This window comes from Bifidobacterium santillanense (genome assembly GCF_018555385.1).
In the GTDB taxonomy this organism is placed as follows: domain Bacteria; phylum Actinomycetota; class Actinomycetes; order Actinomycetales; family Bifidobacteriaceae; genus Bifidobacterium; species Bifidobacterium santillanense.
The window spans coordinates 1-57,671 of sequence record NZ_JAFEJS010000014.1; the positions used below are offsets into that span (position 1 = coordinate 1).

The following is a 57,671-nucleotide window of genomic DNA, read 5'->3' on the forward strand; positions in this document are numbered from 1 at the left end:
TTAAGGCGCTTGTGGTTAGGTGTCGTTGCTCTGTGCTGTCCTTCGATGTTGCTGCGCCTCCAGATACACCACGAGTGTGTTATGGGGCCTGTTCTGTCTGTGTGGGCATATTGGCGAGGCACCTTTTGCCTTTTTTTTTTTTTTTCAAGCAGAAGACGGCATACGAGATGACGTCGAGTCTCGTGGGCTCGGAGATGTGTAGAAGAGACAGGTTCCTCCGATGCCCGCCCATGTGGGCGGAGCCCCCGGGTTGTCCACAGCGCGGCATGTTATCCACCGCCGCGCCGCGGGGCGGACCTCCGGTCCGATGCCGTCGCCAAGGATCCGTGCCGATGGGGTCGGACGGATCCGTGCCGTCCGTGGCCGGCCGATGGATGCCGGGGCCGAGGCTTCGGCGAAAAAAGAAGAGGCCCGCCGGAGCGGGCCTCTTCGTACAAGTTCAACTGCGAGCAGAATCTCAGCACAACATCATCGTTGCAACGGTAAGTCTTTCCAATGCCCGTCCAACGTATTAGTCCTTTGACCATTACTTTTTTGTGGGCTCTGCTCTGTTCAGTTGTTCTTGTAGTTCATAATCTAGGCGCGAGTCGCCGAGCTCGCAACTTGGGATGTCGGCTTGTGCGGTTCTTTGCGCAAATGGTCGCATCTGCGTTGATTTTCCATTCCGTTGCACCCTCCTGTGCGCTTCGAAACGTTTGACTGTGCCGTTGTGTGCGCTTCAGCCGGTTCGTCGGCGTGTCGTACGGTCGGCATCCACATCGCCGATCCCCGTCCACAGCCGCGGTGGACGACACCCCGCGTTGTGGATAACCCCGGGGGCTTTGTCCACATGGGTCGGGGGATCGCGGCATGCGCCGTTCGCCCGGCGCACAGTGGTCCTACCCGATTCGCCGGCGGGGCCAACGACGGTCTTCGGCGGCGAAGCGGGGAACGGAAACCAAACCAATCGGAATGACAAAAGGAGTCATGATGAACACCAAGATCAAGACCATGCTGACCGGCGCCAAGGCCCGTCTGTACCTGCTCGATTCCAGGATCCGCACGCTCGGCATGGAGCCCGAGGAGGGCGCCGCCACCGCCGAGTACGCGGCTGTGACCGTAGCTGCTGTGGGTCTTGGCGGAGTCCTGTGGACGGTCCTCAAGTCCAAGGAGTTCCAGGACCTGGTCAAACTGGTTCTCAAGACTGCCTTCGAGGCGATCACCAAGAGCAAGGTCTAATGCCCAGCTGACCGGGATATCGTGATGAAACCGTATATGAAGCGCCGCGCTCGCCGTCCGCCGGGAATCTGGCTCCTTGAAGATGGCGACCGGTCCCGATCGGCGTCGCCGCTCCCCACCTCGCCGGCCCCCTGTGGGCCGGCGTCTCCGACCCACGGTCCCCGCCGTGACGGTCGTCATCGGTTGATTGCGCTGGCATCCGGAGCCGATGCCGGCGCGGTCACCGCCGAATTCGCCAGCGTGCTCCCCGCGGTGCTGGCGATGGCCGTCCTGATATGCGCGCTCGCCCGCGGGGTGATGGTGTCGATGACCTGTCAGGACGCCGCGTCGGCCGCCGCCCGCGCGGCCGTCTCCGCGGGAGGCGGCGAGGCCGGTTCCGAAGCCGCCGCACGGACGGTCGCCGGGCGCGACATCGACGTCGAGATCGACTACGACGACGGTGCCGTCACCGTCGTCACGCATTGCCCGGTGGTCCCCGACCCGATGGGCGTGCTGCCCTCGCTGGTGACGGGCAAAGCGGTGGGAGTCCTGACATGAACGAATCCGAATCCACGTGCGGCGGCGCCCGCCGGGCCGAATCGCACGATTCCGCGAGATGGGGAGAACGGCCGCGCGGCGCCGACGGGCCTCTTCCGGAGATCGTCTCGGCCTCCGACGAGGGCGCCGGCACCGTTCTTGGTCTCATACTGATCATCGTCGCGACCGTGATGATCGTCATCGCCGTCGGCGTGGGTCACCTGCTGGTGGCCCGGTCGCGTGCCGCGTCGGCCGCCGATCTGTCGTCGTTGTCCGCCGCGAACGCGTTGTGGAGGGGCGGCGAGCCCTGCGAGGTCGCTGCCGAGGTCGCGGCCGGTCATGACGCGACGCTGGTCGCGTGTGAGATCGGCGGCGATACGGGGGAGGACGTCACGGTCCGTGTGGGAGTGGACGTCGGCATGCCGTTCCTGCCGGACCTGGTCCAATCCGCCCGCGCCGGACCGACATACTGCGAATAGGCGCATGGCGCGGATCCGGTCATCCGCCGACGGGTCGTCGTCGGCTGTCGGAGTATGCGGCTGGCGCGTTCGCGGGCTTCATGGTTATCGTGTTGTCCATGAGCGAGACCCAGAAGCGTGCGACCGTCGCGATGGTCGGCAATCCCGTATCCGACAAGGGAAGGGGCGCCAGGATCGATGCGCAGGTGTTCGACCTGCTGACACGGGCGGGACTCCGTCGCGGATTCGACGTGACGGACCTGACCGGATCCAGCTTCGACGATTCGCTGGCCCGGGTCCGTGCCCGGCGGAACGAGTATGACTATCTGGTCGTGGTCGGCGGCGACGGCATGATCGCGCTCGGCGCGAACGCGGTGGGAGCCAGCGGCAAGCCGTTGGGCGTCGTCGCGACCGGCTCCGGCAACGATTTCGCCAGGGGGCTGTCACTGCCGGTCAACAAGGTCGAGACCGCGGTCGAGGGCATCGTCGGCGCCATCGTGCGCGGATCGCACGTCGACGTCGACATGGGGCACGTCACGGCGCTGCCCGGCGCCGTCGCGGCGGACCCCACCACCGGCGAGGAGACCGTCGGTGGAGGGATCGTACGCGACGATGCCGCGGACGACGCGATCGCATTCGATCGGTTCTATGCCGGCATGCTGTCGTGCGGATTGGACGCGAGCATCAACGATCGCGCGAACCACTCGCATCTGCCGGGCGGCTCGCTGCGGTACTTCGCCGCGGTGCTCGCCGAGGTCACGCATCTGAAGCGGTACGGCTACCACATCAGGGCCACCCTCGCCGACGGCACGGTCGAGGAGCACGACGTCATCACGCCGATGGTGACCGTTGCCAACTCGCGGCATATCGGCGGCGGGCTGGAGGTCTCGCCGTATTCGCGTCTCGACGACGGGCTGCTCGACCTGATCTGGATCGACCACATGCCCGGCGCCTTGGAGATCGCGGACGCGATCTCCAAGGGGTACAACGGCAGACTGCTCGCCTCGCACGTGTTCGGATGGAAGCGCGTGCGCGACATCGAGATCACGCGTGCCGACGAGGGCGACGAACCGCCGCTGCTGATGGCGGACGGCGAGTACATCGGTCGGCTGCCGGTGCGTGTGCGCGCATGCGACCATGCGCTGCGTGTGCTCGTGCCGCCCGCCGTGGTCGCATGGCAACGGCACGAACGGAGCGAGCGTGCGGTGCTGGACGCGATCACGCGCGACGGGCGCGACCCGGTGACCGGTGCATTCGTCTGACCGGGGCGGCGCCGCATCGCGAACGCCCCGTCGGCGAACGCGTCAGGCCCGATGGATGTAGTCGGTCAGGTGCAGCGTCTGGGCGATCAGCGACTTCAGCGTCGCATCGGTGATGTTCGGGTGGGAGCGGATCAGCGAGATCAGTCCCACGATGAGCGTGAAGAACGTCTCGTGCACGTTCTCGATCGGCAGGCCGTGGCGCTGTTCGAAGTCGCGCACCACGGTGCGTTCCAGCAGATCGGCGATGCGGTCGGCGATGCGGTCGATGAACCGGATGTACAGCTCCGCGTTGCCCTCGTGGATCATGCGGGCCGAGAACGGCCCCTCGTTCGCGATGAGGGCGCGGATCAGATGCACCATGTCGTCGAGGGCCTTGTCGATGTTGCCGACCTCGCGGGCCTCGTTCCAGGCCTCGAGCCGGGAGAGGATCTCGCCGACCACGTCGTCGAGCACCGCGTCCGCGACCGCGTCCTTGTCTGGGAAGTAATGGTAGAACAGCGATCTGGTCATGCATACGCGGGCCGCGATGTCGCTCACGGTGATCTTGGAGAAGCCCTTCTCCAGACAGATCTCCCGTGCGGCCCGCACGATCGCCGTGCGTCTTGCGTCGCCTTTGCCCGTGGCCGCCGTCATCGTCGCTGTTGACGTCGCGTCAATACTGCTCATGGCACCAGTGTATGCGATTTCGGCGGCGCATACGACAATCGCTCGCGTTTCGTCAACATCGGCCGCCCGCGGCCGGTACGCGCCCGCCGTCTGCGGGTAGTCGGTTTGAGGTAGGTTGGAACATATGGCACTTGCACTGTATCGACGTTATCGTCCGGACACTTTCGAGGGAGTGATCGGACAGGACCAGGTCACCGTCCCGCTGATGCGGGCCCTGGACGAGGGCAAGCTCACGCACGCGTACCTGTTCTCCGGTCCGCGCGGCTGCGGCAAGACCAGCTCCGCGCGCATTCTGGCGCGCTGCGTGAACTGCGCGAAGGGCCCGACCTCGCATCCGTGCGGCGAATGCGAGTCGTGCAAGGATCTCGCCACCGGTGGCCCCGGCTCGATCGACGTGGTCGAGATCGACGCGGCATCGCACAACGGCGTCGATGATGCGCGCGAACTGCGCGAACGTGCCGGATTCGCCCCCGCACGCGATCGGTACAAGATCTTCATCCTCGACGAGGCCCACATGGTCACGCCGCAGGGCTTCAACGCGCTGCTCAAGATCGTCGAGGAGCCGCCGGAACACGTGATGTTCATCTTCGCGACCACCGAGCCCGACAAGGTGATCGGCACCATCCGCTCGCGCACCCACCACTACCCGTTCAGGCTCGTGCCGGCCGAGATCATGGGACCCTACCTCGAGAGGATCTGCGACGAGGAGCACATCAAGCCCGAACCGGGCGTGCTCAAGCTCGCGATGCGCGCCGGCGGCGGATCGGTTCGCGACACCCTGTCCGTGCTGGACCAGCTCATGGTCGGTTCGGTCGACGGCGTGATCACGCACGACGCGTCCGTGGCGCTGCTCGGCTTCACGCCGGAGGCGCTGATCGGCGAGGCCGTCGACGCGGTGATCGACAGGAGCGGGGAGCAACTGTACGGCGTCATCCAGAAGGTCGTGGTCGGCGGCTTCGATCCGCGTCGCTTCGTCGAGGACCTGCTCGCGCGCGTGCGCGACCTGCTGGTGCTCACCCTGGCCGGCGACAAGGCCGAAAGCGTGCTCTCCGACACCGCCGAGGCCGAGGACATGGACGACCTGCACCGTCAGGCCGCGGCGCTCGGACTGGGGTCCCTCACGGCCATGGCGGACATCATCAACGACACGTTGGGCGCGATGACCGGTGCGATCTCGCCGCGCATGCGTCTGGAGCTGCTGGCGGCCCGACTGCTGTCCGGTGCGGAGCACGGCTTCGCGGCGGCGCCGGTCGTGGGAGGCGGGGCGCCCGTTGCGGTGCCGGCCGGCTCCGGCGTCGCCCCTGCCGCGGGTGCCGCGACGGCCGGCTCCGGTCACGGCGGCTTCGCGGGCGCCGCACGCAATGCCGGCGGCGGCTTCGCCGGCGCGGCCCGCAACCAGCATGCCGATTCCCGGGCCGGGGAGCAGGCCGGCGGTTCCGCCGGTTCCGGACATGGCACCGATGCGGTACGGCATTCGGATCCTGTGGCCCAGGCGTCTCCCGTGAGCTCGGGGAACGCCGGCGACGTCTCGTCCTCGGCGGCGCCGGGCGCGACCGGATCCGCCGGCGCCGGCGCGTCGGTCCCGCAGCCGGACGACCGCACCCCGGACCAGAAGTGGGACGCGCTGGTCGCCGCGCTGCCGGCTGACGTGCGCAGGTACGTCACGCGCGACAAGGTGCTGCGCATCAGCTTCAGGCCGTACAAGCAGACCGGCAGGATGCGGCTGTGGCTCAAGTTCGACAAGCCGCTGAGCAAGTACGCTTTCGCGCTGGCCGTGGCCGCCGAGTCGGTCGACGGCAGCAACAAGGTCGTGAACATCCTGCGCGCCGAGGTGCGCAAGGTGTTCGGCGAACAGACCGAGATCGCGCCGACCCCCACCACCGACGACGGACAGAAGACCCCGGCGTTCAGCAAGCTTCCGGCCGGCGAGCAGCAGCGTATCAAGGCGCAGTTGCTGCAGGAGAACCTGCAGGCCGCCGTCAACCTGACGCGTACCGAATCGAACGGACAGGAGAGCGGGCGCGAGACGTCGTCCCCCGCCGCGCATGCGTCCGGCGCCTCGTCATCCGACGACGACGAATCCCACCGATCGGGCTCGACGGCGACCGTCGGCGCGGGTCCGTCCTCGCCGTCGGTGCTGGACGACGACGATCCGTGGGCGCAGCCACTGCCGACGGCGTCGAGCGCCGGGGGCCGCTCCGACACGGCGACGGGTCCCGGAAGCGGGGCATCGGCGTCCACCGGGTCTCAAGTGGTCACCGGTCACGAACCCGAACATCCGCACAAGCACGTGGCGGTCCCCGATCTGAGCGACGACGTCGACCCGTGGGCGCAACCAGCGGGCACTGTGGGTGGTTCGGGCGCGAATCCGACCTCGGCGGAGGCATCGACTCAGCACGCGTCGGATCCGTGGAACACCACGAGCGGCGTCCCCGGGAACGGTGGAACGACTGTGAACCCGTGGAGTCAGACGTCGAGCGCGACGGGTGGAATCGGGGCGTCGCATCCGGCGGATGATCCTTGGAACCGGCCGGTGAACGGGACCGGAACCACGGTCGACGACCCTTGGAACCAGCCATCAGCCGCGGTGAACGGCGCCGGACGGACGCAGACGGCGGACGATCCGTGGAACCAGCCGGCCAAACCGGCGGGTGCCGGAGCGTGGGGCGGTCCGCGGCAGTCCGCGGCGCAGACCCCCGCGCCGTCGGCTCCGGGCGAACCGGACGACCCGTGGAAGGACGTGCCGCCGCCGGGCGAACCGGATGACCCGTGGAACGCGGGTCCGACGGCACCGCACGGTACGGGTCTCGGAACGGACTCCCGCAGTGCGGGATCGCCGAACGACATGAACGCGGGCGGTACGACCATGCCGGCGCGCGACCCATGGAACGTGGGCCAGCCGGCCCCGGCCGCCCCGCAGGTCGCGGCCGACGAGGACGAGTACTCGATGGATGACGAGTCGCTCGGCGCCGCCACCGCGATGGACCGCGACGAACTGCGCAAGCTGTTCGAGGTCAAGAAGGTCGAGGAGTTCGCGGCGGACGACCCTCGCAACCCGCGCAACATCCATCCGGCGCCCAGGCATGACGACGAGTGACGGTGCCGGGCCGGGGACCGACGCGGCATCCGGACCCGTGCATCGAACACCATGACGAAGCAAGAGAACGAAACGGAAGGGAACGGCAATGGCATTGGCCTATGACGGCGCGATCCAGCGGCTCATCGACGCGTTCAACAGACTGCCCGGCATCGGGCCGAAGGGCGCGCAGCGCATCGCGTTCTACCTGCTCGGCGCGGACGCGCAGGAGGCCGCCGACCTCGCCGACGCCATCGCCGAGGTCAAGGCGAAGGTCCGGTTCTGCGACGTATGCGGCAACGTGTGCGAATCCAGCCCGTGCCCGATCTGCGCCGACCCGCGCCGCGACCACACGGTCATCTGCGTGGTCGAGGAGCCGAAGGACGTGATGAGCATCGAACGCACGCGCGAGTACCGCGGCCTGTACCACGTGCTCGGCGGGGCCATCAACCCGATGGCCAACGTGGGGCCGAGCGACCTCAACATCGCGAATCTGCTCGAACGGCTCAAGGACGACCAGGTCAAGGAGATCATCCTCGCGCTCGACCCGAACATCGAGGGCGAGGCGACCACCACCTACCTGAGCCGGCTGCTGAGCCCGCTCGGCGTCAAGGTCACGCGCCTGGCCAGCGGTCTGCCGGTCGGATCGGACCTCGAATACGCCGACGAGATCACGCTCGGCCGCGCGCTCGCCGGTCGCCGCGAGGCGTGATCGGCCGGCCTCCGGAGCATACGCCGTGAGCGCGCACATCCCGTCCGTATGGTGGGTGCGGCAGGGGCGGGCCGCAGACGCGATCCTTATAATCGTGCCGCTTACGTAGAATAAGCGGTGCCAGCAAGGGGCGCGGCGCTCCGAGCGCACGGCTCCGAAACCCACAGAGAGAATGGACAGCAGTGGCTCTCATCGTACAGAAGTACGGCGGCTCGTCGGTCGCCGATACGGAATCGATCAAGCGTGTGGCCAAGCGCGTCGTGGAAACCAAGAAGAAGGGCAACAAGGTTGCCGTGGTCGTCTCCGCGATGGGCGACACCACCGACGACCTCATCGATCAGGCGCTGAGCATCGATTCCAACCCGCCCGAGCGCGAGATGGACATGCTGATGACCGCCGGCGAGCGCATCTCGATGAGTCTGCTCGCCATGGCCATCCACGCGGAGGGCAGCCGCGCACACTCCTTCACCGGGCAGCAGGCCGGCTTCTTCACCGATGCGCGCTACGGCGCGGCCCACATCAAGGCCGTCAGGCCCGATCGCGTGAAGAACGCGCTGTCGATGGGCGACGTCGCCATCGTCGCCGGCTTCCAGGGCATCAACGCCAGAGGCGACGCCACCACGCTCGGCCGCGGCGGCTCCGACACGTCCGCGGTCGCACTCGCGGTCGCGCTCGGCGCCGACATCTGCGAGATCTACACCGATGTGGACGGCGTCTTCACCGCCGATCCCCGCGTCGTGCCGACCGCGCGCCGCATCCCGTACATCGGCTACGATGCGATCCTCGAGATGGCGTCCTGCGGCTCCAAGGTGCTCGCGCTGCGATGCGTCGAGTACGCGCAGCGATTCAACATGCCGCTGCACGTGCGCAGCTCCTTCTCGCACCGTCCCGGCACGCTGGTCGTGCCCGACGGCGTCGATCCGCGCACGCTGCCGAACATCGACTGACGTCGATCCCATACATCGGTCTCATACACGTTCACGAAGAGAAGAATCGGATAAGGCAAAAGACATGAGCGACAACAACAACGAAAAATCGATGGGCGACCTGTTCCCGGACCTCGGCCCCGAGGCGCCGGTCATCTCCGGTGTGGCGCATGACCGCACCGAGGCGCTGGCCACCGTGCGCGGCGTGCCGAACGAGCCGGGCATGGCGGCCAAGGTGTTCACCGAGCTGGCCACCGCCGGCATCAACGTGGACATGATCGTGCAGGCCGGCTCCTCCGCCGGTCTCGCGGACATCTCCTTCACCGTGCCGGAGGCCTCCGTCAAGGCGGTCGAGAACGCGCTGCTCGACAAGCACGAGGAGCTGGGCTACCGCTCCTTCGACGTGGACACCAAGGTCGGCAAGGTGGCCGTCGTGGGCGTGGGCATGAAGACCCACTCCGGTCTCGCCGCCAAGTTCTTCCAGGCGCTGAGCGACCACGGCATCAACGTGCTGATGATCTCCACCTCCGAGATCCGCATCGCCGCGCTCGTGCCGCTCGACCAGCTCAACGAGGCCGTGCGCGCGCTGCACACCGCCTACGGTCTGGACGCCGATCAGGTGGAGGCCGTCGTCTACGGCGGCACCGGTCGCTGAGTCTCATTCCCTCCGGAGCTCGGCGCGAATTCCTTGCGCCCGGCACGTGATTCGCGCAAGATTCTCGCGCCCGCAACCCCTTCGTGCGGCCCGGTCATCGCGCGGAGGGGCTCGTGGTTTCACCCACGCCCATTCCGCGATCGGCCACGGATATGGGCCCACGGATATGGCGGTGCCCCGCGCCCGGGACTGGGATCCCGGCCGCGGGGCACCGCCATATCGATAGGGAGATGAGGGGAGGGGCTACTTCCTGGTGATGTAGCCGAGGGCCTTGAGCATCTCGGCGCATTCGAGCGCGCCGCCGGCGGCGCCGCGCAGCGTGTTGTGCGCGAGACCCACGAATTTCCAGTCGAAGATCGAATCCTCGCGCAGGCGGCCGATGGAGACGCCCATGCCGCCCTCGTAGTCGACGTCCAGCTTGACCTGCGGGCGGTCGTCCTCGGTCAGGTACTGGATGAAGTGCTTCGGCGCGTGCGGCAGACCCAGCTTCGCGGCCTCGGAGGTGTAGTTGACGAGGCGGTCGACCAGTTCCTCCTTGGTGGCCTTCTTGCCGAAGTTGATGAACACGGTGGCGGTGTGGCCGTCGAGCACGGGCACGCGGATGCACTGCGAGGTGATGCGCAGCGGGCCGTCGAACGGCACGATCTCGCCCTTGGCGTCGTCCACGTGGCCGAAGACCTTGAGCGGCTCCTTCTCGCTCTTGGCCTCCTCGCCGGAGATGAACGGGATGATGTTGCCCACCATCTCGGGCCAGTCCCTGAAGGTCTTGCCCGCGCCGGAGATCGCCTGATAGGTGCTCACGACCACCTCGTGCGGCTCGAACTCCTTCCACGCGGCCAGCGCCGGCGTGTACGCCTGGATCGAGCAGTTCGGCTTGACGGCGATGAAGCCGCGCGTGGTGCCGAGGCGCCTGCGCTGGTGCTCGATGACGGCGAAGTGCTCCGGGTTGATCTCAGGAACGACCATCGGCACGTCCGGGGTCCAGCGGTGGGCGCTGTTGTTGGAGACGACCGGCGTCTCGGTCTTCGCGTAGCGCTCCTCGATCGCGCGGATCTGGTCCTTCGGCATGTTCACGGCGGAGAACATGAAGTCGACGCCCGCGGCGACCGATTCGGCGTCGTCGCCGTCGACCACGGTCATGTGCCTGACGTACTCGGGCATCGGCGCTTCCATCTTCCAACGGTCGCCGACGGCCTCCTCGTACGTCTTGCCGGCGCTGTGCGCGGAGGCGGCGAGGGTGGTCACTTCGAACCACGGGTGGTTCTCGAGCAGCGTGATGAAGCGCTGGCCGACCATGCCGGTGGCGCCGAGGACGCCGACCTTCAACTTTTCGGACATAACAACCTCTTGACTGAGAAGGGATGAAACACACGTAACTGGTCCATCTTACGAAACGCCCGGCATGGGCGGTCCGCACGGCCCATATGCCGGCCATCGGGCGGCGCGGGCGGTAGGCTTGTAGGCATGTCGATTGCATCGGAAGAAGCGAAGAACCAGCTCGACCGCATCGTGGCCCTGGGATACCCGGATGTGGCGGACATGAGCGCCGCCGCATTCCGCGCGCTCGCGCGTCCGCTGCTCGAGGCGCTCGAGCGCTCCGATCTGGGGGCGAACATCCTGCTGGTGCCGACGCGCGAGCTCGTCTCGCCCGAATCGCTGATCGCCAGAACGTCCATCAACCGCATGGCCGGCTTCACGACGATGCCGCCGCGCGACATCGCCAGCTTCCTGCCCCAGGACGGCTTCGAGCCGCCAGAGGGGCCGTTCTATCTGGTCGTCAACCCGCATACCGGCACGTGCTACATCAACCGCGAGCCGGACGTGGCGCGCAAGCTCATCGACTCCGACGAGCGCATGCCCCTCACGCTCGAGGAGGGACTCGCAATCGCCACGCAGCACCCGGAGTGGCTGCTGGAGAAGAACGGGTTCAACCTGCTCGGCTCCCGTTCGGCCGACGGCCGCGTGCCGAGCATCTGGATGAGCCAGAACGCGCCGCGTCTGGGCGCCGTGTGGCCGAACTCGCGCCACACCTGGCTCGGCAACGCCTACTGCACCGCCCGCCGCGGCGTGAGCCTGTTCCGCTAGACGGGCGGTGTCGCGACGGCGGGGCGCTAGCGGCGCGTCAGACGGCGCAGGGGCGCGGCGATCGCCCAGGCCAGCGCGCCGAGCGCGGCCGCGACGGTGGCGAAGGTGGCGGGACGGCGCATCTGGTCGCGCACGCCGACGCCGTCGGTGATGCAGTGGTCCTCGAACCACACGCGCACCTCGTTGTGCGAATAACGGCCCACCAGCTCGCCCCAGGTGAGCATGCGCGTGACGTACGTGGCCGGATGGTCCTCGTGGAACTCGAACAGGCGGATGCCGCGCAGACGCGACTTCGGGCCGTAGCATTCGAATCCGCAGGTCGGCGCGTATCCCAGATCGATGCCGTCGTCGTGACCGACGAACGCGTTCTTGTGGTCATGGCCGCAGAAGAGCGCGAAATAGCCGCCGGCCTCGCGCATCGCGTCCACCTCGCCCACGTTCTCGTCGGCGCATCCGATCGCCTCGCCGAGACGGGATCCCGGACGGCACTTGTCGTGGTCGAGCACGAAGCAGCGGCCGGCGAAGGCGCGCGAGCCCTCCACCGCGTTCGGCGTCCAGGCCGGCACCTCCCTGAGCACGTCGTAGAACTCCTGCGGCGGGATGTGCTGGAACGCGATCGCGGGGACGGGCCTGCCGTCGCCGTTGCGCCTGCCCAGCTCGCGCTGCACGTCGGACAGCCATGCGATCGCCTCGGGGGAGGGCGTGCCGTAGCCGTCGGAGTCGGCCAGATCGAGACCGCGCGGATTGGCGACGTAGAGCGGGTACTGCGCGTCGCGCTCGGCGGGGGTGTTCCTGTCGGCGTAGTCGCCCGAATTGACCATCATCACGCTCATCGCGATGCGGCCGGAGCCGTCGGACGTCTCGACCGGCATCGCGAACGTGCCGGGCTCGATCGCGAGCGGTGCGATCGCCTCGGGGGAGGCGGCGACCGTCGCGGCGAGACGCGGATGGTCGCCGGGGGCGTCGTCGCCGGCGGTCGGGATCGCGTGGGGTGCGGCGGGGCCGGAACCGTCGTCGGCGGCGTCGGCCGGGGAGCCTACGGGCGGGTTGAGGCAGCCCGGGAACTCGCGGTAGATGCCGTCCTGCTCGTCGGCGAGGATGCCGCACTGGAAGTCGTGGTTGCCGTACGTCGCGGCGAACGGCACGCCCGCCTCGACGACGGGTCCGAGGAAGCCGGCGAACGTGCGGCGGACCTTCCCGCGCGTCTCGTCCATCAGATCGTCGATCGTGACGATGTCCTCGGTGGGCGGCACGTCGGGGTCGTGGCGGGCGGCGATGCGGCGTTTGACGCCCTGCAGCCGCGCCTCGATCTCCGTGACGAGGCGGACGCGCGCGCCCGGCTGCTCGCCGCGGCGACGCAGGAACGTGTCGATGTAGGCGGGGTCGTAGCCGCGGATCTGGTCGCCGGTGAAGACCACCAGATCGGGGTCGGCCTTGCGGATCGCCTCGCGGATCAGTCGGATCGTGTCCCGGTCGACGTCGGGCTTGTCCTGGATGTCGGCCATCTGCAGCACGCGGAAGGTGCCGTCATTGCGAAAACGCAGCGTCATGCCATCCAATGTATCGCCACGAGGGAACACGGCGGCGGGCGGCACGGGCCCGAGGCGGCGCCGCTGATGGATAGTGAGATCGGCGAGGCGTTGGGATGCGACGTAGGTAGGATGGGGGATTGCGCATGTTACATGCACGTAACGCTTCAACTCATGAACGTGGCCGGGGGATCGGCCATATATCAGGCAAAGGAGGAACGATGGGTCAGGATCAATCGTCGGTATTCGATCTTGCGGCGGTCGCCGCGGCATCCAATGGAGGTAACAACGACCCGCTGCTGCCTCCCGCACGCTTCATCGGCGCCCCGCAGAAGCCGAGCAGCATGCCCTACACCAAGTACGTCGCCTACGACAAGCAGGTGCCGTTCGACTACCCCGAGCGCACGTGGCCGGGCAAGAAGCTCCAGCGCGCCCCGCGCTGGTGCTCGGTCGATCTGCGCGACGGCAACCAGGCGCTGGTCAACCCGATGGATTCCGAGCGCAAGCTGCGCTTCTGGAACCTGCTCGTCTCCATGGGCTTCAAGGAGATCGAGGTCGGCTTCCCGTCCGCCTCGGAGACCGACTTCGACTTCATCCGCATGCTCATCGAGCGTGAGCTCATCCCGGACGACGTCACCATCGTCGTGCTCACCCAGTGCCGCGAGCACCTGATCCGCCGCACCTACGAGGCGCTCAGGGGCGCCAAGCGCGCGGTCGTGCACTTCTACAACTCCGTGTCCGTGCTGCAGCGCGAGGTCGTGTTCCGCAAGAACAAGGAAGAGATCAAGAAGCTCGCCACCGACGCGGCCGAGCTGTGCAAGAGCCTTGAGGGCGAGGCCAAGGGCATCGACCTGTACTACGAGTACTCGCCGGAGTCCTTCACCGGCACCGAGCCGGAGTACGCCGTCGAGGTGTGCAACGCGGTCATCGACGTCATCAAGCCGACGCCCGAGCACCCGATGATCATCAACCTGCCGGCCACCGTCGAGATGACCACGCCGAACGTGTTCGCCGACGAGGTGGAGTACGTCTCCACCCACCTGCAGGACCGCGACTCCATCGTGCTGTCCCTCCACCCGCACAACGACGAGGGCATGGGCGTGGCCGCCACCGAGCTGGCCGTGCTGGCCGGCGCCGACCGCGTCGAAGGGTGCCTCCTCGGCAACGGCGAGCGCACCGGCAACGTCGACCTCGTCACGCTGGGCCTGAACCTGCTCACGCAGGGCGTCGACCCGCAGATCGACTACTCCAACGTGCCGGAGATCCGCAAGACCGTCGAGTACTGCAACCAGATCAAGATCTCCGAGCGCCACCCGTACGCGGGCAACTTCGTGTTCACCGCGTTCTCCGGCTCGCACCAGGACGCCATCAAGAAGGGCCTCGAGGCCCGTCAGGTGGCCGCCGACCGCGCCGGCGCGAACCTCGACGACTTCGTCTGGCTCGTGCCCTACCTGCCGATCGACCCGAAGGACATCGGCCGCACGTACGAGGCGATCATCCGCGTCAACTCCCAGTCCGGCAAGGGCGGCATGGCCTACCTGCTCAAGACGAACCACAACCTCGACCTGCCCAAGCGTTTGCAGGTGGAGTTCGACAAGATCGTGCAGAAGTACGCCGACGAGACCAAGAAGGAAGTCAAGGACGAGGACATCTGGCGCCTCTTCAAGGACGAGTACCTGCCGGTCGAGCAGTCCGGCATGACCGCCGCCGGCGTGGTCGTCGGCGATACGCATGACGCGACGCTCGCCCCGTGGGGCCGCCTCAAGCTGCTCAAGGTGGCCGTCTCCTCCGGCGAGGACGGATCCGACACCGTGCTCAAGGCGCGCGTGCTCGACCGCGGCATCAACGTGGGCGTCGACGAGCCCCGCGAGCGCGAGGTGTCCGGCGTGGGCAACGGCCCGATCGCCGCGTTCCTCAACGCGATCGCGAACCTCGGCATCGAGGCGTCGGTGATGGACTACGTCGAGCACACGATGTCCGTCGGCACCAACGCGATGGCCGCCTCCTACGTGGAGTGCCAGGTCGGCTCCGACGCGGACGCCGAGATCATCTGGGGTGTCGGCATCGACTCGTCGATCACGACCAGCGCCCTCAAGGCGATCATCTCCGGCATCAACCGCGCCAACCGCGCCGAGGAGCGCTGACCTGATGCGCGGCTGAGTCGCTCGGTCGGCTGAGCCGCGGCGCATACGTGAAAGGGCTGCCGCACCAATCGGTGCGGCAGCCCTTTGTCGTAGGTGCCGTAGAGGTCGTAGGGGTCTTGCCCATGCAGGGGCGTGGCGTGAGGCCGGAGAATCACTCCATGAGTCCGGGGCCGGTGGATTCCCCGCCGGAGGACTCGTCGTTGGCGGTGCCTCCGGCGTTGCCGGTCGTGCCGTTGGAGCCGTTCGAACCGGACCCGCTCGAGCCCGAGCCGTTCGTCGAACCGCCCGTCGTGCCTCCGGATTCGCCGGACGTCGAGCCGCCGGTCTCGCCGCCGGTCGTGCCGGAGCCGGAGCCCTCGGAACCCGTGCCGGAACCGCTGGTGCCGGTCTGGCCCTCCTGTGCGGAGCCGGTGGAGTTGTTGTTCGTGGTGGCCGAATCGGAACCGGACGACGAGCTGCCGTAGTACTTGCGCGTCGACCTCGAGGAGCCGGTGCCCCACGTGCCGTCGGTGCCGCCGACCTTGCCGGTGTCCTTCGCGGTCGGGAAGGATTCGTTTGCGGTACCGGCCAGCGCCTGCTTCATGTACTGGGTGAACAGGTGGACAGGGTAGTCGGAGTGGCCGGTCCAGCGGCCGAACGACGGGATCTCCTGCGGGTTGCCGTTGGCGTCCGGATACCACATCGCGAACGTGGAGACCACGGACGGCGTGTAGCCGACGAAGCTCGCCGCGTACATGTTGTTCGAGGTGCCGGTCTTGCCGGCGATCGTGTGGCCGGTCTGCTTCGCCTCGGTGGCGGTGCCGGACTGGACCACGCCGGTGAGGGCCTTGGTCACGAGGTTCACGTCGTTCGCCTCGAATACCTTCTCGGTGGAGGTCGGGGCCTTGTAGAGCTCCTTGCCCTTGAGGCCCGTCACGCTGGAGACGATGTGCAGCGTGGGCTTGTTGCCCTGGTTCGCGATCGTGGCGTACGCCCAGGTCATATCCTTGACGGTCAGCGCGTTGTTGCCGAGCACCGTGTACGGCTCGGAACCGTCCAGCGAGGTGCTCTGCACGCCCGCGGTGCGCGCGATCTCGGCGATCTTCTTGGTGCCGAGCTTGGTCTGCAGATCCATGTACACGGTGTTCGACGACTGCGCCGTGGCCTTGTACAGGTTGATGTAGCCCAGGTTCGCGCCTCCCACGTTGCTCACCGTGCCGGAGATGCCCGGGTAGGTGCGCTTCGAGTTGCCGTTGAAGATCGTGTTGAGGCTCACCTTCGACTGCACCGTGCCGAGCAGGGCGAACGCCTTCATCGTGGAGCCGACCTCGTACTGGGCCTGCGTGGCGTTGTTGAGCTGCTTGGTCAGGTAGTCGTCGCCCGCGTACAGCGCGATGATCGAGCCGTCCTTCGGGTTGACGCTCATCGCGCCGAACTGCATGCCGTCGGGCACCACGCCCTGCATTCCGTTGGACGCAGGGCTCACGACCTGCTGCATGAGGTCCTGCTTGGACTTGTCGATCGTGGTGACGATCTTGTAGCCGCCGGTGTCGAGGTCGTCCTTGGTGAACGCCTTGCTGTTGACCAGCTCGTCGCGCACCATCTGCAGCAGATAGCCGTTCGGCCCCTTGTACATGTCCTGCTGCGTGTTCTCGATGGTGGTCGGCATGTCCGTGGCGGAGGCGGCCTCCTTGGCGGTGATGTAGCCGTCCCCCTTCATGATCGAGATCACGCGGTGGAAGCGCTCCTCGGCCATCTTCGGGCTCTGCGCCGGATCCCACGTGCTCGGCGCCGGGATGATGCCGGCCAGCATCGCCGCCTCGGACAGCGTCAGGTCCTTCGCGTCCTTGTTGAAGTACGCCTTCGCCGCCGCCTGGATGCCGTACGCGCCGCGACCCAGATAGATCGTGTTCATGTAGTTGCACAGCACCTGGCTCTTGTCCTGGCTCTGCGCGATCTTCAGCGCGAGGATCGCCTCGTGCAGCTTGCCGGTGTACGAGGTCGTTTCGCCCAGATAGTAGCGTTCCGCGTACTGCTGGGTGATGGTCGAGCCGCCCTGGCGCGTGCCCTTGGTGACGTTGGACACCAGCGCGCGGGCGATGCCCTGCAGATCGATGCCGCGGTCGGTGTAGAAGCTGCGGTTCTCCGAGGCCACGATGGCGTTGCCCACGTAGTCGGGCAGCACGGAGCAGTCGATGATCTCGCGGTTCTGGTCGGAGAAGGTGCCCATCTCGGTGGTGCCGTCGCTGAAGTACACGGTGGTGTTCGACGCCATCGCGACCTTCTCGGGCTGCGGGATCTCCGTGGTGACGTACAGGTAGGCGAACAGGCCGATGCCCGCGGCCAGACCGACCGCGATCAGGCCGAGCAGCCATTTGAGGAAGAGATGCCTGCCGCGCCCACGCTGCTTCGGGCCCCTGCCGCCCTTTGCACGATGGTTGCCGCCGTGGTAGTGGCGGGCCGCGGGGCGTCGCTCCGACCTGCCCTGCGCCGCCCTCCGGGCATGCTTCCGTACATTACGAGAGTGTGAAACCATGCCCTCCACCGTAGCCACACGCCCTGAACAAGCGGCCGAGGTTTGCGCTCACACGGCGCAATTCCGGGGCTTTTTGCGTGAAATCCTCACAAATTCCGCTCCGTGCGCACCGCGCGCGTCGAGGCATGGTGTATAGTGGTCAGAGCCTCCACGCGGCGCTACGTCGCCCAACCCCCCCAGGGCAGGAATGCAGCAAGGGTAAGCGGCCTCTTGCGGGTGCGTGGAGGTTTTTCTATGCTTGTGGGCTACTCTGGAGGGCATGACCGACGAACAGAAGCCCTCAAATCCCGCGATTCGCGACCCGCATGCGCCTTCGAATCTGGTGCGTGATTTCGAGCCGTTGGACATCCCCGTGCCGCCCGTGCCGACGAGGCCGTCGTCGCTGTCCGACGTGGCCGACGTCGAGCATACGGACACGATGGACCTGACCGCCGCCATGGCCGCGGCCACCACGCCGTCGTCCGTGCGCCCCGCCGGATACCCGTCCTCGCGGGGCGGTTCGCGCGCCGCGCGCCGCTCCCGTGCCGCCCGCGCGGCCGCCGCGGGCGTCTCCTCCCTGACCGACGAGGATCCGCTGGCCGACCGTCCGCGCATCTCCAGCCGCGTGCTGTGCGTCGTGTTCGGACTGCTGCTGATCGCCGCGGCGTTCGGCGTGTGGTGGCTCGGCGTCCACACCGAGGCCGGCCAGTCGTTCGACGACATGGCCGAGGTGTCCTTCCCCGGCGCCGTGCCCGGATGGCTCGGCGGGCTGCTCGCCCTGGGCACGCATCTCGTCGTCGTGATCGGCTCGGCCCTGCTCGCCGTCGCGGCCGCGGCCGTCGTCGCCGTGCGCCGCCGCTGGTGGCTGGCGGGCCAGCTCGTCGCGTTCGGCGTGCTGTGCTTCGCCTCCACGCTGCTCAAACCGCTGCTGCCGCGCCCGTTCATCATCCACACCGAGATCGTCGACGGCTCGTCCGCGCCGTCCGGACACGTCACGCTCGCCGTCGCCTGCTCGATCGCCCTGCTGCTCGCCGTATCGCGCGGATGGCGATGGGTCGCGGCGCTCGTCGGCATGGCATGGAGCGCGTTCGTCGGGCTGTCCGTCATCTACGGGCAGTGGCATCGCCCGTCCGACGCGGCGATGGCGACGCTGCTGGTCGGCGGCATCGCCCTGATCGTCCTCGCGTTCACGCGCACGTCCGGCATGGACGCCACCGGTTCGCGTCGGTCCTCGGCCGGGGTGCAGATCGTCTCCAGCGTGTCGCTGACCGCCTCCGTCATGGCGGTCCTGTACGGCGCGTACGTGGTCTGGCAGATCGTGCCTGGACTGACGATGAGCGCGAAATGGGCGCAGACGAGCTCCGTGGCCGCCTCCTCGATCCTCGTCGTCGCGGCCGTCGTGCTGGTGTTCGGACTGACCCTGATGATGCGTCAGATCACCGCGGCGCCGCTGACCCGACTCGGCCTGGTCGGCGCCCCGCCGGCCCCGCCGAAGCGCCGCCGGACACCCTCTGACCACGCGTCGTGAGTATGATGACTGCACAGCGGAAGAAGAAATAAGGAGAGATCATGGCAAATGGCACCAAGCTGGTGATCGTGGAGTCTCCCACCAAGGCGCATAAGATCGGCGGCTATCTGGGCGACGGGTACACGGTGATGGCGTCGGTGGGCCACATCCGGGATCTCGCGCAGCCGAGCCAGGTGCCCGCCGACGAGAAGGCGCGGTTCGGCAAGTTCGGCGTCGACGTCAACGACGGCTTCAAGCCCTACTACATCGTCGACGCGAACAAGAAGAAGACGGTCTCCGAACTCAAGTCCGCGCTGAAGAAGGCCGACGAGCTCTACCTCGCCACCGATGAGGACCGCGAGGGCGAGGCCATCGCATGGCATCTGGTCGAGACGCTCAAGCCCAAGGTGCCGGTCAAGCGCATGGTCTTCCACGAGATCACCAAGAAGGCCATCCAGCAGTCGCTCACCCAGACGCGCGACGTCGACGCCGACATGGTCGACGCGCAGGAGACGCGACGCATCCTCGACCGTCTCTACGGCTACGAGCTCTCCCCGGTGCTGTGGCGCAAGGTCGGGCCGGGCCTGTCCGCCGGCCGCGTGCAGTCGGTCGCCACTCGCCTGATCGTCGAGCGCGAGCGCGAGCGCATGGCGTTCGTGCGCGCCCCCTACTGGGACGTGACCGCGACGCTGTCCGCGCCGGGCGCCGAGGGCGCGCCGGTCGCGTTCGACGCGCGCATGACCGCGCTGGACGGCCGCCGTCTGGCCGTGTCCAAGGACTTCGGCCCCGACGGCCGCCTGACCGCCGACGGGGAGGCCGCCGTCGTGCGCCAGCTCGACGAGGCGACCGCCCGCGCGCTGGCCGTCGCGCTCGGCGGCGCGGCGTTCACCGTCACGTCGATGGAGTCGAAGCCGTACCGTCGCCGCCCGCTGCCGCCGTTCACCACGTCCACGCTGCAGCAGACCGCCGGCAACCGTCTCGGCATGAGTTCGCGCGCTACGATGCGCGCCGCGCAGGGCCTGTACGAGAACGGCTACATCACGTATATGCGTACCGATTCGGTGACGCTGTCGCAGGAGGCCATCGCCGCCGCACGCGAGAGCGTGACGACCCACTTCGGCGAACGATACCTGTCCGATGCGCCCAAGCAGTACGCGACCAAGACCGCCGGCGCGCAGGAGGCCCACGAGTGCATCCGCCCCGCCGGCGCGCACTTCCACGATCCGGACGAGCTGGCGACCAAGGTGCCGAGCGACCAGCTGAAGCTCTACACGCTGATCTGGCAGCGCACGCTCGCCTCGCAGATGGCCGACGCCACCGGCTCGACCGCCACCGTGAGGCTCGCCGCCTCCGCGGGCGAGCACGGCGAGGCCCAGTTCCAGGCGTCCGGCACGGTCATCGAGTTCCCCGGCTTCATGAAGGCGACCGGCGAGGGGCGTCGCACGGCCGCCGCAAAGGAATCGAAGGGCGCCGAGGACAACGCGTCCCTGCCGCCGATGGCCCCCGGCGACCGGCTCGGCGCGTCCGACGTGCGCGCGGACGGGCACGAGACCCAGCCGCCGGCGCGCTACACCGAGGCGTCGCTGGTCAAGACCCTGGAGGCCAAGGAGATCGGCCGCCCGTCGACCTACGCATCGATCATCTCCACGATCATCGACCGCGGCTACGTGTACGAGCGCGGCCGCGCGCTGATTCCCTCCTGGCTGGCGTTCGCCGTCGTCAAGCTGCTCGAGACGAAGTTCCCCAAGCTCGTCGACTACCAGTTCACCGCCGACATGGAGAACGGCCTCGACCAGATCGCGCACGGCAGGGAGACCGGCCGCGACTGGCTCACCCGCTTCTACTTCGGTTCCGGCTCCGACGCCGCGCACAGCGCCGACGAGGCGCACGAGGGCCTGCAGCAGCAGGTCGCGCAGCTCGGCGAGATCGACGCGCGCGCCATCAACACCATCGAGATCGGCGATGGTCTGCACGTGCGCGTCGGCCGCTACGGCCCGTATCTGGAGGACATGGCGCATCTGGACGCCGAAGGCAACCCGAAGCGCGCCTCCCTGCCCGACACCATCGCCCCCGACGAGCTCACCGTCGCCGTGGCGCATGATCTGATCGAGAACCATTCCGGAGGCCCGCGCGAACTGGGCACGGACCCGGTGACCGGCGGCACCGTCGAGGTGCGCAACGGCCGCTTCGGCCCGTACGTGGCGCTGATCCCGCCGGCTTCGGCGGACGGCGCCGCCGCCCCCACCGAGCCCGCCAAGACGACGTCGAAGCGCGGAGCGAAGAAGTCGGACGCGCCGAAGCCGAAGATGGCGAGCCTGTTCAAGACGATGAGCCCCGAGTCGATCACGCTCGAGGACGCGCTCAAGCTGCTGCGTCTGCCGCGCGAGGTCGGATCCTACGAGGAGACGAACGCCGAGACCGGCGAGGTCTCCGAGTCGAAGGTCATCGCGAACAACGGCCGCTACGGCCCGTACCTGACCAAGACGAAGGCGGACGGCTCCACCGAGACCCGTTCGCTGGGCTCCGAGGACGAGATCTTCACCGTCACCATCGATCAGGCGAAGGACCTGTTCGCACAGCCGAAGTACCGCGGTCGCGGCCGCGGCGCCGCCAAGCCGCCGATCCGCGCGCTGGGCAACGACCCGGAGTCCGGCAAGCCGGTCGTCATCAAGGAGGGCCGCTTCGGCCTGTACCTGACCGACGGCGAGACCAACCGCACGCTGCCGCGCCAGTACGATCCGGCCACCATCGAGCCGGCGGACGCGTTCCGCATCCTCGCCGAGAAGCGCGCGATGGGTCCGGCGCCGAAGCGCGGGCGCAAGGGCGCCGCGGCCAAGGGCTCCAAGGCCAAGGCCGCGCCGAAGACGAGCGCCGCCGAGACCAAGCGCGCCGAGCGCCGCGCCGAGGTGAAGAAGCTCGCCGATCAGGGCTGGGCCAACACGCGCATCGCCGAGGCGATCGGCTCGACCGCCGCCACGGTGAAGTCCGACATCGACTGGATGACCGCGAACGAGGGCTACGAGCGTCCCGCGGTCGTCGCCGCCAAGCCCAAGCGCGCCGCCAGGAAGTGAATCCGGGCTCCTTGCCTGCGGCATTCGCCGATTGGATTACTTCTTAGGTAGTTTTTGCGTTTCCTAGGCAGGCCGCCGACGGTATGACGACGACAGCCCCATGAAATCATGGGGCTGTCGACTCTGGCCTTCGCCATGACCTGCCTAGGAAACGCAAAAACTGCCTAGGAAATGCGCATGACGGCTGGAGACGGGCGAATCCGAGCCGGCGGTTATGGTGGAAACCATGACTGGGCTGTTCATCTCATTCGAAGGCGTCGACGGCGTGGGCAAGACCACGCAGGTCGAGCGGCTGCGCGCGTATCTCGAGTCGCGCGGCCGCATCGTTGTGACGACCCGCGAGCCCGGCGGCACCGCATTGGGGCGTGCCATCCGCCGACTGCTGCTGCACGGCGTGGATGACGGTCCCGCCGACATCGCGCCGCGCGCCGAGGCGCTGCTGTTCGCCGCTGACCGCGCGCAGCATGTCGCCGAGACGATCCGTCCGGCACTCGAACGCGGAGAGGTGGTGATCACCGACCGCTACCTCGACTCGTCGCTCGCCTATCAGGCCGGCGGGCGCGAGCTCACGTCCGATGAGATCCGGAACCTGAGCATGTGGGGTACCAATGGCCTGCTGCCCGCGCGCACGTATCTGCTCGACATGGACCCGGCGATGTCCCACTCCCGCCTGACCCACGCCGAGGACCGCATGGAGTCCGCCGGCGACGAGTTCCAGCGCCGCACGCGCGAGGCGTTCCTCGCGTTGGCCGCCGCGGAGCCGGAGAGGTTCCGCGTGATCGATGCGTCGCGGTCCATCGACGAGGTGTGGGAATCCATCCGCTCGGACATGGACGGGCTGCTCTCCGGCGATGCGGGGGAGCGCGCCGCCGTCGACGTGGATCGTGCGGAGGGCTCTAGGGAATCCGCGGGGGAGTCGGCATGAGCGTATGGGATTCGATCGTCGGCCAGCAGGCGGTCGTCGAGCAGCTGAAGACGATCGCCGCCGGAGACCCGAGACAGATCGCGCAGTCGTGGCTGATCTGCGGACCTCCCGGATCGGGCAGGTCGAACATGGCGCGCGCGTTCGCCGCCGCGCTGGAGAGCCCCGACCACGGCATGGACGACGAGCCGACCAAGGTGACGAAGCAGGTGCTCGCCGGCACGCATCCGGACGTGAGCGTGCTCGCCACCGACAAGGTGACGATCGGCATCGATCAGGTGCGCGATCTGATCGGGGTGTCCGAGCAGATGCCGAGCACCGCGCCGTGGCGCATCATCATCATCGAGGACGTCGACCGCATGCTCGAGCGCACCACCAACGTGCTGCTCAAGGAGATCGAGGAACCGGCCGAGCATTGCATATGGCTCCTGTGCGCCCCGAGTGCGCAGGATGTGCTGCCGACCATCCGCTCGCGCACGCGCATCGTGAACCTCGCCGTACCGTCCGCCGCGGCCGTCGCCGGATACCTGGAAAAGAGCGTCGGCGCCGAGCCGAAGATCGCCAGACGCGCGGCGCGCCTGGCCGAGGGACACATCGGCATCGCGAAGCTGTACGCCACCGACGAGCGGGTCATGACCGACCGCGACGAGCTCGTCGTCGGCGTGCTGAACCTGCACAAGGCGTCCGAGGCGGTGCTGCTCGCCGGCACGCTCAACGCGAACGCCAAGGCGCAGGCCGACGTGGACGTGGCGGCGCAGGCCGCCCGCGAGGAGTCCGACTTCCGCCGCGTCAACGGCCTCGGTCCCGCCGACCGCATCCCGCCGAACCTGCGCGGCGCCTACAACGCGATCTCCAAGAAGGACGAGCTCAAGCGCCGCGCCACGCGCCGCAGCCGCGACGTGCTCGACCGCGCGCTCAACTCGATCGCCTCGATCTACCGCGACGTGGCCGTGCTGCAGAACAACGCCGAGGACGCGGTCGGCCTGATCAACCTCGAGAACCGCGCCGCGATCACCGATCTCGCCTCGCGCATGCCGCGCGCCGCCGCGATCGAGCGCCTCGACGAGGTGGCGACCGCCCGCCGCCGCCTCATGGGCAACGGCAACCCGCTGCTCGTCTTCGAGTCACTCTTCTGCGCCCTGATCTTCTGACGGCTTGCGTTCGTACGTAACAGAGGTGGGGGATTCGGATTGCGGTGACCGACCGTAGGCTTGGCCGAGCGGCCTGGAGCGTGTCGCGTAACGCAATCCGAATCCCCCACCGGTCACCGGATAAACAGAACGACCCGAGATCAGCGATACCAGACGGACGTCTCGTAAGGACGCAGCTGCCAAACGCCGCCATCGATCGCCGGTCCATTAGCGTAGTTGCCGAGGACGCGTTCGAAGCCAGAGACGTCCGGGACCTCGGCGCCGGTCCACTCGCGTTCGTGGCCGTGGAAGTTCGCGACCATGATCAGCTCGTGGCCCTGCCAGCGGCGGCGGTAGGCGAACACGTCCGGGTCGTCCGTGGCGATCGGCTCGACGTCTCCGAACGCGATCACGTCCAGTTCCTTGCGCAGGGCGATGAGCTTCCGGTAGTAGTGGTAGATCGAATCCGGGTCGGCGAGCTCGGCGGCCGCGTTGATGCGGTCGTGGTTCGCGTTGACCGCCAGCCACGGCTCGGCCGTCGCGTCGGCCGGCTCGAACCCGGCGTACCTCGAATCGTCCCACTGCATCGGCGTGCGGGAGTTGTCGCGCGAATGCACCTGGATGATGCGCAGCGCGTCCGCGGCCTTGAGGCCCTTGCGCTGGAGGATCTCGTAGTGGTTGAGGCTCTCCACGTCGCGGAACTGCTCGATCGAGTCGTAGTCGGCGTTCGTCATGCCGAGCTCCTCGCCCTGGTAGACGTACGGCGTGCCGCGCAGGCAGTGCATCACCGTGGCGAGCATCTTCGCCGACTCCTTCCAGTAGCGGCCCTCGTCGCCGAAGCGCGAGACCACGCGCGGCTGGTCGTGGTTGCACCAGAACACGGCGTTCCACGCGTCGTGCGCGGCCATGTTGGTCTGCCAGTCGAAGACGATCCGCTTGAGCCTGCCGAAGTCCGGCGGGACCAGCACCCACTTCTCGTTGCCCATGAAGTCGACCTTGAGATGGTGGAAGCTGAAGACCATGCTCAGTTCGTGCGTGTCGGCGCCGGCGTAGCGGTAGCACTGCTCCATCGAGGTGGAGGACATCTCGCCGACGGTGATGATGCCCGGATCGGTGCCGAACGTCGCCTCGTTGAGCTCGCGCAGGTATTCGTGGACGCGCGGGCCGTCGGTGTAGAAGGCACGGCCGTCGCCGCCGTCCGGATCGTCTTCGAAGCCGGCCTTGCTGATCAGGTTGATGACGTCGAAGCGGAAGCCGCGCACGCCCTTGGACATCCAGAAGCGCACGATGTCCTGCACGGCGTGGCGCACGTCCGGGTTCTCCCAGTCGAGGTCGGCCTGCGTGGGGTCGAACAGGTGCAGGTACCACTCGTCGAACTCGGGCACGTACCGCCAGGCCGGGCCGCCGAACTTGCTCTCCCAGTTCGTCGGCGGGACTCCCGGCCCCTTGCCCTTGCGGAAGAAGAAGAACCGCTTGTAGTACGGGTCGCCGGCCATCGCCTTCCGGAACCACTCGTGCTCGGTGGACACGTGGTTGAAGACCATGTCGAACATGAGCCCGATGCCGCGTTTGCCGGCCTCGGCGATGAGCTCGTCGACGTCGTCCATCGTGCCGTACGCGGGATCGACGTCATAGTAGTCGGCGACGTCGTAGCCGTTGTCGTGCTGCGGGGAGACGAAGAACGGGGTCGACCAGATGTAGTCGGCGCCGAGGCCGGCGATGTAGTCGAGCTTGCCGATCACGCCCTTGAGGTCGCCCAGCCCGTCGCCGTTCGAGTCGGCGAACGACTTGGGATAGATCTGGTAGACGACGGCCTTGTGGAAGTCTGTGGTGAACGTCATGGCGGTGCCTTTCCTCGCGGTGGGTCAGTTCCAGGTGATGACGGGGGTCTCGCCGGCGGCGGCCGTCATGCCGGAGTGCATGGTCACGTCCTTGGCGTCGCCTGCGGCGGTGACGATGAGCATCGTCGTGGTCGGGTGTCCCGCGGCCTTGATTCTGGCCGGGTCGAAGGTGATCAGCGGGTCGCCGCGGCGGACCGTGTCGCCGGCCTTGACGTGCAGACGGAAGCCGTCGCCGCCCATCGAGACGGTGTCGATGCCGACGTGGATGAGCAGTTCGAGGCCGTTGTCGAGTTTGAGGCCGCAGGCGTGGCCGGTGTCGGCCATGACGACCGCCACGGTGGCGTCGGTCGGGGCGAGCACGGTGTCTGCGGCGGGCTCGAAGGCCACGCCGTCGCCCATGATCTTCTTCGAGAAGACCGCGTCGGGCACCTGGTCGAGCGGGATCACCGCGCCGTCGAGGATCGCGGTGGCCTTGCCGTCATCGACGAGGACGGTCTTGGTCTCGGTCTTGGACTCGGCCTCGACGGTGGTCTGCGGCTTGACGGCGATGGCGGTCGCGGTGCCGGCCGGGGCGGCGGTTCCGGCCTCGAGCGCGGTGGCCTGCTCCTTGCCGAGGCGGTCGATGGCGGTGAGCCTCCTGCGGCCCACGGCGACGGTCAGGACGAACGGCACGACCACGGCGGTGAGCATCGCGAGCAGGAAGATGCCCCAGAACTGCGGCTTGATGGACAGGATGCCCGGCAGGCCGCCGACGCCGATCGAGGTGGCCTCGACGCCGAGTCCGACGGAGATCATCGCGGCGGAGGCGGAGCCGATCATGCCGCAGATGAGCGGGAAGCGGTACTTGAGGTTCACGCCGAACAGGGCCGGCTCGGTGACGCCGAGGTAGCAGGAGATGAGGGCGGGGACGTTGACCTGCTGGGCGCGCTCGTTGCGCTTCTGCAGCACGGCCATGCCGACCACGGCGGAGCCCTGCGCGATGTTGGACAGCGCGATCATCGGCCACAGCGCGGTGCCGCCGTACTGGGTGACCAGCTGGGTGTCGATGGCGTTGGTCATGTGGTGCAGGCCGGTCATGACGACGGGCGCGTAGAGCAGGCCGAAGACGGCGGCGAACAGGACGCGGACGGGGGAGAAGAGGCCGGCGTAGACGGCGGAGGCGATCCAGTCGCCGATCTTCCAGCCGATCGGGCCGACGATGGTGTGTGCGATGACGACGGCGGGCAGCAGCGAGCACAGCGGCACGACGATCATGCTGACGACCTCGGGGCAGTGCTTGCGGAAGAAGCGCTCGAGGTAGACGAGCACGAACGCGGCCATCATCGCGGCGATGACCTGACCCTGGTAGCCTATCATCTGCACCTTCGCGAAGCCGAAGTCCCACACCGGGATGTCCTTGGCGGGCGTGGAGGCGACGGAGAAGCCGTTGAGCAGCTGCGGGGAGACGAGCGTCAGGCCCAGCACGATGCCGAGGATCTGCGTGGTGCCCATCTTGCGGGTGATGGACCAGCAGATGCCGACCGGGAGCATGTGGAACACGGCCTCGCCGATGAGCCACAGGAAGCTGTAGGTGCCGGTCCAGAACTGGGAGATGTCGGCGAGGGATTTGGTGCCGTTGGCGAGGTCGAAGGCGCCGGAGTCGGTGAAGAAGTTGATCTCGCCGATCACGTTGCGGAAGCCGAGGATCAGACCGCCGCAGATCAGGGCGGGGATGATCGGGGCGAAGATCTCGCCGAGCGTGCCCATGATCTTCTGCGCGACGTTCTGGTTGGACTTGGCGGCCGCCTTGGCCTCGTCCTTGCTCACGCCCTCGATGCCGGAGACGGCGGTGAAGTCCTTGTAGAACTCGGCCACGTCGTTGCCGATGATGACCTGGAACTGGCCGGCCTGGGTGAAGATGCCCTTGACCGAGGCGAGGTCCTCGATGGCCGGCTCGTCGGCCAGCTTCGGGTCGACGAGCACGAACCGCATGCGGGTCATGCAGTGCGTGACGGCTTTGATGTTGCCGGTGCCTCCCACCAGATCGAGCAGGCGCTTCGCGTCGCCCTCGTACTTGCCCATGGCGTCTCTCCTTCGATTCCTTGCCGGCCGGGCCGGCGGTGCTTCGTTGCGGTAGGGGTGGGCGCTTCCGTACGCCCGCTCCGTTAACTTGTTTGAACAAGTATAAGAAACTTGTTTAAACATGTCAACCGGCGTGTCGATGAGCGGGGTTGTGCGGCGAACATCGTCGGAGACGCGGCGCGGGCGGCTCCGATATCCGTGCGGGAGCGGAATCCGGGCATGGCGGGCGACGGCGCCGATGCGTCCGCGAGCCCATGCGGCTGGACTAGAATACGGGGGACGATACGGTGAGACGTTTGAACAAGTCGCCGGAACGATCAGGAGGAAGTCCGTGCCCAAGGCGAAATACGACGACATCTACCGCGACCTGAAGGAGCGGATCGAACGGGAGGAGTACGCCTACCAGTCGCTGCTGCCCAGCGAAAACGAGCTGTCCGCGCGCTACGCATGCTCGCGCAACACCGTGCGCCGCGCGATCGCCCAGCTCGTGACGGACGGCTACGTGCAGTCCATGCACGGCCGCGGCGTACGCACCATCTACCAGCCGGTCGAACAGGCCGCGTTCACGGTCGGCGGCATCGAATCGTTCAAGGAGTCGGCCGAGCGCAATCACCGGACCGCCTCGACCGAGGTCCTCGCGTTCGAGCACGTCGTGGCCGACGACAAGCTCGCCGCCCGCACCGGCTTCGAGCCGGGAACGCCGCTGACGTACATCCTGCGTCTGCGCTCGCTCGACGGCGAGCCGCTCATCCTCGACCACAACTACTTCCGCACCGACGTCGCGAAGGGACTGACGCCCGAGATCGCGCGCCGCTCGGTCTACGACTACCTCGAAGGCGAGCTGGGACTGGTCATCACCACCAGCAAGCGCACGATGACCGTCGAGAAGGTCGCCGCGCAGGACCGCAAGTACCTGGATCTCAAGGGCTACAACTGCCTCGCCGTCATCACCGGCCAGACCTACGACGACCGCGGCATCCAGTTCGAATGGACCCAGTCGCGCCACCGCCCCGACTACTTCCGCTTCCAGGACGTCGCCACCCGTAATCGCCCGGGTGTGTGAAAGCCGGTCCGCAACATTCGTGCGAAACGGAGGGGAGGGCGCCGATTAACGATGCGTGACCGTAGGCTTGGCCGAGCGGCCTGGAGCGTGTCGCGCATCGTTAATCGGCGCCCTCCCCGGACGCATACGGGAATCTATCGCTTCGTCGAGGAGACGCGGATGACGAGCTGCGGGGGCAGGGAGACGTGTGACGGGTGCCCCGGTCCGGATTCGATGAGCCGCAGCGCCTCGGAGACGATCTGCGCGTACGGCGGGCGCACCGACGTCATCGTCGGCAGTGCGGCCGAGGCGATGGCCGAATCGTTGTAGCCGACGACCTTGATGTCCTCCGGCACGCTCATGCCGAGCGCGTGCAGCGCCATCATCACGCCGAACGCGATCGTGTCGTCGGCGCAGACGATCGCATCAGGGTGGCCGCGCTCGCCGAACAGGCGGATCGTGCAGTCGAAGCCGCGGCGCACCGTGCGCTCGCCGAAGCGGTTCCACTCGCTGTCGGTCGTGAGTCCCGCGGCGCGCACCTGCGTGTGGAACATCGCGAACAGCTCGGCCGACTCGAACGAGACCTCCTTGCCGGCGAGATAGGCGACCGACCTGACGCCTTGGGTGGCGAGGTGGCGGATGATCGCCTCCATCGCGGTGTTCTCGTCGATGGAGACTATGCTGGTGCGGAAGGAGCGCTGGCGGCCGCCCACCTGCACGATCGGGATGTCGGCGGCGTACTTGTCGAACACGTCGGACAGGTCGGCGCCGGCGGAGGTGACGACGATGAGCCCGTCCACCTTGCGCGAGCACAGCGCGTCGATGCGGTCCCGCTGGGTGGATTCGGTGCCGCCGATGCCGAGCAGAAGCTGGCGGCTGTCGTTGTCGACGATCGGTTCCAGCTCGTCGAGGAGCCCGGCGCAGAAGTTGTCGGAGGCGGCGGGGATGACCAGTCCGATGGTGTTGGTCACGTCGCTGCGCAGCGCGCTGGCGGCGTAGTTGACGGAGTAGTTGAGTTCGGCGGCGGCCCTGCGCACGCGCTGCGCGATGTCGTCGTCCTTGGTCCGCCGGCCCGAGAGCACGCGGGACACCGTGGCGGTGGAGACGTTCGCCAGCGTTGCGACCTCCACGATGGAGGCTGGGGACTTCGATGCCCTGTTGGCCATGATGCTGCTCTTTCGTTATGTGATGTGGTCGTACGTGGTCGCGCGGGGCGCGAACGCGATGAACCGCCGAAATACGAATTCGCCGCCCGGCACAGCATAATAGCGCGCGGGCGGCGAATACGTTGGAATAGGGAAGGTCGAACGTCGCCATGCGCTTGCGACGCCCGAAGAATCAGCTAGAGCCTGATCACTCGGCCTTGGTCAGGGTCTCGACCAGGGAGTCGGCGACGGCCTCGGCGTTGTCGCCCTCGACGGTCAGGTTGACGGTGTCGCCCTGCTTGATGCCCAGGCCCATGATGGACAGGATGGAGCCGGCCGGAACGGCGTTGCCGCCCTCCTTGGCAATGGTGACCGTGCAGCCGGAGGCGGTGACGGCCTGAGCGAACTCGGCGGCCGGACGGGCGTGGATGCCGACGGGGTCGTTGATCACGGTGGAACGGGTTGCAGTTGCCATAGGAGCACTCCTTTATGTCTTGACTTACTTGCCGCACGTGTCCGTCAAACGACGACGTCCGCGCGCTGGAAGAAACTATAGCACATTTTTCCGCGACACGCAGAAATCGATTACCGGTGTTGCCGCAATCATTTTTCTGTGTATACTGTCACTGTCGGTAAATGGATTACACAGCGTGCACGGTGGGACCGTGCGGCCGCGGCGTGATCCGCGCGGAACGAACCGCGTCCCGCCGGCCAACAGTTCAAGACATAAAGGAGTGCTCGATTATGGTTATCACCGGAAGCGGAATCGGACGTGGAGTCGCGGTCGGCAAGGTCATTCGCATGGCGCCGCCGCTGGAGGAGCCCGCCGACGTCCGTCGTGACGCATCCATCAGCGCCGTCGTTGAGAACGAGCGCGTCACCAAGGCCCTGGCCACCGTCAACGCCGAGCTGAACCGCCGCGCCGAAGAGGCGAAGAACGGCGACGAGGGCGCCAAGCAGGCCGCCCCGATCCTCGAGGCCATCGCCATGTTCGCCTCCGATCCGTCGCTGGCCACCTCCATCCAGAACCTCGTCAACGGCGGCAAGACCGGTGAGCGCGCCGTGCTCGAGGGCTTCGCCCAGGTCGAGGAGATGTTCAAGATGATCGGTGGCTATCAGGCCGAGCGCGCCGCCGACCTGCACGACGTCGGCCAGCGCGTCATCGCCGAGCTGCGCGGCGTGCCCGCCCCGGGCGTGCCGGACTCCGATGAGCCGTTCGTGCTCGTCGCCGAGGATCTGTCCCCCGCCGACACCTCCAGCCTGGATCTCGACAAGACCCTCGCGATCGTCACCTCGCAGGGCGGCCCGACCTCCCACACCGCCATCCTGGCGCGTGCCCGCGGCATCGTCGCCGTCGTGTCCGCCGCCGGCGCCGAGGATCTCGAGACCGGCGAGACCGTGATCGTCAACGCCGCCAAGGGCGAGGTCGTCACCGAGCCGACCGACGAGCAGATCGAGGAGGCCGAGCACGCCAAGGCGAAGGCCGCCCGCGCCAAGGAGCTGCGCGGCCAGGCCGGCGGCACCAAGGACGGACACCACGTCCCGCTGCTCGCCAACCTGGGCAAGCCGGCCGACGGCAAGACCGCCATCGAGTACGGCGCGGAGGGCGTGGGCCTGTTCCGTTCCGAGTTCCTGTTCATCGGCAACTCCGAGCCGCCGAGCGTCGAGGAGCAGACCAAGGCGTACACCGAGCTGCTCGCCCAGTTCCCGGGCAAGAAGGTCGTTATCCGCATGCTCGACGCCGGCGCCGACAAGCCGCTGCCGTTCCTGACCCCGGAGGACGAACCGAACCCGGCCCTCGGCCTGCGTGGTCTGCGCACCCTGCGCGTGCACAAGGAGGTCCTCGAGGGCCAGCTCAAGGCCCTCGCCGCCGCCGACGCTCAGACCGACGCCGACCTGTGGGTCATGGCCCCGATGGTCGCCGACGAGCATGAGGCCGCCTACTTCGTCAAGCTCGGCAAGAGCTTCGGCCTGAAGAAGGTCGGCGTCATGGCCGAGGTCCCGTCCATCGCCGTGATGGCCGACAAGGTCGCGCAGGTGGCGGACTTCGTCTCCATCGGCACCAACGATCTGACCCAGTACACGATGGCCGCCGACCGTACGCTCGGTTCCGTCTCCAACTACCAGACCGCATGGCACCCGGCGGTGCTGCGCATGATCAAGCTCATCGCGGACGCCGGCAACAAGTACGGCATGCCGGTCGGCGTGTGCGGCGAGGCCGCGGCCGATCCGGATCTGGCCGTCATCCTCACCGGTATCGGCGTCAACTCGCTGTCGATGACCCCGGTGGCCCTCGACGACGTGCGCGCCGCGCTGGCCGAGGTCACCTTCGAGGAGGCCAAGGCCAAGGCCGAGGCCGCCCTGAACGGCGACTTCTACACCCCGGCCTGGGGCGACTGATCCCATCATCCAGACTTGACGCGGCGGGTCCGCCGGAACCCCCTTCGCCGGGGGATTCGCCACGTCTTCCATCCCGCGGCCCGGCGCCGCGCTCCGTACGCCTCGCGATACGGCGCGCCGAAGCCGCGATGAACCATCAGACGTGATTCGGTTTCCCCTTCGTCCGGATCACCCTTGTCGTCCGGCCCCGGCCGGCGGGAATGAGCACTCCCCGCCGCCCGGGGCCGGGCATTTTTCTATGTGCGCGACGATCTGGGACTGAATTTCGGCTTCGTGGACAAGGTGATCCATATGGAGTGGCTGGAGGCCGAGCCCGCCCGTCTGCTCGAGCTCAAGGAGGGCGATCCCGCCATCTGCATCGAGGACGACGCGTTCCTGACGAACGGCAAGCTGTTCAACGCGTCGAGGAACCTGTACCACAACAAGTACGCGAAGTTCTACGCGATGGCCTCGATGCGGTAGGTCATCGCCGGCTTTCCGGGAAAATCGTCCCGTATCGGTTGGGGCTCGGCTCGGGGCGTGCCCCTTCTCCGTCGTTGCCGGGGTGCGCGGCGGCGCAATGACGGGGCAACGCGGCACGCGATACACTGTGGTGTATGAAGATTTCCGCTGATTTCACCGTCGTTCCCGACGATTTCGCCAAGGCGGCCGCGCCCGAATACCGCGCGGGTGGCGTGCCCGTCATCTCCTTCCCCTTCTACATCGACGAGGTGGACCCGGAGACCCGGTACCTGCACTGGACGTTCACCGACCCCGATTCGATTCCGGTGTGCGGCTTCGAGTGGATCCACTGGACGGTCGCGAACCTGCCGATCGACGCGCTGATGTTCGACTTCAACGACTCGCACGCGCTGTCGATCCCGCCGGACTTCTCCCGCCAGATGCCGTCGATGATCCCCGAGGCGGTGCAGGGACGCAACTCCTCGGCCTCGAAGTTCCTCGGCCGCGACAACGATCCGGCGGTCATCATGCGCTACAACGGCCCGCAGCCGCCGGACAAGGACCACGACTACTACCTGCACGTGTGGGCCACGAAGGAGCCGCTGCCGGGCCTCAACCAGGGCTTCTGGATGAACGAGCTGCTGCACAAGCTGCGCGGGTGCGGCGAGCACCCCGATCAGGGCGGCATGTTCGTCACCGGCAGGGCCTGAGGCCCGATTCCGCGATCCCCGCGGCAGACTGCAATATCCAACCCAACGAAAGGACAACTAGGCAACCATGGCCTGCACCACGATTCTGGTCGGCAAGGACGCGAGCTACGACGGCTCGACCATCATCGCCCGCAACGAGGACTCCGCCAACGGCGAGTTCAACCCGAAGCAGTTCCTCGTCATCAAGCCCGAGGACCAGCCGCGCCGCTACAAGGCGGTCATCTCCCACGTCGAGATCGACCTGCCGGACGATCCGATGCAGTACACCTCCGTGCCGAACGCGGACCGCAAGGAGGGCATCTGGGGCGAGGCCGGCGTCAACGAGGCGAACGTCGCGATGAGCGCCACCGAGACCCTCACCACCAACGAGCGCGTGCTCGGCGCCGACCCGTTCGTCGAGCTGGTCCCGGCCAGGGGCGACGAGCCCGAGGTGCCCGGCGGCATCGGCGAGGAGGACTTCCTCACCATCGTCCTGCCGTACGTGAGGACCGCGCGCGAGGGCGTCGCCCGTCTCGGCGCGCTGCTCGAGGAGTACGGCACCTACGAGATGAACGGCGTCGCCTTCTCCGACGCGGACGAGATCTGGTGGCTCGAGACCGTCGGCGGCCATCACTGGATCGCCAAGCGCGTGCCGGACGAGGCCTACGTGACCATGCCGAACCAGCTCGGCATCGACGAGTTCGATCTGGACGACGCCCTGGGCGACCAGAACGATCACATGTGCTCCGAGGACCTCGCCGAGTTCATCGAGGAGAACCACCTCGACCTCGCCGTCGAGTCGACATCCCCGTTCAACCCGCGCGACGCGTTCGGCTCCCACTCCGACTCCGACCACGTGTACAACACCCCGCGCGCGTGGTGGATGCAGCGCTTCCTCAACCCGTACGACGAGGTGTGGGACGGCCCCGAGGCCGACCACGGCCCGGAGAACAACGACATCCCGTGGGCCCGCCAGCCCGAGCGCAAGGTGACCATCGAGGACATCAAGTACGTGCTCTCCGGCCACTACCAGGGCACCCCGTACGATCCGTACGGCAGGCTCGGCGACGAGCGCACGCGCCACATGTACCGTCCGATCGGCATCAACCGCCAGAGCCAGCTGGCCGTCATGCAGATCCGCCCGTACCGCCCGCAGGCCAACCGCGCGATCCAGTGGATGGCGTACGGCTCCAACCCGTTCAACACGCTCGTGCCGTTCTACCCGAACGTGAACGAGACGCCGGCCTACCTCGCCGACACCACCACGCGCGTGACGACCGAGAACTTCTACTGGGCCAACCGCGTGATCGCAGCCCTGTGCGACGGCGCGTTCGCCGACACCGCCAACGCGGTCGACCGCTACCAGCAGAAGACCGGCGCGATGGGCCATCGCCTCGTCGCCGCCACCGACGAGCAGGTCGCGCGACTGGGTCTGACCGACGCCGAGGTGGAGGCCGAGTCCGCCGCCGAGGCTGAGTTCGAGGCCGACAACGTGGATGGCGACGTGCAGCCGCTGGAGCCGGACGACATCATCGAGGCCGTGCGCAACGAGGAGGTCCGATCCATCCTCGCCGCCGCCAACCAGACGATGGCCGACCAGCTCAAGACCGAGACCGAGAAGCTGCTCGACTCCGTGCTGTACACGCGCTCGATGGCGATGAAGAACGGCTTCCACATGTCCGATTTCTGATCCGGTCATTTCCGCCGGGTCATGCGATGCCCCGGGTGCCGCGACTTCCACGGCATCCGTAGCATCGCGTTTACGTACGTCATATATACATCTACATCTGTGAGTGATTCGGCGGCCCATCCGGCCGCCGGGAACCAAGAAAGGCCTGAAATCCATGACCACCATCGCAGACTTCACCAGCCAGTACGGCCTGGTCGAGAAGATCGACGCGTTCGGCTACCTCGACTACCTCAAGAACAACCCGGATGCGCCGCGCAAGCACGGCAAGGTCATCCTCGTGACCGCCGACACCCCGCTCAAGGCGAGCCGCGGCGAGGGCAAGACCACCACCACCATCGCCCTGATCGACGCGCTCAACAAGCGCGGCATCGACGCGGCCGCCGTGCTGCGCCAGCCGTCCATGGGCATCACCGCCGCCGGTTCCAAGGGCGGTGCGTCCGGCGGCGGCAAGGCCTCCCTGACCCACCCGGAGCTCATCGACTGGGGTCTGTGCGGCGAGATGGCCGCCATCGCGGCCGCGCAGAACCTGCTCGTCTCCTTCGCCGAGAAGGCGATCGACGAGGGCAAGCTCGACGACGTGCTCGTGCCGCGCGTCTCCGAGGTGCCGAGCCGCTCCCTGCGCTCCATCGCCGTGGACTACGGCAAGGGCAACGTGGCCGAGCGCGTCGTGCTCACCCCGACCTCCGAGCTCATGCAGATCGTGTGCCTGTCCCGTTCGATGGACGAGATCGGCCAGCGCGTGTCCAGGATGATCGCCGGCACCAAGGACGGCAAGGCCGTCACCTTCGGCGAGTTCATCGACCTGTGGCGCATCACCGACATGCTCGCCACCGCGGTCCAGCCGGCCAAGACCGAGACCGTCAACGGTTCCCCGGTCTACGTGCACGGCGGCCCGTTCGCCAACGTGTCCATCGGCATCCCGACGCTCGTGTCCGTCGAGATGGCGTGCTCGCTGCACGACGTCGTCATCGTCGAGGCCGGCTACGGCACCGACGCCGGCGCCCAGAAGTGGCTCGACATCGCCTGCCGCGAGTTCGGCGCGCAGTGGCCGTCCGCCGCGATCGTCGTGACCCGCGCCTCCACCTGGCGCGACGATCCGGAGCTCGCGTGGCGCTACCCGTTCCACGTGGAACATCTCGAGCAGCTCGACATCCCGACCTTCCCGCTCATCAACCTGTGGGACGGCGAGGACGACCAGATCCCGTCCCTCAAGGAGACCGCCAAGAAGCTCGAGTTCCGCGATCCGATCATCGGCAACCTGTACCGCGACGGCGGCGAGGCGCTCGCCCCGCAGCTCGACGCGTTCGTCGACGTGCTCGAGAACGGCTCGATGCCGGCCCGCCCGCACAGCCACAAGGGCATGTCCGTCATCGAGAACGTGAAGTGGGTCGCCGAGCACTCCTACGGCGTGCCGGCCGAGCGCGTCCTGCTCAAGGACGGCTTCCTCGCCTCCCGCGACGAGGCCGTCAAGCTGTGCGAGTCCGCCGGCTTCTCGCTGGCCGATCTCGCGCTGGTCGCGGTCAAGTCCCCGGCGACGATGACCGACAACGACCGCGCCCCGGAGGGCGAGCGCACCGTGACCCTGAAGAAGGTCGAGGTCCACGCCGGCGCCGGACTGGTCCACGTCAACCTGACCACCTCCCTGACCACCCCGATGCCGAAGATCGTCTGACGAAGAGCCCAGTGGGCTCTTCGTAGCAGTGAGCAGCGATAGCGTCGCGAACGTCGCAGGACAATATGGGAAACCCCGCGCTCGATGCGCGGGGTTTCCCATATTCATCACCTGATCGGCAACTAGAAGTTGCCTCCATTCCAGCCCCAGTCGGTGGTGGCGGTGTAGCGGATGTAGGTGCGCTCCTCGGGGATGCCCAGCGTGGAGTTGAGCGCGGCCATGATCTGCTCGGTGAGCTTCTCCCATGCGGAGCCCGGCACGGAACGGCCGAACACGTTCACCTCGACGTAGGCGGCCGGCTGGTCGTCGGAGCCGCCGAAGTAGATCGGCATCTCGTCCTCGAACGGGCACATCAGCCAGCCCTCGGACTTGCCCGGCACGGCGGTGATGGCCTTGCCGTACGCGGTCTTCAGGGCCTCGCGCTGCTCGGGCGTGGTCTTGACGGAGACATGGGTGTGAATGACGGGCATGATTCCTCCTTGACGGAAAATGCGGTACGACGTACGGCACCCAGTCTAGTTCCGCGAGACGGACCGGGGGAGTCGGACGGAATCATTCGGGAAGGATTGGGGGAGGGTGCAGGGAACGACCAGCCGGCGGTCAGGCGTCTGGTGTTGAATTACCCTCTGTGAGAAAACTGATCGCGCAGCTTATGAAATTCGGCATCGTCGGTGTCGTCGCCTTCGTCATCGACTGGGGCATCCTGAACATCCTGGTCGGTGTGTTCCACATGCACAACGTGCTGGCCGCCACCATCTCCTTCATCATCTCCCTGATCTTCAACTACCTCGCGAGCATGAAGTTCGTGTTCAAGCACCGTTCGGACATGGCTCGCTGGATGGAGATCCTCATCTTCGTGGTGGGCGCCGTGATCGGTCTGTTCATGAACGACGCGATCATCTGGATCTCCACCTACGGCATGAACCACGACGCGTTCAACACGCAGCACGCGGAGTACCTGCTGCGTACGAACATCGGCAAGCTGATCGCCACCGCCGTCGTGATGGTCTGGAACTTCCTCATCCGCAAGTGGCTGCTCGACGACACCCACACCAACGCGATGAACCGTCTCAAGTCGGCCGAGAACAGGCTCACGGCCGAGCAGCTCGAGGCCAAGTGGGAGAACAGCTTCTCCCACAAGCTCGGCGTGTGGTCGCTCGAGCACACCCCCAAGGGCTGGCCGAAGTAGCATCCCCGTTTCGGTCCCCTCCGCTTCCTTGACGCCCACCTCCTCGGCGCGATTTCCTTGCGCTGAGGAGGTGTTTTGCGCAAAAGTTCCGCGCCGAAACGGATTCCGCGCGAATCCTTTGTGCAAAAGAGCGGTTTTGCGCAAAGGAATCGCGCCGAGGAACCGGGCGGGCTAGACCGCCACCTCCGTGAGGGTGGGCTGCTCGGTGGAGGACTTGATCTGCCTCAAACCGATCAGCGCGATCGCCAGTGAGGTCAGTGCCAGCGCGGTCACGACGAGGAAGCCGCCGTGCGAGCCCATCCGGTCGATGAACTGGCCCGCGATCGCTGATCCGGCCGACGAGCCGATCGAGTTCATCGCGCCCATCCATGCCATGCCCTCGGTCAGGCGCGACGGCGGCACGAGGTGCAGCATCAGCTGGTTGCCGTTGATCCACGTGGGCGCCTGGCACACGCCGATCACCAGGTAGATGATCATGATCACCCACAGGTGCTTGGCGAACAGGAACGACCCGATGCCGAGGTTCACCACCGCCAGACAGAAGTAGAAGCGCTTCCACAGCGGAATCGTCCAGTTCTTCGCGCCGTAGACGAGCGCGCCGATGAGCGAGCTGAACGAGAAGCACGCGAACACGAAGCCGGTGTACTGCTTCATGTTCGCCTCGGTCGCGAATGCGATGATCGAGATGCCCGCGGCCGACTGGAACGCGCCCAGACCGAACCACGTCACGCACACGGCGATCAGGCCCGGACCCCAGATCGACGCCTTCTTGCCCGATCGGGCGTCGGCCACCGCGCGTTCGATCTCGCGCGTGACGACCGCCTCGTCCGTCACGCCCTCGCTCCGCAGCCGACGGCGCGTCTCCTCGGCCGCGGTCTCCGCCTTGAGCGCCTCGGCCTTCGCGGCCTCGCGCTCTCGGTACTCCCGGCGCGTGATGCCGTCGGCGCGCGCCAGATCGGTCTGCGACGGCGGCTCGGTCGTCAGCTCCGTGAGGAACATCAGCGCGCCGACCACCACGCACACGCCGGTGAACGAGAACGCGAGCAGACCCGAGATCACGGCGAGCGTCGAGGCCAGGGGGTTGCCAACCACCCACATGCACTCGTCGAGCACGCCGCACAGGCTCAGCGCACGGTTCGTGCGCTCGCGGTCGCCCTTGAGCAGACGGGTCCAGCGGGCGCGGCTCATCGCGCCCCACGGCGGGATCGCGGCGAGGAACGGCGTCAGGCAGTACAGCACCCATTCGGGCGCGCGGTTCGTGATCGACGTGGTCAGCGCGATCGCGGCGACGATCCATACGATGATCGTCGGGATCGAGACCTGACGCTGGCCGAACTTGTCGGTGAGCTTGCCGAGCAGCGGCGTGGTGACGGCCAGCGCGATCGCCTGGATGGCGGTGAGCAGTCCGGCCAGCGAGTAGTTGCCGTAGTAGTGCTGCACGGAGATCGTGATGGTCATGCCCACCATCGGGAACGGCATGCAGGCGATGACTCCGCCGATCGAGTAGCGGGCGGTGTGCGGGATGCGCAGCAGCTCCGCGTAGCCGCCGAACACCTTGCCGCCGACGTCCCTGATGGCGGCGGCCACCCCCGTACGGTTCGTGTTCGTGTTGTTGCGTTCGGACATGACAGCACCTGCTCCTTTCCGCTCCCGATTGGATGTCCCTCGTCGTCCTTGGCGTTGGGCGACGAAGCCCTCATCGAATGATGTGTTGTCCTTCTTGGTCGCGCAAAGGGTGCGTCGCACGATTGCGTCGGCCGCAACTCTACGCGAGAGCGTTCGACGACACGCGGTAGATTGGACGGAGTATCCGAGACCATAAGGAGGGCCGGCGATGACTGCCACCACCATCCATTTCGTCCGTCACGGCAAGGTGTACAACCCCGACCATCTGCTCTACGAGCGCCTGCCCGACTTCCACCTGTCCGACGTGGGCCGGCGCATGGCCGAGGCCACGGCCGAGTACATCGCCTCGAGTCCGCAGATGAACACGGTATCGGCGGTCTACTCCTCGCCGCTCGACCGCACGCGCGAGACCGCCGGCGCGATCCTCGACGCGCTGAACCCGGTGCGCGAGGAGCGCGGCGAGGCGCCGCTCGAGCTCGTCACCGACGAACGCGTCATCGAGGCCGGCAACGAGTTCAGGGGCAAGCGCATCGGCCACGGCGAGGGCGCGCTGTGGAAGAACGGCAACTGGAGGCTCGTGCGCAACCTGTGGAAGCCCAGCTGGGGCGAGTCGTACGCGCACATCGCCGAGCGCGTCGGCGCGTTCGCACGCGAGAAGATCCGGCAGCACGCCGGCGAGCAGATCATCGTCGTGAGCCACGAGTCGCCGATCTGGTCGTTCCGCCACCTGCTCGAGACCGGTCACGCCGAGCATTGGATGTTCCTGCGCCATACGGCGCTCGCCTCCATCACGTCGATCACGTTCGACAGCGACACCGGCCGTGTGATGTCCATCACGTATGTCGATCCCGCCGCCGGCATCGAGTGAGCGCCCACTAGAATCGGGTGGTGATACGACGCAAAGGAGCTGTGGAATGACCTTCGAACTGAACGATGACGACGTGGCGCGCGTGGCCGCGCTGCCGGCGGTGCGCGAGGCCGCCGAGTCGGGCGCGCGGCTGATCGCACTGTGGCCGCTGACCGAGGCCATGAGGATGGACAACGACGCGAAGTATGCGGAGAACCTGCAGGTGCGCGTCACCCGCGCGTTCGCGCGTGTCATCACCGGTGAGGACGTCACGGTCCCCGACGCCGAGTTCGTCTACGAGGGCGCCGACACGATCCCGGGCCGTCCGCAGTCGATCGTCGATGCGCTGCTCGCCGCCAACGACGCCTACGACACGATGGCCGGGTACGCCGAGTCCGGCGACGCCTCGCTGGTGGACGAGGCCGCCGAATCGTTGGGCTCCGACTGGTCCGATGCCGCGTCCGTGGCCGTGCACGAGACGCTGGATGCCGTCGAGGCCGCCGTGGACGCCGGCGCGTTCGACGCGGGGGAGTACGTGGTGCCGTCCGGCGACGGGGCGAACGAGGTCGATGGCGCGGACCCGGCCGACGACGATTTCCGGCCGTCCGACGCGCTGGTCGAGGCGACGGCCCGCCGGTTCGCCGTGGCGTTGACGGTGTGCGACGCGCTGATCGGCGCGGTGTCGTCGGGTGCCGACGAGGCCGCCGTACGCGCGGTGCTGCCGGTGCTGCTGGCGGTCAACGAACTGCGCGAGCAGATCGCGGTGCCGCGCATCTGCCTGACCGACGACCGGATCCGCGGGCTGCTCGACGTGCGCGCGAAGGCCGCGGATCCGGCCGGCGCGTCCGAGGGGACGACCATCGACGCCGTCGCGGACTACATCGCCCCGCTCGCGGCGGCCGAATGGGCCAAGCACCGCGAGGACGTGCTGTGGGATCCGGCCGCGGCCAAGAAGAAGGCCAAGGAGGAGGACGAGAAGCGCAACAAGGAGGCCTTGGCCGCCAAGTTCGCGCACATCAAGGACGATCCGGGCAAGGAAACCGTCGAACTGTAGGCAGAGTCCGATTCCGTCGACGGCTCTCCCATGGAGGGGAGCCGTCGACGCCTTTATCGCACGTCGACGACGGAGCCGCGGTCGATGAGGTTCGGGTCGACGAGCGTGTGGCGGGTCGCGGCGTCCGGGTTCTGGATGCGGTAGAGCAGCGTGCTGAGTGCGACCTCGGCGAGGTCCTTGTCGGAGGAGCGCAGCACCGTGAGCGGGCGGGAGCTCGGCGTCGCGAAGCCGTCGATCGAGATCATCGACAGGTCCTCCGGCACGCGGTGCCCGCGGCGTTCGAGCGCCTGCGCGATGGCGATCGCCAGATAGTCGGAGTGGACGAGCATCGCCGTGACCCCGGACATGATGATCTTGTCGACGATCGCGTTGACGCCCTTCGTGTCATACGGCTGGATGCCGTCGAAGATGAACGGGCAGGAGAAGGCGTCGGTCGAGTCGACGACGTCGCGCCATCCCTCCTGGATCATCGAGGAGGTCGGCGAATCGTTGAACGCGGCGCCGATGAGCTTGTGGCCGTGCTTGATGAAGTGCGCGGCGGCCTTGCGTACGCCGTACGGATGATTGGTGCGCACGGAGTCGACGAAGCATTCGCCGAGCATCGGCAGATCGCGTTCGATGACGACGACGGGCGTATCGGACCGTTCGATCCATCTCCACGCCTTGCGGCCGTACGCCGGGTGTGAGCTGGGCGCGGCGATGACGCCGCAGACGGTCGGATCGGAGGCGAGGTCGTCGAGGATCTCGTCCTCGTGCGCGTCGATGTCGTACGCGGTCTCGCGCGTGACGATGCGCAGGCCGAGACGCGAGGCGTACGTGCGCATGTGCTCGATGACCCCCGGCCAGAAGAAGCTCGGCTCGGGCAGCATCACGCCGATCGCCGGCTGGTCGAGGCCGAGCTCGACGGTGCGGGTGGCCGGCTTGATGGCGATGGCGCCGGCCGGGGTGCGCTCGGAGAACGACGTGTTGGCGATGGCGGGCACCGCGGCGCCCTTCTCGGCCGCGTCGCCGACGGACATCGCGCCGCCGCGCACGCGCTTGATGAGACCGGCGTTGCTCAGCGCGGTCAGATCGCGGCGCACGGTGATCTCCGTGGTGTTGAGCAGCGTGGCGAGCTCGGCCACGGTGGCCACGCTCTGGCGCGTGAGCAGGTTGAGGATCATGTTCTGCCGTTCGGCCGGCAGGTAGTCGCGCTTGCCGTCGTTGGTCTGCGCGTTGGTGCCGGTGCCGGTTCCGGTCGTGTCGGGCGTCGTCGCGCCCGGTGCCGCGTTCGTCATATCCGCCATGGTTACTGTCTTTCACTTCCTTGCCAGTGATCACGGCCGTGCGCATCGCAGTGCGCATTTGTGATCATTACTGCTCTTATTGTAGGGACACCCTGCGAAAACCGTGTGAAAACGGCACTTTGCGTCGCCGTTCCGACGGCGACACGCTGAACATGCTTGATTGGACTTGATTAAAACTGATTGAAAGTGCTATAGTGTGAATCGTTCACGGGAACGGCACGGAGACGTACCGGGGCCCGTAAGGATGTACAGGCACACACACCTAAGGACAGCAATGAGCAAGTACAGCAACGAATTCTGGACCGTCACCTCCGGCGATCTCACGCAGCGCCGCGAGACCCTGGCCGCCCCCGAGGTCGTCTCCGATCCGGGCGATGCCGCCAAGATCGTCGTCGATCTGGCCGACCGCAAGCAGCCGTGGCTGGGCGCCGGCGCCGCCATCACCGACGCGGCCGCCTCCCTGATCTGGAACTCGATGGACGCCGAGCAGCGCCACGAGTTCCTCGACGACTGCTTCAACCCGGACAAGGGCGGCTTCTCCGTCATCCGCATCCCGCTGGGCTCCTGCGAGCCGGCCGCGCAGCCGTACTACACCTATGACGATCTGCCCTTCGGCGAGCACGACAACCTGCTCACCAAGTTCTCCCTCGGCACCGGCGAGCCGGGCGCCCCGGACGCGACCAAGGACTTCAAGCACATCATCCCGGTGCTGCTCGAGATCCTGAAGATCAACCCGTCCATCAAGATCATCGCCTCCCCGTGGTCCGCCCCGGCGTGGATGAAGAACACGGGCCACCTGTGCCAGGGCGGCCACCTGCGCTTCAACGAGTGGACCGGCAACGGCTTCGACCCGATGCACGACTCCTTCGAGGGCACCTACGCCCGCTACTTCGTCAAGTACGTCCAGGAGATGGAGAAGATCGGCATCCCGATCTGGGGCGTCACCGTCCAGAACGAGCCGTCCAACGCCCCGAAGTGGCCGGCCATGATGTGGACCCTCAAGCAGCAGGCCGAGTTCGCCGCCAACTTCCTGCGCCCGGCGTTCAACGACACCTACCCGGAGATGCGCATCTTCATCAACGACGACTCCATGCACAACCTGCAGTGGAAGGTCCGCGACATCGTCACCCCGGACGAGGCCGCCGCCGTCGATGGTCTGACCTTCCACACCTACGAGGGCCCGTACACCAACGTCTTCAACGCCAACCGCTCCTACAGCCACTGGATGTTCGGCATGACCGAGCGCCGCTGCATGATCGAGGAGACCCCGGAGGACGCCGCCCACATCATGTCCGGCATCATCGGCAACTGGCTGGTGCGCACCGGCGAGTCCTTCATCGCCCTGTGGAACCTCGCGCTCGACGAGCGCGGCCTGCCGAACCAGGTCGGCGCCACCGGCCGCCGCGGCGTCGTGACCATCCAGCACGAGACCGGCGAGGTCATCCGCAACCTCGAGTACTTCATGCTGCGCGCCTTCGGCCAGGACGTCGAGCCCGGCTCCGTGGTCGTCCGCTCCTCCAACTACACCCCCGACGGCTGGTCCGGCGGTCTGGGCTCCGTGGCCTTCCTCGCCCCGAACGGCGACGTGGCCGCCCACATCTACAACCCGACCGGCAAGCCCTTGGAGGCCGCCTTCACCATCAACGGCGAGGGCGCCCACTGGCAGAAGGTCACCGTCCCGGCCTGGGGCACCGTGACCGTCCACAAGGGCAACGGCCCGCTCAACGAGTCCACCGTTCCGGAGGACGGCAAGTTCGAGCTCAACCCGGCGCCGACCCACCTGCTCGGCGACGTGGCTCCGGGCAAGGTCCGCGTCTGGGGCGTCGACGAGTGATCCTCGCCTGAGCGTCGTCTGACGCTCTCCCCTCCCTGTTCTTTCTGATATGTTTGCGCGCACAAGGGCGGCTCCCGTTCGGGAGTCGCCCTTGTGTTTGATGATTGACGATGCCGCCGTACGAATCCAAGGCAAGGAGCCGCCATGCTGGCCGTCGCGAAGATACTGACCATCGTCCTCGTCGGATACGCGTTGAAGCGCGTGGGACTGTTCGGCGCGGGGGAGCACAAGGTCCTGCAGAAGGTGGTGCTCAACATCACCCTGCCCGCCGCCATCGTCTCGTCGTTCGCCACCGGACGGCACGATCTGGGCCTGCTGTGGATCTCCGTGTTCGCCTTCGCGTGCGCGACGATCCCGCTGGTCACGATGTTCGTCGTCTCGCGGCGCATGCCGGTCGCCCAACGCGCGTTCCTCATGCTCAACGGCGCCGGCTTCAACGTCGGCAACTTCACGCTGCCGATCCTGACGACCTTCATCGGCCCGGCCGCGGCGCTGCCGGCCATCATGTTCGACGTCGGCAACTCCATCATGATGTCCGCCGGCAACTACGTGACCACCGCCGCGCTGCTCCACATCGACTCGTCGCGCCCGCTCGCCTCGCAGATCGGCCCCGATCCGTCCGTGACGGTCGTGCCGCACGACGCACCGCCCACCGACCGCGACGCGCGCCGGCTGGCGCGGCGTGCGTTCGCGCGCACCATCGCACGCAACTTCCTCACGTCCGTGCCGTTCGACGTCTACATGGTCATGACGATCCTCATGGTCGCCGGCGTCAAGCCGCCGATGCCGGTCGCCGACTTCCTTTCGCCGATCGCCGATGGCAACACCGTCGTCTCGATGCTGATGATCGGCATGATGATGGATCTGCCCGGCTCGCGCCGCGACGTGACGGACGCGCTGCTGATCGTCGCCTGCCGATTCGCCTTCGGTCTGCTGTTCGCCTTCGCCGCATGGCATCTGCTGCCGTTCGACGCCATGACCCGCAAGGCCGTCGTGTTCATCTGCTTCGCGCCCGCCGGCATCTTCTCGGCGATCTTCACCGACAAGGTCCTCGGCAACGCGAGGCTCTCCGGCTTCTGCCTGACCGTGATGGGCTTCGGCGGCGTGGCCGCGATGGCCGTCGCCAACGCCCTGCTGTAGCGGTGGTCGCAGTGGTGCCGCAGCCACTGGTGTTGCGCTTCCTCGGCGCGAATGTTTTGCGTTGGTTGCGCAACCAACGCAAAACATTCGCGCCGAGGAGACCTTACTTGAGGTTGCGGCCGGCGCACCAGACGTGCTCGACGGCCCAGGAGGCCGGATCGAGCAGGTTGAAGTCGGCGGCGTAGCCGGCGGTGACCAGACCCAGCGGCGCCCCGGTGACCGGGTTCGGATGGTCGAAGCCGAACGCGCGGGCCGGGGTCAGCGTCGCGGCCTCGACCGCGTCCGCCGGTGTGAAGCCGAGCTCCAGCACGGCGCGCTGGATCGCGACCTCGAGCGTCAGCGTGGAGCCGGCGATCGCGCCGTTGGACACGAGCCGGGCGTGCCCGTCGACGACGTTCACGTCGAGCTCGCCGAGCTTGTACGCGCCGTCCGGGCAGCCGGTCGCGGCCATCGCGTCGGTGACGAACGCGATGCGATGCGGCGCGAGCCCGAATCCGAGCCGCACCATCGGATCCTGCACGTGGAAGCCGTCGTTGATGAGCTCGATCGTGACGCGCGGATCCTCCACGGCCGCCGGGATCGGGCCCGGCTCGCGGTGATGCAGACCGTTCATCGCGTTGAACATGTGCGTCATGATGCCCGCGCCCGCGTCGAAGCCGGCCTTGGCGGTCTCGTAGTCGGCGTCGCAGTGGCCCACGGCCGGCACCACGCCGGCGGCGGCGAACCGCTTGATGGCGCCGATGCCGTGTTCGTACTCGGGCGCGATCGTGATCTGGCGGATGCAGCCGAGCGCGCCGGAACCGCCGTGACGGCCCGAACCGATGCCCGCGCCGGACGCCTCGAGCATCTCGTCGACGAGATCCGACGTCGGATCCTTGAGGCAGTTCGGATCGTGCGCGCCCTTGCGCTTGAGCGCGAGGAACGGGCCCTCCAGATGGCAGCCGAGGATGTCGGGACGGCCGGAGGCCATCTTCTCGCGTACGGTGCGGATGTTGCGGCAGATCACGTCCATCGGGTTGGTGATCAGCGAGAGCACCTGACGGGTGGTGCCGTGGACCGCGTGACCGGCGCGCGCCACGTCGATGCCGTCCGGGCCGTCGTCGAAGCTCCTCTCCCACGCGCCGTGCGAGTGGATGTCCACGTAGCCGGGCGTGAGGATCCGTCCGTCCGCGTCGATCACCCCGCCGTGCGCGTCGATCGGGCCGCCGGACGGGATGGCGGCCGACGTCGTGGCCGGGTCGATGCCGACCGTGCGGCACGCATGCTCGAATGCCTCCTCGCCCGCGCCGTTCGCGGCGGTCGTGCCGGACGCGACGATCACGCCGCGCGCGTCGGAGACCACCCAGAAGTTGTCGCGCACGCCGCCCGCGTCGACCTTGCGGGCCCCGCGGATCGCGACCGGACGGGCCTCGCCCTCCAACGCCGCCGTCACCCGCGCGACGATCGCGTCTCTGTCCTCTGCCATGACATGCTCCTTTCGCACCATGCGGGCTCCCCTCCCCGAGGGGATCTGCCGGCGGACGCCGGCCGAGGGGAGCCCGATCGGTATCGGATTACAGATTAGGCCTCAGATGCCCTGCCACGCCGGCTTGTGGGCGAAGGCGTAGCGGTAGTAGTCCTTGTGGCGCAGACGCGACGCGGCCTCCTCGTCGATGATGATCGTGGCGTGCGGGTGCAGCTGCAGCGCGGAGGCCGGGCAGAACGCGCTCACGCCGCCCTCGACGGTCTCCTCGATGGCCTCGGCCTTGCCCGCGCCGAACGCGAGCAGCACGAGGTGGCGGGCCTTGAGCACCGTGCCGATGCCCTGCGTGATGCAGTGGGTCGGCACCTGGTTGATGTCGTCGTCGAAGAAGCGCGCGTTGTCGATGCGGGTCTGCTCGGCCAGGGTCTTCACGCGCGTGCCGGACGCCAGCGACGAGCCGGGCTCGTTGAAGCCGATGTGGCCGTCGGTGCCGATGCCGAGGATCTGCACGTCGATGCCACCCGCGGCCTCGATCGCCGCATCATAGGCGGGGCCGGCGGCGGCGATCTTGTCGCCGTCCTCAAGAGGCGCGCCGTCGAGCACGTCGCCGGGCACGTGGACCTTCTCCGGGTCGAGGCCGAGCGGTTCGACGACCGTGCGGTGGATGGTGGAGTGGTAGGACTCCGGGTGGGTCAGCGGCAGACCGAGGTACTCATCGAGCGCGAAGCCGCGCACCTGGCTCACGTCGATGTCCTCGTCCTTGACGATCTTGGCGAGCGCCTGGTAGGCGGCCAGCGGGCTGGAGCCGGTCGCCAGGCCCAGCACCGCGTCCGGCTTGGCCTTGATGAGGTCCGCCACGCAGCGGCCGTAGATCTCGCCGGCCTCCTCCTCGTTCTTGACGATGATGACTTCGGCCATGATGGTTTCCTTTCGGGTTGGTGGGTTGTGGGTGTTGTCGTGTGGTGTGTTTTTCCCCTACATCGGGGATCCGTTGAAGCCGATGGCCCCAAGGAAGTCGAGGGTGAGCCGTCGGTCCTTGAACACGGCGGTGTTGCCGAGGATGCGGTGGCACACGGAGCCGAGCTCGTCGCGCACGGCCGCATGGATGATCTCCGGATCGCGGTTGCCGTTGAGCTTCGCGACCAGTTCGGTCCACTGCAGCTCGAACTCGCGCTCCGACTCCGGCAGCGGGCCTCCCGCGGCCAGCGCCGCCTCGATGCGGCCCAGCTGGTCGATCAGGCGGCCGGGCAGGATGAACAGTCCCTGCGCCTCGATCAGACCGATCGGCTCCTGCTTGATCGGCCAGTACTCGGGGTGCGCGTGGAACACGCCCTCCGGGTAGCGCTCGCTGACCGCGTTGTTGCGGAAGATCAGGTGCATCTCGTAGCCGCGGTCGGTGACGATCACGCTGGGGGAGAGGGCCGACTGGCGCTCGCCGGTCGCGGGGGCGCGGCTCGTGATGCCGTGCGCCTCGTCGTCGTGGTTGATCCATGCGCGGCGGATCGCGTCGGACACCTCGACGATCGCGTCGCGCGAGCGCGAGACCACGCGCACGGCCGTGCCCGGCCAATCGAGGATCTCGACGGTCGCGTCCGGCAGACCGGCGGGCGTGCTCAGCACGGCCCACGCCGGGGCATGGAACATCGGCAGCGCCTCGCCGCCGCCCTGGTAGTGGTCGTGGGCGAGCACCGAGCCGCCGATGCGCGGCAGCGCGGCGTTGCAGCCGAGGAAGTAGCCGGGGAACCGGTCGACGAAGTCGAGCAGATGGCCGAACGTGTCGCGGTCCACGTGCATCGGCGTGTGCTCGCGGTTCACGCAGATGCCGTGCTCGCGGAAGTAGCCGTACGGGGAGAACTGCCAGAACCAGCGCTCGCCGCCGAGGGAGACCGGGATCGTCCTGAGCGTGCGCTTGTCGCGGCCCGCGAAGCCCTCGTTCTCGTGGCAGATCGTGCACTTCGGATAGCCGCCCGCCGTCGCGTTGCCGGCCGCGGCCCTGCGCATGTTCTTGAACTCGGGCTTGGCGAGGTTGATGGTGACGGTCAGACCGTGCGAGTCGAAGCGGGGGTTGGCGTCGAGCTTCGACTTCTTCACGTACGTGTTCGCGACGCAGTAGTCGTAGAACCAGCGCATCGCGGCCATGCCTCCGTCGCCGCGCTCGATCGCCGCGAACCGGTCCTCGATGCGGGAGGGACGCTGGGAGAGCAGTCCCATGACCTCGTCCTCGTCATCCAGTCCCTCCTCGCCGAGGGCGAGCAGACGGTTGCGGGTCCAGTCGGCGTCGCGCGGATCGAGGTCGAGATGCTCGACCGCGTAGTCGATGAGGGCGTCGATGCGCGCGAACGCGTCGTCGGCGGCTGCGGCCGTCGTGGCGCTCATCGCGCGCCTCCGGCCATCACCTCGTCGACGATCGCGCGGATCTCGTCGGCCTTCTTCTCCATCTCCCGCACCAGCTTGATCTGCGTGCGGGCGCGCACGAGGTTGTGCTCGGGATACTTGGTCGCGAAGTAGACGTCGCCGGCGAGATAGTCGGCGAGGAAGCGCATACCGCACTCCATCGTCATCATGTTGCCGGCGAACGCGAACAGCTCGGCCTCACGCGGCGAGACGCTGTCGCGCACCTCGCCGATGAACCCCTCGGCGTACGCGCGGAAGTACTCGGTGCTGAAGTGCACCTTGTCGAGGTCCTTCTCGTCCTCGAGCGCGGTGGAGGCGCCGAAGCGGATCGAGTCGCCGAAGTCGAAGAGCATCGATCCGGGCATGATCGTGTCGAGGTCGATGATCGCGCGCGCCCTGCCGGTCTCGGCGTCCATCAGGATGTTGTTGAGCTTGGTGTCGTTGTGCGTGACCCTCAGCGGGATCGAGCCGTCGGCCAGGCCCTCCATGATCACCGCGTACTGGTCGGCGTGGTCGAGGAAGAAGTCGATCTCCGGCCGGCAGGTCGCGGCGCGGCCCATCACGTCGTCCTCGAGCGCGGCCTTGAAGTCGCCGAAGCGGTGCGGGGTGTCGTGGAAGTGCGCGATCGGCTCGGTCAGCTGCGAGGCGTCGAAGTCGGCGAGCTGGTTCTGGAACGCGCCGAACGCCGCGCCGGACTCGCGGAAGACGGCCGCGTTCGGCACGAGGCTGTAGCTGGTCGTGCCCTCGATGAACGCGTACGTGCGCCATTCGCCGCCGTCGTCCGGCAGCGAGGCGTACGATGCGCCGGTCTTGAGGGGGATGACGTCGAGCGTCTCCTGGCCCTTGGCTCGCAGGAACGCGGTGACCAGCTCGATGTTGCGCATCAGGTTCGGGGTGTCCGGGAAGACGTTCGTGTTCATGCGCTGCAGGATGTAGCGGCGCATGGTGGTCGTGATGAGGTACGTCGCGTTGATGTGCCCGTCGCCGTACGGTTCTATGCGTTCGACCTCGCCCTCGAGGTCGAACAACGCCGCGATCGCGCCGAGCTCGCTTGCGGTGGGTGCCATGGTGCCCTTCCTTCGTCGTTGAACGGGGGCGTCGGTTGCGGTCGCCGGTGGACGTCGTTGCACATCGTCGGCCGCTCCGTATGCCGTCTCCATCATCGTAATCCGACGACGCCATTAATGCAAACTATCTTTACATTAATGGCGTGGCGCGTCGGGCAAAGGGGTGGGCGGACGATGCTCAGCGGCGCTTGGTGAAGTAGTTGACGGCGTAGCTGGCGACGGTGACCACCACGGCGACGACGATGATGGAGACGAGGTGCTTCGGGTCGGTGGTGAACGCGGCGGGCATCATTGCGGCGAGATTGATCATGATGAACTTCCTTGATGTAAAAGTATGAACGTTACTGATCATTAACGATCATATCACATCGGGCGATGGATCGGGGCGGACGGCGGACCGTGAGCGGAGGATGGCGGACCGTGAGCCGTGAACGGGACGAAAAACCCCGGGCCGCGGAACCAGCAGGTGGATCCGCGGCCCGGGGCCGATGGAAAGAAAAAGAGGAGAGAGGGGTGCGGACCGGGACAAGGGAATCGAACCCGGCCCGCACCGGATGGATCACGGGATCACATCTCGCCCTTGGCGCGGCGCTCGTCGAGGACCGCGGCGTTCTTCTTGGAGATCTCGCCGGACAGCGGGTAGAAGAAGAGCAGGATGAGGGCGATCAGGCCGTTGCCGATGGCCGGGGCCAGCGTGGCGACGCCGTAGATGTTGTTCAGGGTCTCGGCGGACTGGCGCACGGCCTCGCCGGCGTCGGCGGTCACGTAGCCGGTGGCGGTCAGGACGATGCCCGGGAGCAGGCCGGAGAGGGCCTGGCCGATCTTGCGGGCGAACATGTAGCCGGTGTACACGGTGCCGTCCTCGCGGGTGTGGGTCTTGACCTGGATGTCGTCGATGATGTCGGTGATGAAGGACCAGACCATCAGGCCGAACACGCCGTTGCCGAAGATGGCGACGATGGAGAAGGCCACGAAGACGTACGGGTTGGTGATGTGCAGGAAGAACATCAGGACGTAGACGACGGTGGTGAAGACCAGCAGGATGCCGCACACGAGCTTCTTGCCGTACTTGTCGCAGATGGCCGGCACGAACGGGGCGACGATCAGGACCGGCACGTTCTGGACGGCCAGGATGGCCAGGGCGGCGGTGTTCTCGAAGTAGTCCTTGTACAGGTAGGCGTTCACGGCGCCGGCGAACATCTGGGCGAAGATGAGCAGCAGGGCGGCGAGCATCAGGGCGACCATGGCGCGGTTGGAGAACATGTACTTGACGGACTTCCACAGCGGGACGTGCTCGTTGGTGCCCTTCTCGACGCGGATACGCTCGACGGTGCCGCGCAGGGTGATCTCGTAGCAGATCCACAGCAGGATGGCGAAGACGATGGCGACCCAGATCAGGACCGGTCCGTTGAGGACCTTCTTGTCGGCGCCGGTGGAGTCCTTGACGGTGGTGTACATCACGAGCGGCAGGATGAAGGTCACGATGATGCCACCGGCGGTCGAACCGAAGCCACGGCCCGCGGCCATCTCGTCACGGTGCTTGACGACCGGGGTGGAGACGGAGGCGAAGGAGCCGTACGGGGCGGAGGTCGCGGAGTAGCAGGCCACGCCGAGGATGTAGATCACGGTGATGTACGTGATGCGCATCGGCAGCGCCCAGCTGGAGACGAACGGCAGGAAGGTCAGGACGATGACGGCCATCAGCGGGTAGCGCAGGGTGCGCACGAACCAGTGGTAGCGGCCGTCCTTGCGCAGCGGCGCGTTGTCGGCCCACACGCCCGTGCCGAAATCGGTGAAGGCGGAGATGAGCTTGCCGACGAAGATGATGATGCCGGCGATGGCGGGGCTGATGCCCAGTGCGTCGGTCATGTAGATCATCGCGTAGTTGGTGACCAGCTGGAAGTAGAAGCCGTTGCCGATGTCGCCCATGGCGTAGGCCATAGGCTCGGTCTTCTTGAATGGCGGGTTTTCCACGATCTTGGCGTTCGTGGCATCAGCGGTTGCAGCCGACATGATGTTCCTTTCTTGTTCCCTATTCACAACGTCCGCACGCCGTTCGCGGGGTGCTTGGAGCGGTGGTGCGATTGTCCGACGGCTTCGGTGCGGTCTCGAACTTCCTTGGTTCGTCGGGCGTTACATGAGTCAATATAGCACGAATAATCACGACATGATCGAAAATGACAAAAAAAGATTGAAAAAGTTTTGAACTGCGTGTCGCGTGTATACTGAACACGTACGAACAAATCAGGAGCCGCGTGGCGATGCGGGGCCGAATGGACGGAACCCTAGTCGCCAGTAGCACGAAGGAGTGGTCAGGATGACCGAGTTTCTCAATCCGTTTGCACACGAGCGCTGGACTCGCACGACCGGCGACCTCGCCGATCGGCGCGCCGAGATCGCGACGCCGGTGATCGAAAATGATCACGGCGACGCCGTTCCGGTCGTCATCGACCCGAGCCGCCGCTATCAGATGTGGGAGGGCGTCGGCGCCGCGATCACCGACTCCTCCGCCTCCCTGTTCATGAACTCGATGAGCCCCGAGCAGCGCCACGCCATCCTCGAGGAGATGTTCAGTCCCGAGCAGGGCGGCTTCTCCTCCGTGCGCATCTCCATCGGTTCGTGCGACTTCTCCAGCCAGAAGTACTACTCCTACGACGACCTGCCCGAGGGCGTCGCCGCCGACGCCTCCCTGCAGTACTTCTCCATCGGCGAGGGCGAGCCCGGCGCGCCGGACGCCACCCGCGACCTGAAGAACGTGATCCCGGTCCTGCAGGAGATCGTGAAGATCAACCCGGCCGTCAAGATCATGGCCTCCCCGTGGTCCGCCCCGGCCTGGATGAAGACCTCCGGCGTCCTTTCCGGCGCCGGCCGTCTGCGCCTCGGCGAGTACGTCGGCAACGGCTACCGCTACCAGGACACCATCGACTACGTGTACGCGCAGTACTTCGTCAAGTTCATCGCCGCCTACGCCAGGTACGGCATCCACATCACCTCCGTGACCATGCAGAACGAGCCGAGCAACGGCTGCCCGTGGCCGATCACCGTGTGGACCCCCGAGGAGCTCGCCAAGTGGGGCTCCGAGTACCTGCGCCCGGCCCTCGACCGCACGTTCCCGGACGTCGAGATCTACTTCGGCGACGACTCCCTGCGCTTCTACCAGCGTCCGGTGAGCGAGTACATGACCCCGGCGCAGGCCAACGCCTTCGCCGGCGTCGCCTTCCACACCTACTCCGGCCTGCCCGAGTGGGTCCACAACGGCGCCCGCCAGTTCCCGAACTGGAAGGTCGCGATGACCGAGCGCCGCTGCATGCTCGACGACACCGTCGACGAGGCCAGCCACGTGATGTTCGGCGAGATCGGCACCTGGCTCGTGCGCAACGGCATGGGCCTGATCAACCTGTGGAACATGGCGCTCGACGAGCAGGGCTTCCCGAGCTACGCCGGCACCTCCGGCCGCCGCGGCGTCATCACCATCGACTCCTCCACCGGCAAGGTCAAGCGCAACCTCGAGTACTTCATGCTGCGCAACTTCGGTCAGGACGTGAAGGTCGGCTCCCACCGCGTCGCCTCCTCCAACTACACGCGCGACGGCCGCCACGGCGGCCTCGGCTCCGTCGCCTTCGTCGCCGACAACGGCGATCTGGCCGGCATCCTCTACAACCCGACGGCCAAGGACATCGAGGCCGCCGTCGAGATCAACGGCGAGGGCGCCCGCTGGCAGAAGGTCACCGTCCCGGCCTACGGCACCGTGAGCTTCCACAAGTCCAACGCCGGCGCGTTCAACGCGACCGACGCCCCGGTCGACGACGAGTTCAAGATCACCTACACGCCCCACCCGGCCGACGACCACGACGAGACGCTGTTCTGACGGTCGTCTCGGGCGGGCGGCCGGGGCGCGGGTCCCGGTCGCCCGCCACATGTCATGCGTTGCATAATGGAATCGGGGAAAAGCGGTTCCATTCCCGACAATGCAGTCAACAATCGTCACGGCAAAGCTGCTGGAAGGAGAGAGCGATTTGCCATGGTCGGAGTAAGAAGAGGAGAACTGCGTCATCGGCTGCGGCGCGTCGTCGCGGCCGTGGCCGCCTGCGCGGCCGGCCTGTCGCTGACGGCGTGCGGGTCCGGCGGGGCCGATGCGGACGGGCGTAATCCCGATGGGAGCGTCACCATCAGCATGGCCGGCTGGACCCTGTCCACGCGCCCGGAGTTCCAGGCGCTGGCCAGCGCGTATGAGAAGAGCCATCCGAAGGTCCACATCGACGTCAAGGAATACAGCGCCGACGACTACGACAAGCAGCTGATCGCCGACCTGTCCGCCGGCAAGGCGCCGGACGTCTTCCCGATGAAGAACCTCAAGATGTACTACACGTACGCCTCGCCCGGCGCGCTGGCCGATCTGACGGCCGTGGCCGCCGAGTACAAGGACGACGCGAACCTCGCCGTCGCCAAGGACTACGTCATCGACGGGCGGACCTACGCGCTGCCGTACCGCGTAGACGCGACCGTCCTGTACTACAACAGGACGATGCTCGAGAAGGCCGGCGTCGACGTACCCGACGGCACCTGGACATGGGACGACTACCTCGCCGTATGCCGCGAGCTCAAGCGCAAGCTGCCGGCGGCCGGCTACAAGGACGCCTATCCGACGTACCACCACACGTCCTTCCAGGCGATCCCGCAGGCCATCGCCCTCGCGCAGCAGTCCAAGGGCAGCGGCGTCGAGGGGCAGAACGACCTGTTCTTCTCCGGCGACTACTCGTACCTCAAGCCCATGTACGCGCTGTTCCTCAAGATGCAGCACGAGGAGCTGACCCTCTCGTACAACACCGTGTCCGCCTCGAAGACCACGTACCAATCGCAGTTCGGCACCGAGAAGGCCGCGCTGCTGCCGATGGGCACATGGTTCATGGGCCCGCTCGCCGACCAGCAGAAGAGCGGCGAGGCGAACAAATTCGACTGGGGCGTCGCCGCGCTGCCGCAGCTGACGTCCGCGACGATCGACCACCCGGTCACCTACGGCGACCCGACCGGCTTCGCCGTCTCCGCGAACTCTCCGTCCGCGAAGAAGAAGGCCGCCGAGGACTTCGTCGCATGGGCCGCGGGCGAGGAGGGCGCCAAGGTCACCGCGAGGACCGGCTCCGTGCCCGCCTACACCTCCGACGCCGCGCTCGACGCGTTCTTCGCCAAGAAGGGTCTGCCGACCGACAGGCAGTCGCGCGAGGTGATCCGCAAGTCGGTCATCAAGCAGGAGAACCCGGTCGGCGAGGCTACGCAGGTCATCCAGGACGAGCTCAACATGGCCCAGTCCTCGATCCTGTCCGAGACGAAGTCCGTCGACGCCGCGCTCGCCAAGGCCGAGAACGCCATCGGCAACACCGGTCTGCTGCCGAAGGACCAGGGGAAGTGAGGATGGACCATGAGTGACAATCGAACCCCCGAAGCCGTGCGGGCCACGGCCGACGTCGCCGCCGCGCGCGACAACTCGAGCCACGTCAACAAGCTGCGCAACCGCAACATCCGCAACGGGCTCATCTTCATCGCGCCGAACTTCATCGGCTTCTTCGTGCTGATCCTCATCCCGGTGGTCACGCTGTTCTACACGTCGTTCACCAAGTGGAGCGCCCTGGGCGACCCGCAGTTCAATGGCATCTGGAACTGGCGTCGACTCTTCACCGACGAGAACTTCTGGGACGCACTGGTCAACACGCTCTACTACGCGGTCGTGCACATCCCGCTCACGCTGGCGCTGGCGTTCGGCCTGGCGGTGCTGCTCAACTCGAAGCTCAAGGGCCGCGCGTTCTTCCGCACGGTCGCGTTCTTCCCGTACATCACCGCGATCGTCGCCGTGGCGCAGGTGTGGAGCATGATGTTCGACCCCAAGGCCGGCATCATCAACCAGTTCCTCGCGCTGTTCGTCGGCGCGGACCACGTGCCCGGCTGGCTCTCCAGCACCACGTGGGCGATGCCCGCCGTCATCATCGTCGGCACCTGGCGCGAGGTCGGCTACTTCATGATCCTGCTGCTCGCGGGCCTGCAGACCATTCCCGCCGAACTGTACGAGGCGGCGAAGATGGACGGCGCGAACGCGTGGCAGCGCTTCTGGCACGTCACCGTGCCGTGCATGCGCCCCACCCTGTTCTTCGTGACCGTGACGCTGACCATCACGTCGCTCAAGATCCTCGACCTGACGCTCGTCATGACCAACGGCGGCCCCGGTACCTCCACGCTCGTGCTCGCCCAGTACGTGTACCGCGTCGCGTTCGAGCGCGCCGACTTCGGCTACGCGTCCACCGTGTCGCTGGCGCTGTTCTTCATCTGCCTGCTGGTCACGCTCGTGCAGTTCTGGTACAACAACGCGAAGGAGAAGTGAGATGAGCGCCGTTTCGACTTCCTCTGTGTCCTCTGCGGTGTCCTCCGACA

At 67.2% G+C, this 57,671-nt stretch carries 46 protein-coding genes and 1 other RNA gene (1 of these 47 running past the window's edge); 30 read left to right on the top strand and 17 right to left on the bottom strand.

Annotation, left to right across the window (positions count from 1 at the left end; all coding sequences use genetic code 11):
- Positions 1-966: 966 nt before the first annotated feature.
- The 4 genes from JS528_RS10330 to JS528_RS10345 all read left to right on the top strand — a co-directional run bounded on the left by JS528_RS10330 (position 967) and on the right by JS528_RS10345 (position 3,454).
- A complete protein-coding gene (locus JS528_RS10330) occupies positions 967-1,218 on the top strand; it encodes a DUF4244 domain-containing protein (protein ID WP_214358963.1) in 252 nt (83 codons plus the stop codon).
- 183 nt (positions 1,219-1,401) lie between these two features.
- The gene (locus JS528_RS10335; protein ID WP_240541454.1) at positions 1,402-1,755 is read left to right on the top strand and encodes a TadE/TadG family type IV pilus assembly protein; all 354 of its coding nucleotides are present in this window, start codon (positions 1,402-1,404) and stop codon (positions 1,753-1,755) included.
- The gene (locus tag JS528_RS10340) at positions 1,752-2,213 is read left to right on the top strand and encodes an Rv3654c family TadE-like protein (protein ID WP_214358965.1); all 462 of its coding nucleotides are present in this window, start codon (positions 1,752-1,754) and stop codon (positions 2,211-2,213) included. Before JS528_RS10335 ends, JS528_RS10340 begins: the two co-directional genes overlap by 4 nt.
- A 98-nt stretch (positions 2,214-2,311) precedes the next feature.
- Positions 2,312-3,454 carry a diacylglycerol/lipid kinase family protein gene (locus JS528_RS10345; RefSeq protein WP_420838214.1) on the top strand — a complete coding sequence of 381 codons (1,143 nt, stop codon included), beginning with the start codon at positions 2,312-2,314 and terminating at the stop codon, positions 3,452-3,454.
- Positions 3,455-3,496: 42 nt separating this feature from the next.
- Here the strand turns inward: JS528_RS10345 and JS528_RS10350 are convergent, their stop codons facing one another.
- Positions 3,497-4,120, bottom strand: a complete 624-nt coding sequence (locus JS528_RS10350) for a TetR/AcrR family transcriptional regulator (protein ID WP_240541455.1) — start codon at positions 4,118-4,120, stop codon at positions 3,497-3,499.
- Between the two features lie 124 nt (positions 4,121-4,244).
- On the opposite strand from JS528_RS10350, the gene dnaX reads away from it, so the two are divergent.
- The 4 genes from dnaX to JS528_RS10370 all read left to right on the top strand — a co-directional run bounded on the left by dnaX (position 4,245) and on the right by JS528_RS10370 (position 9,489).
- Positions 4,245-7,217 (top strand): DNA polymerase III subunit gamma/tau, encoded by a 2,973-nt coding sequence (gene dnaX, locus JS528_RS10355; protein WP_214358966.1) that lies wholly within the window; start codon positions 4,245-4,247, stop codon positions 7,215-7,217.
- An 88-nt stretch (positions 7,218-7,305) separates the two neighbouring features.
- Positions 7,306-7,908: a recombination mediator RecR gene (gene recR / locus JS528_RS10360; protein WP_214358967.1), complete on the top strand. Its 603-nt coding sequence runs from the start codon at positions 7,306-7,308 to the stop codon at positions 7,906-7,908.
- A gap of 182 nt (positions 7,909-8,090) precedes the next feature.
- Positions 8,091-8,855, top strand: a complete 765-nt coding sequence (locus tag JS528_RS10365) for an aspartate kinase (RefSeq protein ID WP_214358968.1) — start codon at positions 8,091-8,093, stop codon at positions 8,853-8,855.
- Positions 8,856-8,919: 64 nt separating this feature from the next.
- On the top strand, positions 8,920-9,489 hold the full coding sequence (locus JS528_RS10370; RefSeq protein ID WP_214358969.1) for an ACT domain-containing protein: 570 nt from the start codon (positions 8,920-8,922) through the stop codon (positions 9,487-9,489).
- A gap of 243 nt (positions 9,490-9,732) precedes the next feature.
- Here the strand turns inward: JS528_RS10370 and asd are convergent, their stop codons facing one another.
- A complete protein-coding gene (asd, locus tag JS528_RS10375; protein ID WP_214358970.1) occupies positions 9,733-10,827 on the bottom strand; it encodes an aspartate-semialdehyde dehydrogenase in 1,095 nt (364 codons plus the stop codon).
- A 126-nt stretch (positions 10,828-10,953) separates the two neighbouring features.
- Here asd and JS528_RS10380 point away from each other — a divergent pair, with 126 nt between their 5' ends.
- On the top strand, positions 10,954-11,574 hold the full coding sequence (locus JS528_RS10380; protein ID WP_214358971.1) for a DUF5701 family protein: 621 nt from the start codon (positions 10,954-10,956) through the stop codon (positions 11,572-11,574).
- Positions 11,575-11,600: 26 nt separating this feature from the next.
- Here the strand turns inward: JS528_RS10380 and JS528_RS10385 are convergent, their stop codons facing one another.
- A complete protein-coding gene (locus JS528_RS10385; RefSeq protein WP_214358972.1) occupies positions 11,601-13,124 on the bottom strand; it encodes a metallophosphoesterase family protein in 1,524 nt (507 codons plus the stop codon).
- A gap of 200 nt (positions 13,125-13,324) precedes the next feature.
- On the opposite strand from JS528_RS10385, the gene leuA reads away from it, so the two are divergent.
- The gene (leuA, locus tag JS528_RS10390; RefSeq protein ID WP_214358973.1) at positions 13,325-15,247 is read left to right on the top strand and encodes a 2-isopropylmalate synthase; all 1,923 of its coding nucleotides are present in this window, start codon (positions 13,325-13,327) and stop codon (positions 15,245-15,247) included.
- Between the two features lie 151 nt (positions 15,248-15,398).
- On the opposite strand, the gene JS528_RS10395 is transcribed toward leuA, so the two are convergent.
- The gene (locus JS528_RS10395; protein WP_214358974.1) at positions 15,399-17,762 is read right to left on the bottom strand and encodes a transglycosylase domain-containing protein; all 2,364 of its coding nucleotides are present in this window, start codon (positions 17,760-17,762) and stop codon (positions 15,399-15,401) included.
- A 139-nt stretch (positions 17,763-17,901) separates the two neighbouring features.
- On the opposite strand from JS528_RS10395, the gene ffs reads away from it, so the two are divergent.
- The 5 genes from ffs (at position 17,902) to JS528_RS10420 (ending at position 24,392) form a co-directional block, all read left to right on the top strand.
- Positions 17,902-17,998: signal recognition particle sRNA small type (gene ffs / locus JS528_RS10400), an RNA gene on the top strand.
- 23 nt (positions 17,999-18,021) lie between these two features.
- Positions 18,022-19,269 carry a phosphatase PAP2 family protein gene (locus JS528_RS10405; RefSeq protein ID WP_214358975.1) on the top strand — a complete coding sequence of 416 codons (1,248 nt, stop codon included), beginning with the start codon at positions 18,022-18,024 and terminating at the stop codon, positions 19,267-19,269.
- 41 nt (positions 19,270-19,310) lie between these two features.
- Complete coding sequence (topA, locus tag JS528_RS10410; RefSeq protein ID WP_214358976.1) at positions 19,311-22,319, top strand: type I DNA topoisomerase; 3,009 nt, start codon at positions 19,311-19,313, stop codon at positions 22,317-22,319.
- 226 nt (positions 22,320-22,545) lie between these two features.
- The gene (gene tmk, locus JS528_RS10415) at positions 22,546-23,244 is read left to right on the top strand and encodes a dTMP kinase (RefSeq protein ID WP_214358977.1); all 699 of its coding nucleotides are present in this window, start codon (positions 22,546-22,548) and stop codon (positions 23,242-23,244) included.
- Positions 23,241-24,392 carry a DNA polymerase III subunit delta' gene (locus tag JS528_RS10420; RefSeq protein WP_214358978.1) on the top strand — a complete coding sequence of 384 codons (1,152 nt, stop codon included), beginning with the start codon at positions 23,241-23,243 and terminating at the stop codon, positions 24,390-24,392. The genes tmk and JS528_RS10420 overlap by 4 nt, the downstream gene beginning before the upstream one ends.
- Positions 24,393-24,532: 140 nt before the next feature.
- Here the strand turns inward: JS528_RS10420 and treC are convergent, their stop codons facing one another.
- Positions 24,533-26,212, bottom strand: a complete 1,680-nt coding sequence (gene treC, locus JS528_RS10425) for an alpha,alpha-phosphotrehalase (protein ID WP_214358979.1) — start codon at positions 26,210-26,212, stop codon at positions 24,533-24,535.
- A gap of 24 nt (positions 26,213-26,236) precedes the next feature.
- Positions 26,237-28,273, bottom strand: a complete 2,037-nt coding sequence (gene treP, locus JS528_RS10430; protein WP_214358980.1) for a PTS system trehalose-specific EIIBC component — start codon at positions 28,271-28,273, stop codon at positions 26,237-26,239.
- Positions 28,274-28,604: 331 nt separating this feature from the next.
- Here treP and treR point away from each other — a divergent pair, with 331 nt between their 5' ends.
- Positions 28,605-29,336: a trehalose operon repressor gene (gene treR, locus JS528_RS10435; RefSeq protein ID WP_214358981.1), complete on the top strand. Its 732-nt coding sequence runs from the start codon at positions 28,605-28,607 to the stop codon at positions 29,334-29,336.
- Between the two features lie 134 nt (positions 29,337-29,470).
- Here the strand turns inward: treR and JS528_RS10440 are convergent, their stop codons facing one another.
- Positions 29,471-30,481 carry a LacI family DNA-binding transcriptional regulator gene (locus JS528_RS10440; protein WP_214358982.1) on the bottom strand — a complete coding sequence of 337 codons (1,011 nt, stop codon included), beginning with the start codon at positions 30,479-30,481 and terminating at the stop codon, positions 29,471-29,473.
- Between the two features lie 187 nt (positions 30,482-30,668).
- Positions 30,669-30,935: an HPr family phosphocarrier protein gene (locus JS528_RS10445; RefSeq protein ID WP_214358983.1), complete on the bottom strand. Its 267-nt coding sequence runs from the start codon at positions 30,933-30,935 to the stop codon at positions 30,669-30,671.
- A 269-nt stretch (positions 30,936-31,204) separates the two neighbouring features.
- On the opposite strand from JS528_RS10445, the gene ptsP reads away from it, so the two are divergent.
- The 5 genes from ptsP to JS528_RS10470 all read left to right on the top strand — a co-directional run bounded on the left by ptsP (position 31,205) and on the right by JS528_RS10470 (position 37,352).
- Positions 31,205-32,860 (top strand): phosphoenolpyruvate--protein phosphotransferase, encoded by a 1,656-nt coding sequence (gene ptsP / locus JS528_RS10450; RefSeq protein ID WP_214358984.1) that lies wholly within the window; start codon positions 31,205-31,207, stop codon positions 32,858-32,860.
- A 240-nt stretch (positions 32,861-33,100) separates the two neighbouring features.
- Positions 33,101-33,322: a UTRA domain-containing protein gene (locus tag JS528_RS10455; RefSeq protein WP_214358985.1), complete on the top strand. Its 222-nt coding sequence runs from the start codon at positions 33,101-33,103 to the stop codon at positions 33,320-33,322.
- Between the two features lie 134 nt (positions 33,323-33,456).
- The gene (locus tag JS528_RS10460; RefSeq protein ID WP_214358986.1) at positions 33,457-34,011 is read left to right on the top strand and encodes a YbhB/YbcL family Raf kinase inhibitor-like protein; all 555 of its coding nucleotides are present in this window, start codon (positions 33,457-33,459) and stop codon (positions 34,009-34,011) included.
- A 67-nt stretch (positions 34,012-34,078) separates the two neighbouring features.
- Positions 34,079-35,680, top strand: coding sequence for a C69 family dipeptidase (locus JS528_RS10465; protein WP_214358987.1), 1,602 nt, complete (start codon positions 34,079-34,081; stop codon positions 35,678-35,680).
- A 154-nt stretch (positions 35,681-35,834) separates the two neighbouring features.
- On the top strand, positions 35,835-37,352 hold the full coding sequence (locus tag JS528_RS10470; protein WP_214358988.1) for a formate--tetrahydrofolate ligase: 1,518 nt from the start codon (positions 35,835-35,837) through the stop codon (positions 37,350-37,352).
- Positions 37,353-37,474: 122 nt separating this feature from the next.
- On the opposite strand, the gene JS528_RS10475 is transcribed toward JS528_RS10470, so the two are convergent.
- A complete protein-coding gene (locus JS528_RS10475) occupies positions 37,475-37,822 on the bottom strand; it encodes a phenylpyruvate tautomerase MIF-related protein (protein WP_214358989.1) in 348 nt (115 codons plus the stop codon).
- A gap of 182 nt (positions 37,823-38,004) precedes the next feature.
- Here JS528_RS10475 and JS528_RS10480 point away from each other — a divergent pair, with 182 nt between their 5' ends.
- Complete coding sequence (locus JS528_RS10480) at positions 38,005-38,541, top strand: GtrA family protein (protein WP_214358990.1); 537 nt, start codon at positions 38,005-38,007, stop codon at positions 38,539-38,541.
- 171 nt (positions 38,542-38,712) lie between these two features.
- Here JS528_RS10480 and JS528_RS10485 read toward each other — a convergent pair whose 3' ends face one another.
- Complete coding sequence (locus tag JS528_RS10485; protein WP_214358991.1) at positions 38,713-40,167, bottom strand: MFS transporter; 1,455 nt, start codon at positions 40,165-40,167, stop codon at positions 38,713-38,715.
- Positions 40,168-40,375: 208 nt separating this feature from the next.
- Between JS528_RS10485 and JS528_RS10490 the strand changes: the two genes are divergently transcribed.
- Together JS528_RS10490 and JS528_RS10495 are read left to right on the top strand one after the other, a co-directional pair.
- Entirely contained in the window at positions 40,376-41,035 is a 660-nt protein-coding gene (locus JS528_RS10490; RefSeq protein WP_214358992.1) for a histidine phosphatase family protein, read from the top strand.
- 46 nt (positions 41,036-41,081) lie between these two features.
- A complete protein-coding gene (locus tag JS528_RS10495; RefSeq protein ID WP_214358993.1) occupies positions 41,082-42,068 on the top strand; it encodes a hypothetical protein in 987 nt (328 codons plus the stop codon).
- A 53-nt stretch (positions 42,069-42,121) separates the two neighbouring features.
- On the opposite strand, the gene JS528_RS10500 is transcribed toward JS528_RS10495, so the two are convergent.
- Complete coding sequence (locus tag JS528_RS10500; protein ID WP_214358994.1) at positions 42,122-43,345, bottom strand: substrate-binding domain-containing protein; 1,224 nt, start codon at positions 43,343-43,345, stop codon at positions 42,122-42,124.
- 283 nt (positions 43,346-43,628) lie between these two features.
- On the opposite strand from JS528_RS10500, the gene JS528_RS10505 reads away from it, so the two are divergent.
- Positions 43,629-45,188, top strand: coding sequence for a glycoside hydrolase family 30 protein (locus JS528_RS10505; RefSeq protein WP_214358995.1), 1,560 nt, complete (start codon positions 43,629-43,631; stop codon positions 45,186-45,188).
- A gap of 144 nt (positions 45,189-45,332) precedes the next feature.
- On the top strand, positions 45,333-46,328 hold the full coding sequence (locus JS528_RS10510) for an AEC family transporter (RefSeq protein ID WP_214358996.1): 996 nt from the start codon (positions 45,333-45,335) through the stop codon (positions 46,326-46,328).
- 103 nt (positions 46,329-46,431) lie between these two features.
- Here the strand turns inward: JS528_RS10510 and nagA are convergent, their stop codons facing one another.
- The 6 genes from nagA to JS528_RS10535 form a co-directional block, all read right to left on the bottom strand.
- Positions 46,432-47,814 carry an N-acetylglucosamine-6-phosphate deacetylase gene (nagA, locus tag JS528_RS10515; protein WP_420838215.1) on the bottom strand — a complete coding sequence of 461 codons (1,383 nt, stop codon included), beginning with the start codon at positions 47,812-47,814 and terminating at the stop codon, positions 46,432-46,434.
- 81 nt (positions 47,815-47,895) lie between these two features.
- A complete protein-coding gene (gene nagB / locus JS528_RS10520) occupies positions 47,896-48,708 on the bottom strand; it encodes a glucosamine-6-phosphate deaminase (protein WP_214358998.1) in 813 nt (270 codons plus the stop codon).
- Positions 48,709-48,765: 57 nt separating this feature from the next.
- The gene (locus JS528_RS10525; RefSeq protein ID WP_214358999.1) at positions 48,766-50,166 is read right to left on the bottom strand and encodes a galactose-1-phosphate uridylyltransferase; all 1,401 of its coding nucleotides are present in this window, start codon (positions 50,164-50,166) and stop codon (positions 48,766-48,768) included.
- Entirely contained in the window at positions 50,163-51,251 is a 1,089-nt protein-coding gene (locus JS528_RS10530) for a phosphotransferase enzyme family protein (RefSeq protein ID WP_214359000.1), read from the bottom strand. The genes JS528_RS10525 and JS528_RS10530 overlap by 4 nt, the downstream gene beginning before the upstream one ends.
- Before the next feature lie 178 nt (positions 51,252-51,429).
- Complete coding sequence (locus tag JS528_RS11755) at positions 51,430-51,561, bottom strand: hypothetical protein (RefSeq protein WP_276312630.1); 132 nt, start codon at positions 51,559-51,561, stop codon at positions 51,430-51,432.
- A 257-nt stretch (positions 51,562-51,818) separates the two neighbouring features.
- A complete protein-coding gene (locus tag JS528_RS10535) occupies positions 51,819-53,264 on the bottom strand; it encodes an MFS transporter (RefSeq protein ID WP_214359001.1) in 1,446 nt (481 codons plus the stop codon).
- Positions 53,265-53,568: 304 nt separating this feature from the next.
- Here JS528_RS10535 and JS528_RS10540 point away from each other — a divergent pair, with 304 nt between their 5' ends.
- The 4 genes from JS528_RS10540 to JS528_RS10555 all read left to right on the top strand — a co-directional run.
- Complete coding sequence (locus JS528_RS10540; RefSeq protein ID WP_214359002.1) at positions 53,569-55,119, top strand: glycoside hydrolase family 30 protein; 1,551 nt, start codon at positions 53,569-53,571, stop codon at positions 55,117-55,119.
- Positions 55,120-55,272: 153 nt separating this feature from the next.
- The gene (locus tag JS528_RS10545) at positions 55,273-56,658 is read left to right on the top strand and encodes an ABC transporter substrate-binding protein (protein WP_214359003.1); all 1,386 of its coding nucleotides are present in this window, start codon (positions 55,273-55,275) and stop codon (positions 56,656-56,658) included.
- A 9-nt stretch (positions 56,659-56,667) separates the two neighbouring features.
- On the top strand, positions 56,668-57,621 hold the full coding sequence (locus JS528_RS10550) for a carbohydrate ABC transporter permease (RefSeq protein ID WP_214359004.1): 954 nt from the start codon (positions 56,668-56,670) through the stop codon (positions 57,619-57,621).
- 1 nt (position 57,622) lies between these two features.
- Positions 57,623-57,671, top strand: partial view of a carbohydrate ABC transporter permease gene (locus JS528_RS10555; protein WP_214359005.1) — the 5' portion only. It continues 848 nt past the right edge of the window; 49 of the gene's 897 nt are visible here — the first part of the coding sequence; it begins with the start codon at positions 57,623-57,625; its stop codon lies off the right edge, out of view.

Bases quoted from the DNA above. Each gene is read 5' to 3' on its own strand.
- JS528_RS10330 (WP_214358963.1), top strand. From the start codon at position 967: ATGATGAACACCAAGATCAAGACCATGCTGACCGGCGCCAAGGCCCGT.
- JS528_RS10340 (WP_214358965.1), top strand. From the start codon at position 1,752: ATGAACGAATCCGAATCCACGTGCGGCGGCGCCCGCCGGGCCGAATCG.
- JS528_RS10345 (WP_420838214.1), top strand. From the start codon at position 2,312: ATGAGCGAGACCCAGAAGCGTGCGACCGTCGCGATGGTCGGCAATCCC.
- JS528_RS10350 (WP_240541455.1), bottom strand. From the start codon at position 4,120: ATGAGCAGTATTGACGCGACGTCAACAGCGACGATGACGGCGGCCACG.
- dnaX (WP_214358966.1), top strand. From the start codon at position 4,245: ATGGCACTTGCACTGTATCGACGTTATCGTCCGGACACTTTCGAGGGA.
- recR (WP_214358967.1), top strand. From the start codon at position 7,306: ATGGCATTGGCCTATGACGGCGCGATCCAGCGGCTCATCGACGCGTTC.
- JS528_RS10370 (WP_214358969.1), top strand. From the start codon at position 8,920: ATGAGCGACAACAACAACGAAAAATCGATGGGCGACCTGTTCCCGGAC.
- asd (WP_214358970.1), bottom strand. From the start codon at position 10,827: ATGTCCGAAAAGTTGAAGGTCGGCGTCCTCGGCGCCACCGGCATGGTC.
- JS528_RS10380 (WP_214358971.1), top strand. From the start codon at position 10,954: ATGTCGATTGCATCGGAAGAAGCGAAGAACCAGCTCGACCGCATCGTG.
- JS528_RS10385 (WP_214358972.1), bottom strand. From the start codon at position 13,124: ATGACGCTGCGTTTTCGCAATGACGGCACCTTCCGCGTGCTGCAGATG.
- leuA (WP_214358973.1), top strand. From the start codon at position 13,325: ATGGGTCAGGATCAATCGTCGGTATTCGATCTTGCGGCGGTCGCCGCG.
- JS528_RS10395 (WP_214358974.1), bottom strand. From the start codon at position 17,762: ATGGTTTCACACTCTCGTAATGTACGGAAGCATGCCCGGAGGGCGGCG.
- JS528_RS10405 (WP_214358975.1), top strand. From the start codon at position 18,022: ATGACCGACGAACAGAAGCCCTCAAATCCCGCGATTCGCGACCCGCAT.
- topA (WP_214358976.1), top strand. From the start codon at position 19,311: ATGGCAAATGGCACCAAGCTGGTGATCGTGGAGTCTCCCACCAAGGCG.
- tmk (WP_214358977.1), top strand. From the start codon at position 22,546: ATGACTGGGCTGTTCATCTCATTCGAAGGCGTCGACGGCGTGGGCAAG.
- JS528_RS10420 (WP_214358978.1), top strand. From the start codon at position 23,241: ATGAGCGTATGGGATTCGATCGTCGGCCAGCAGGCGGTCGTCGAGCAG.
- treC (WP_214358979.1), bottom strand. From the start codon at position 26,212: ATGACGTTCACCACAGACTTCCACAAGGCCGTCGTCTACCAGATCTAT.
- treP (WP_214358980.1), bottom strand. From the start codon at position 28,273: ATGGGCAAGTACGAGGGCGACGCGAAGCGCCTGCTCGATCTGGTGGGA.
- JS528_RS10440 (WP_214358982.1), bottom strand. From the start codon at position 30,481: ATGGCCAACAGGGCATCGAAGTCCCCAGCCTCCATCGTGGAGGTCGCA.
- JS528_RS10445 (WP_214358983.1), bottom strand. From the start codon at position 30,935: ATGGCAACTGCAACCCGTTCCACCGTGATCAACGACCCCGTCGGCATC.
- ptsP (WP_214358984.1), top strand. From the start codon at position 31,205: ATGGTTATCACCGGAAGCGGAATCGGACGTGGAGTCGCGGTCGGCAAG.
- JS528_RS10460 (WP_214358986.1), top strand. From the start codon at position 33,457: ATGAAGATTTCCGCTGATTTCACCGTCGTTCCCGACGATTTCGCCAAG.
- JS528_RS10465 (WP_214358987.1), top strand. From the start codon at position 34,079: ATGGCCTGCACCACGATTCTGGTCGGCAAGGACGCGAGCTACGACGGC.
- JS528_RS10470 (WP_214358988.1), top strand. From the start codon at position 35,835: ATGACCACCATCGCAGACTTCACCAGCCAGTACGGCCTGGTCGAGAAG.
- JS528_RS10475 (WP_214358989.1), bottom strand. From the start codon at position 37,822: ATGCCCGTCATTCACACCCATGTCTCCGTCAAGACCACGCCCGAGCAG.
- JS528_RS10480 (WP_214358990.1), top strand. From the start codon at position 38,005: ATGAAATTCGGCATCGTCGGTGTCGTCGCCTTCGTCATCGACTGGGGC.
- JS528_RS10485 (WP_214358991.1), bottom strand. From the start codon at position 40,167: ATGTCCGAACGCAACAACACGAACACGAACCGTACGGGGGTGGCCGCC.
- JS528_RS10490 (WP_214358992.1), top strand. From the start codon at position 40,376: ATGACTGCCACCACCATCCATTTCGTCCGTCACGGCAAGGTGTACAAC.
- JS528_RS10495 (WP_214358993.1), top strand. From the start codon at position 41,082: ATGACCTTCGAACTGAACGATGACGACGTGGCGCGCGTGGCCGCGCTG.
- JS528_RS10500 (WP_214358994.1), bottom strand. From the start codon at position 43,345: ATGACGAACGCGGCACCGGGCGCGACGACGCCCGACACGACCGGAACC.
- JS528_RS10505 (WP_214358995.1), top strand. From the start codon at position 43,629: ATGAGCAAGTACAGCAACGAATTCTGGACCGTCACCTCCGGCGATCTC.
- JS528_RS10510 (WP_214358996.1), top strand. From the start codon at position 45,333: ATGCTGGCCGTCGCGAAGATACTGACCATCGTCCTCGTCGGATACGCG.
- nagA (WP_420838215.1), bottom strand. From the start codon at position 47,814: ATGGTGCGAAAGGAGCATGTCATGGCAGAGGACAGAGACGCGATCGTC.
- nagB (WP_214358998.1), bottom strand. From the start codon at position 48,708: ATGGCCGAAGTCATCATCGTCAAGAACGAGGAGGAGGCCGGCGAGATC.
- JS528_RS10525 (WP_214358999.1), bottom strand. From the start codon at position 50,166: ATGAGCGCCACGACGGCCGCAGCCGCCGACGACGCGTTCGCGCGCATC.
- JS528_RS10530 (WP_214359000.1), bottom strand. From the start codon at position 51,251: ATGGCACCCACCGCAAGCGAGCTCGGCGCGATCGCGGCGTTGTTCGAC.
- JS528_RS11755 (WP_276312630.1), bottom strand. From the start codon at position 51,561: ATGATCAATCTCGCCGCAATGATGCCCGCCGCGTTCACCACCGACCCG.
- JS528_RS10535 (WP_214359001.1), bottom strand. From the start codon at position 53,264: ATGTCGGCTGCAACCGCTGATGCCACGAACGCCAAGATCGTGGAAAAC.
- JS528_RS10540 (WP_214359002.1), top strand. From the start codon at position 53,569: ATGACCGAGTTTCTCAATCCGTTTGCACACGAGCGCTGGACTCGCACG.
- JS528_RS10545 (WP_214359003.1), top strand. From the start codon at position 55,273: ATGGTCGGAGTAAGAAGAGGAGAACTGCGTCATCGGCTGCGGCGCGTC.
- JS528_RS10550 (WP_214359004.1), top strand. From the start codon at position 56,668: ATGAGTGACAATCGAACCCCCGAAGCCGTGCGGGCCACGGCCGACGTC.